Source organism: Ketobacter sp., from assembly GCF_003671495.1.
Taxonomy (GTDB): domain Bacteria; phylum Pseudomonadota; class Gammaproteobacteria; order Pseudomonadales; family Ketobacteraceae; genus Ketobacter.
The window spans coordinates 173015-229280 of sequence record NZ_RCHN01000023.1; the positions used below are offsets into that span (position 1 = coordinate 173015).

Annotated in this window: 57 protein-coding genes and 1 tRNA gene (2 of these 58 cut by a window edge); 19 read left to right on the forward strand and 39 right to left on the reverse strand. The window is 56.1% G+C overall.

Going from position 1 to position 56266, the window contains the following annotated elements:
- The 3 genes from D9N14_RS12665 to D9N14_RS12675 form a co-directional block, all read left to right on the forward strand.
- Positions 1-357 carry the 3' portion of a hydrogen peroxide-inducible genes activator gene (locus D9N14_RS12665; protein ID WP_290580193.1) on the forward strand. 555 nt of this gene lie to the left of the window's left edge, so the window shows 357 of its 912 coding nt (coding positions 556-912); the start codon falls outside the window, past its left edge; it ends in the stop codon at positions 355-357.
- Complete coding sequence (gene recG / locus D9N14_RS12670) at positions 357-2438, forward strand: ATP-dependent DNA helicase RecG (protein WP_290580195.1); 2082 nt, start codon at positions 357-359, stop codon at positions 2436-2438. The genes D9N14_RS12665 and recG overlap by 1 nt, the downstream gene beginning before the upstream one ends.
- Before the next feature lie 150 nt (positions 2439-2588).
- The gene (locus D9N14_RS12675; protein WP_290580197.1) at positions 2589-2954 is read left to right on the forward strand and encodes a response regulator; all 366 of its coding nucleotides are present in this window, start codon (positions 2589-2591) and stop codon (positions 2952-2954) included.
- A 54-nt stretch (positions 2955-3008) separates the two neighbouring features.
- On the opposite strand, the gene D9N14_RS12680 is transcribed toward D9N14_RS12675, so the two are convergent.
- From D9N14_RS12680 to D9N14_RS12690, 3 genes are all read right to left on the reverse strand, one after another.
- Positions 3009-4175, reverse strand: a complete 1167-nt coding sequence (locus tag D9N14_RS12680; protein ID WP_290580199.1) for a slipin family protein — start codon at positions 4173-4175, stop codon at positions 3009-3011.
- Positions 4176-4512: 337 nt separating this feature from the next.
- Positions 4513-4586 (reverse strand) — tRNA-Ile (locus D9N14_RS12685).
- Positions 4587-4692: 106 nt separating this feature from the next.
- A complete protein-coding gene (locus D9N14_RS12690; RefSeq protein WP_290580201.1) occupies positions 4693-5916 on the reverse strand; it encodes an RtcB family protein in 1224 nt (407 codons plus the stop codon).
- A gap of 270 nt (positions 5917-6186) precedes the next feature.
- Between D9N14_RS12690 and rtcR the strand changes: the two genes are divergently transcribed.
- The 3 genes from rtcR (at position 6187) to D9N14_RS12705 (ending at position 8938) form a co-directional block, all read left to right on the forward strand.
- On the forward strand, positions 6187-7806 hold the full coding sequence (gene rtcR, locus D9N14_RS12695) for an RNA repair transcriptional activator RtcR (RefSeq protein ID WP_290580203.1): 1620 nt from the start codon (positions 6187-6189) through the stop codon (positions 7804-7806).
- A gap of 209 nt (positions 7807-8015) precedes the next feature.
- Entirely contained in the window at positions 8016-8189 is a 174-nt protein-coding gene (locus D9N14_RS12700; protein WP_290580205.1) for a hypothetical protein, read from the forward strand.
- A gap of 191 nt (positions 8190-8380) precedes the next feature.
- Entirely contained in the window at positions 8381-8938 is a 558-nt protein-coding gene (locus D9N14_RS12705) for an HNH endonuclease (protein ID WP_290580207.1), read from the forward strand.
- A 244-nt stretch (positions 8939-9182) separates the two neighbouring features.
- Here the strand turns inward: D9N14_RS12705 and D9N14_RS12710 are convergent, their stop codons facing one another.
- From D9N14_RS12710 to D9N14_RS12730, 5 genes are all read right to left on the reverse strand, one after another.
- Positions 9183-9614, reverse strand: coding sequence for a hypothetical protein (locus D9N14_RS12710; protein ID WP_290580209.1), 432 nt, complete (start codon positions 9612-9614; stop codon positions 9183-9185).
- Positions 9615-10023: 409 nt separating this feature from the next.
- A complete protein-coding gene (locus D9N14_RS12715; RefSeq protein WP_290580211.1) occupies positions 10024-10764 on the reverse strand; it encodes a hypothetical protein in 741 nt (246 codons plus the stop codon).
- A 336-nt stretch (positions 10765-11100) separates the two neighbouring features.
- Positions 11101-11802 carry an FRG domain-containing protein gene (locus D9N14_RS12720; RefSeq protein WP_290580213.1) on the reverse strand — a complete coding sequence of 234 codons (702 nt, stop codon included), beginning with the start codon at positions 11800-11802 and terminating at the stop codon, positions 11101-11103.
- Positions 11803-11984: 182 nt separating this feature from the next.
- Positions 11985-12617 carry a hypothetical protein gene (locus tag D9N14_RS12725; RefSeq protein WP_290580215.1) on the reverse strand — a complete coding sequence of 211 codons (633 nt, stop codon included), beginning with the start codon at positions 12615-12617 and terminating at the stop codon, positions 11985-11987.
- Positions 12617-13516 (reverse strand): nucleotidyltransferase, encoded by a 900-nt coding sequence (locus D9N14_RS12730; protein ID WP_290580217.1) that lies wholly within the window; start codon positions 13514-13516, stop codon positions 12617-12619. Before D9N14_RS12730 ends, D9N14_RS12725 begins: the two co-directional genes overlap by 1 nt.
- A gap of 139 nt (positions 13517-13655) precedes the next feature.
- Here D9N14_RS12730 and D9N14_RS12735 point away from each other — a divergent pair, with 139 nt between their 5' ends.
- Both D9N14_RS12735 and D9N14_RS12740 read left to right on the forward strand, forming a co-directional pair.
- Positions 13656-13964, forward strand: coding sequence for a type II toxin-antitoxin system CcdA family antitoxin (locus tag D9N14_RS12735; RefSeq protein ID WP_290580219.1), 309 nt, complete (start codon positions 13656-13658; stop codon positions 13962-13964).
- Positions 13964-14281 carry a CcdB family protein gene (locus D9N14_RS12740; RefSeq protein ID WP_290580221.1) on the forward strand — a complete coding sequence of 106 codons (318 nt, stop codon included), beginning with the start codon at positions 13964-13966 and terminating at the stop codon, positions 14279-14281. Before D9N14_RS12735 ends, D9N14_RS12740 begins: the two co-directional genes overlap by 1 nt.
- A gap of 301 nt (positions 14282-14582) precedes the next feature.
- On the opposite strand, the gene D9N14_RS12745 is transcribed toward D9N14_RS12740, so the two are convergent.
- The 10 genes from D9N14_RS12745 to D9N14_RS12790 form a co-directional block, all read right to left on the reverse strand.
- A complete protein-coding gene (locus D9N14_RS12745; RefSeq protein WP_290580223.1) occupies positions 14583-15587 on the reverse strand; it encodes an NAD-dependent epimerase/dehydratase family protein in 1005 nt (334 codons plus the stop codon).
- The gene (locus D9N14_RS12750; protein ID WP_290580225.1) at positions 15584-16489 is read right to left on the reverse strand and encodes a hypothetical protein; all 906 of its coding nucleotides are present in this window, start codon (positions 16487-16489) and stop codon (positions 15584-15586) included. Before D9N14_RS12750 ends, D9N14_RS12745 begins: the two co-directional genes overlap by 4 nt.
- A gap of 1 nt (position 16490) precedes the next feature.
- A complete protein-coding gene (locus D9N14_RS12755) occupies positions 16491-17525 on the reverse strand; it encodes a 3-oxoacyl-ACP synthase III family protein (protein WP_290580227.1) in 1035 nt (344 codons plus the stop codon).
- Positions 17526-17546: 21 nt separating this feature from the next.
- Entirely contained in the window at positions 17547-19889 is a 2343-nt protein-coding gene (locus D9N14_RS12760) for an efflux RND transporter permease subunit (protein WP_290580229.1), read from the reverse strand.
- 4 nt (positions 19890-19893) lie between these two features.
- Positions 19894-21273 carry a hypothetical protein gene (locus tag D9N14_RS12765; RefSeq protein WP_290580231.1) on the reverse strand — a complete coding sequence of 460 codons (1380 nt, stop codon included), beginning with the start codon at positions 21271-21273 and terminating at the stop codon, positions 19894-19896.
- A gap of 141 nt (positions 21274-21414) precedes the next feature.
- Positions 21415-23229 carry a GGDEF domain-containing protein gene (locus D9N14_RS12770; protein WP_290580233.1) on the reverse strand — a complete coding sequence of 605 codons (1815 nt, stop codon included), beginning with the start codon at positions 23227-23229 and terminating at the stop codon, positions 21415-21417.
- Positions 23230-23324: 95 nt separating this feature from the next.
- On the reverse strand, positions 23325-24167 hold the full coding sequence (locus D9N14_RS12775) for an endonuclease/exonuclease/phosphatase family protein (protein ID WP_290580235.1): 843 nt from the start codon (positions 24165-24167) through the stop codon (positions 23325-23327).
- Positions 24168-24287: 120 nt separating this feature from the next.
- A complete protein-coding gene (locus D9N14_RS12780; RefSeq protein WP_290580237.1) occupies positions 24288-24953 on the reverse strand; it encodes a thiol:disulfide interchange protein DsbA/DsbL in 666 nt (221 codons plus the stop codon).
- Positions 24954-25141: 188 nt separating this feature from the next.
- Complete coding sequence (locus D9N14_RS12785; protein WP_290580239.1) at positions 25142-25777, reverse strand: c-type cytochrome; 636 nt, start codon at positions 25775-25777, stop codon at positions 25142-25144.
- 47 nt (positions 25778-25824) lie between these two features.
- Positions 25825-26121 (reverse strand): c-type cytochrome, encoded by a 297-nt coding sequence (locus D9N14_RS12790; RefSeq protein WP_290580241.1) that lies wholly within the window; start codon positions 26119-26121, stop codon positions 25825-25827.
- Between the two features lie 188 nt (positions 26122-26309).
- Between D9N14_RS12790 and yihA the strand changes: the two genes are divergently transcribed.
- Positions 26310-26930: a ribosome biogenesis GTP-binding protein YihA/YsxC gene (gene yihA / locus D9N14_RS12795; protein WP_290580527.1), complete on the forward strand. Its 621-nt coding sequence runs from the start codon at positions 26310-26312 to the stop codon at positions 26928-26930.
- Between the two features lie 281 nt (positions 26931-27211).
- Here yihA and polA read toward each other — a convergent pair whose 3' ends face one another.
- From polA to D9N14_RS12825, 6 genes are all read right to left on the reverse strand, one after another.
- The gene (gene polA, locus D9N14_RS12800; protein WP_290580243.1) at positions 27212-29926 is read right to left on the reverse strand and encodes a DNA polymerase I; all 2715 of its coding nucleotides are present in this window, start codon (positions 29924-29926) and stop codon (positions 27212-27214) included.
- 6 nt (positions 29927-29932) lie between these two features.
- Complete coding sequence (locus D9N14_RS12805; protein ID WP_290580245.1) at positions 29933-30316, reverse strand: RidA family protein; 384 nt, start codon at positions 30314-30316, stop codon at positions 29933-29935.
- A gap of 19 nt (positions 30317-30335) precedes the next feature.
- Positions 30336-32453: a bifunctional GTP diphosphokinase/guanosine-3',5'-bis pyrophosphate 3'-pyrophosphohydrolase gene (gene spoT, locus D9N14_RS12810; protein WP_290580247.1), complete on the reverse strand. Its 2118-nt coding sequence runs from the start codon at positions 32451-32453 to the stop codon at positions 30336-30338.
- A 73-nt stretch (positions 32454-32526) separates the two neighbouring features.
- Entirely contained in the window at positions 32527-32796 is a 270-nt protein-coding gene (rpoZ, locus tag D9N14_RS12815; RefSeq protein WP_290580249.1) for a DNA-directed RNA polymerase subunit omega, read from the reverse strand.
- A gap of 53 nt (positions 32797-32849) precedes the next feature.
- Complete coding sequence (gmk, locus tag D9N14_RS12820; protein WP_290580251.1) at positions 32850-33461, reverse strand: guanylate kinase; 612 nt, start codon at positions 33459-33461, stop codon at positions 32850-32852.
- Positions 33462-33637: 176 nt separating this feature from the next.
- Positions 33638-33940: an antibiotic biosynthesis monooxygenase family protein gene (locus tag D9N14_RS12825; protein ID WP_290580253.1), complete on the reverse strand. Its 303-nt coding sequence runs from the start codon at positions 33938-33940 to the stop codon at positions 33638-33640.
- Between the two features lie 236 nt (positions 33941-34176).
- On the opposite strand from D9N14_RS12825, the gene D9N14_RS12830 reads away from it, so the two are divergent.
- Together D9N14_RS12830 and D9N14_RS12835 are read left to right on the forward strand one after the other, a co-directional pair.
- Positions 34177-34734 carry a hypothetical protein gene (locus D9N14_RS12830; RefSeq protein ID WP_290580255.1) on the forward strand — a complete coding sequence of 186 codons (558 nt, stop codon included), beginning with the start codon at positions 34177-34179 and terminating at the stop codon, positions 34732-34734.
- 154 nt (positions 34735-34888) lie between these two features.
- Positions 34889-38056, forward strand: coding sequence for a methyl-accepting chemotaxis protein (locus tag D9N14_RS12835; RefSeq protein WP_290580257.1), 3168 nt, complete (start codon positions 34889-34891; stop codon positions 38054-38056).
- Positions 38057-38092: 36 nt separating this feature from the next.
- Here the strand turns inward: D9N14_RS12835 and D9N14_RS12840 are convergent, their stop codons facing one another.
- From D9N14_RS12840 to D9N14_RS12865, 6 genes are all read right to left on the reverse strand, one after another.
- Positions 38093-38320 carry a phosphatase gene (locus D9N14_RS12840; RefSeq protein ID WP_290580259.1) on the reverse strand — a complete coding sequence of 76 codons (228 nt, stop codon included), beginning with the start codon at positions 38318-38320 and terminating at the stop codon, positions 38093-38095.
- An 11-nt stretch (positions 38321-38331) separates the two neighbouring features.
- Entirely contained in the window at positions 38332-39162 is an 831-nt protein-coding gene (ppk2, locus tag D9N14_RS12845) for a polyphosphate kinase 2 (protein ID WP_317622622.1), read from the reverse strand.
- Positions 39163-39476: 314 nt separating this feature from the next.
- Complete coding sequence (locus tag D9N14_RS12850) at positions 39477-39911, reverse strand: hypothetical protein (protein WP_290580263.1); 435 nt, start codon at positions 39909-39911, stop codon at positions 39477-39479.
- Positions 39908-41020 (reverse strand): mechanosensitive ion channel family protein, encoded by a 1113-nt coding sequence (locus tag D9N14_RS12855; protein ID WP_290580265.1) that lies wholly within the window; start codon positions 41018-41020, stop codon positions 39908-39910. The genes D9N14_RS12850 and D9N14_RS12855 overlap by 4 nt, the downstream gene beginning before the upstream one ends.
- A gap of 157 nt (positions 41021-41177) precedes the next feature.
- On the reverse strand, positions 41178-41843 hold the full coding sequence (locus D9N14_RS12860) for a hypothetical protein (RefSeq protein ID WP_290580267.1): 666 nt from the start codon (positions 41841-41843) through the stop codon (positions 41178-41180).
- Between the two features lie 22 nt (positions 41844-41865).
- Positions 41866-42201, reverse strand: a complete 336-nt coding sequence (locus D9N14_RS12865; protein ID WP_290580269.1) for a hypothetical protein — start codon at positions 42199-42201, stop codon at positions 41866-41868.
- Between the two features lie 319 nt (positions 42202-42520).
- On the opposite strand from D9N14_RS12865, the gene D9N14_RS12870 reads away from it, so the two are divergent.
- Complete coding sequence (locus D9N14_RS12870; protein WP_290580271.1) at positions 42521-43156, forward strand: alpha-ketoglutarate-dependent dioxygenase AlkB family protein; 636 nt, start codon at positions 42521-42523, stop codon at positions 43154-43156.
- Positions 43157-43329: 173 nt separating this feature from the next.
- On the opposite strand, the gene D9N14_RS12875 is transcribed toward D9N14_RS12870, so the two are convergent.
- Positions 43330-43740 (reverse strand): hypothetical protein, encoded by a 411-nt coding sequence (locus D9N14_RS12875; RefSeq protein ID WP_290580273.1) that lies wholly within the window; start codon positions 43738-43740, stop codon positions 43330-43332.
- A gap of 95 nt (positions 43741-43835) precedes the next feature.
- Here D9N14_RS12875 and D9N14_RS12880 point away from each other — a divergent pair, with 95 nt between their 5' ends.
- The 3 genes from D9N14_RS12880 to D9N14_RS12890 are packed head-to-tail and all read left to right on the forward strand — an operon-like array spanning position 43836 to position 44904.
- On the forward strand, positions 43836-44168 hold the full coding sequence (locus D9N14_RS12880) for a hypothetical protein (protein ID WP_290580275.1): 333 nt from the start codon (positions 43836-43838) through the stop codon (positions 44166-44168).
- A complete protein-coding gene (locus D9N14_RS12885; protein ID WP_290580277.1) occupies positions 44155-44652 on the forward strand; it encodes a hypothetical protein in 498 nt (165 codons plus the stop codon). Before D9N14_RS12880 ends, D9N14_RS12885 begins: the two co-directional genes overlap by 14 nt.
- A gap of 39 nt (positions 44653-44691) precedes the next feature.
- Entirely contained in the window at positions 44692-44904 is a 213-nt protein-coding gene (locus tag D9N14_RS12890) for a hypothetical protein (RefSeq protein WP_290580279.1), read from the forward strand.
- Positions 44905-44964: 60 nt separating this feature from the next.
- On the opposite strand, the gene D9N14_RS12895 is transcribed toward D9N14_RS12890, so the two are convergent.
- From D9N14_RS12895 to D9N14_RS12905, 3 genes are all read right to left on the reverse strand, one after another.
- Positions 44965-45252: a YebG family protein gene (locus tag D9N14_RS12895; protein ID WP_290580281.1), complete on the reverse strand. Its 288-nt coding sequence runs from the start codon at positions 45250-45252 to the stop codon at positions 44965-44967.
- A gap of 69 nt (positions 45253-45321) precedes the next feature.
- Positions 45322-46023, reverse strand: coding sequence for a UPF0149 family protein (locus tag D9N14_RS12900; RefSeq protein ID WP_290580283.1), 702 nt, complete (start codon positions 46021-46023; stop codon positions 45322-45324).
- A 5-nt stretch (positions 46024-46028) separates the two neighbouring features.
- A complete protein-coding gene (locus D9N14_RS12905) occupies positions 46029-46895 on the reverse strand; it encodes a YicC/YloC family endoribonuclease (RefSeq protein ID WP_290580285.1) in 867 nt (288 codons plus the stop codon).
- 187 nt (positions 46896-47082) lie between these two features.
- On the opposite strand from D9N14_RS12905, the gene rph reads away from it, so the two are divergent.
- The 3 genes from rph (at position 47083) to D9N14_RS12920 (ending at position 49424) form a co-directional block, all read left to right on the forward strand.
- Positions 47083-47799 carry a ribonuclease PH gene (gene rph, locus D9N14_RS12910; protein WP_290580287.1) on the forward strand — a complete coding sequence of 239 codons (717 nt, stop codon included), beginning with the start codon at positions 47083-47085 and terminating at the stop codon, positions 47797-47799.
- Between the two features lie 6 nt (positions 47800-47805).
- Positions 47806-48456, forward strand: a complete 651-nt coding sequence (gene pyrE, locus D9N14_RS12915; protein WP_290580529.1) for an orotate phosphoribosyltransferase — start codon at positions 47806-47808, stop codon at positions 48454-48456.
- An 89-nt stretch (positions 48457-48545) separates the two neighbouring features.
- Positions 48546-49424 carry a CHAD domain-containing protein gene (locus tag D9N14_RS12920; RefSeq protein WP_290580289.1) on the forward strand — a complete coding sequence of 293 codons (879 nt, stop codon included), beginning with the start codon at positions 48546-48548 and terminating at the stop codon, positions 49422-49424.
- A 13-nt stretch (positions 49425-49437) separates the two neighbouring features.
- On the opposite strand, the gene D9N14_RS12925 is transcribed toward D9N14_RS12920, so the two are convergent.
- On the reverse strand, positions 49438-49815 hold the full coding sequence (locus D9N14_RS12925) for a PleD family two-component system response regulator (protein ID WP_290580291.1): 378 nt from the start codon (positions 49813-49815) through the stop codon (positions 49438-49440).
- A 407-nt stretch (positions 49816-50222) separates the two neighbouring features.
- Between D9N14_RS12925 and D9N14_RS12930 the strand changes: the two genes are divergently transcribed.
- The gene (locus tag D9N14_RS12930) at positions 50223-50837 is read left to right on the forward strand and encodes a hypothetical protein (RefSeq protein ID WP_290580294.1); all 615 of its coding nucleotides are present in this window, start codon (positions 50223-50225) and stop codon (positions 50835-50837) included.
- Positions 50838-50864: 27 nt separating this feature from the next.
- Here D9N14_RS12930 and slmA read toward each other — a convergent pair whose 3' ends face one another.
- From slmA to coaBC, 4 genes are all read right to left on the reverse strand, one after another.
- Complete coding sequence (slmA, locus tag D9N14_RS12935; RefSeq protein WP_290580296.1) at positions 50865-51467, reverse strand: nucleoid occlusion factor SlmA; 603 nt, start codon at positions 51465-51467, stop codon at positions 50865-50867.
- A gap of 2 nt (positions 51468-51469) precedes the next feature.
- Entirely contained in the window at positions 51470-52372 is a 903-nt protein-coding gene (gene argB / locus D9N14_RS12940) for an acetylglutamate kinase (RefSeq protein ID WP_290580298.1), read from the reverse strand.
- Positions 52373-52432: 60 nt separating this feature from the next.
- A complete protein-coding gene (locus D9N14_RS12945; RefSeq protein WP_290580300.1) occupies positions 52433-55075 on the reverse strand; it encodes a phosphomannomutase/phosphoglucomutase in 2643 nt (880 codons plus the stop codon).
- A 119-nt stretch (positions 55076-55194) separates the two neighbouring features.
- Positions 55195-56266 carry the 3' portion of a bifunctional phosphopantothenoylcysteine decarboxylase/phosphopantothenate--cysteine ligase CoaBC gene (gene coaBC / locus D9N14_RS12950; RefSeq protein ID WP_290580302.1) on the reverse strand. It continues 221 nt past the right edge of the window, so 1072 of the gene's 1293 nt are visible here — the last part of the coding sequence; the start codon falls outside the window, past its right edge; its stop codon occupies positions 55195-55197.

Sequence of the window (56266 nt, forward strand, 5' to 3'; positions counted from 1 at the left end):
CTGGAAAAAGAAAACATCCTCATGCTGGGGGAAGGGCATTGCTTCCGCGATCAGGTACTGAACGCCTGCCCGGGTATTCTCAAACACAGTGACGAAACCAGTCTGCCCCAGGGCACCTCTTTGGAAACCCTGAGACACATGGTGGCGTCCGGTCTCGGTATCACCATACTGCCCAGCTCCTCCTCCGACAAACACATCTACGACAGTGACACCATTGTGGAGCGGCCGTTTGCCGGCAAGACGCCCTATCGCCGGGTGTCTTTGGTGTCGCGCAAACGCTTCTCCCGACCCAAGGCCATCGAAGCCCTGGTGCAGGCCATCACCAGTTGTTCCCTGCAGGGCGCAGCGAATCTCTGATGGCGGATTTTTTCGCGACCACACCGGTAACGGAGCTGAAGGGCGTGGGCGCGGCCCAGGCGGAAAAGCTGGCCAAGCTGGGCATCTATTCCCTGCAGGATGTGCTGTTCCACTTGCCGTTTCGCTATCAGGATCGAACCAAGCTGGTGCCCATCGGCGCCACCCGGGATGGCAGTGAGGTGTTGATCCAGGGACGGGTCTTGATGGCGGATGTGGTGATCCGCAAACGCCGCAGCCTGATCTGCCGCATCGAAGACGGCACCGGGCAGATTCATCTGCGCTTTTTTCATTTTTCCACCAGTCAGAAGAATCATTTTCAAGCGGGCGCCATTGTGCGTTGTTATGGCGAGGTGCGCCTCACCGGGCTGGGCAAGGAAATGGCGCACCCGGAATACCGCATTATGGAATCCGCCGAGGAGCCGGTGGAAGCGGCGTTGACCGCTGTGTATCCCGCCACCGAAGGCATTCAGCAAACTACTCTGCGCAAACTCAGCGACCAGGTGTTGCGGCTGCTGGGCAAATCCCAGAAAGTGGCGGAGCTGTTGCCCGCAGAGGTGATGCACGCCGCGCAATGGCCCTCCCTGACCGAAGCCCTGCAGTATGTGCATCGCCCCCCCGGAGATGCGCCGGTGCAGGCCCTGCTGGACGGTTCCCACCGGGCGCAGCAGCGGCTGGCGTTGGAGGAACTGACCGCCCATCACCTCAGTCTGTTGAAGTTGCGGCAACGGGTGAAGGAGCAGAATGCGGTGTCACTCCCGTCAGAATCGATACTGGAACAACAGCTGGTGGCGGGGCTGCCGTTCCAGCCCACCGCGGCCCAACAGCGGGTGCATGGGGAGATCTGCCAGGATCTGCAGCAGCCCCATCCCATGTTGCGTTTGGTGCAGGGGGATGTGGGGGCGGGTAAAACCCTGGTGGCGGCGCGGGCGGCCCTGCTGGCCATTGATGCCGGTTATCAGGTGGCGATGATGGCACCCACCGAGATCCTGGCGGAACAGCACTACCACGCCTTTATCGAATGGTTTGAGCCACTGGGCCTGCGGGTGGCCTGGCTGTCGGGCAAATTAAAAGGCAAAAAGCGCAACGAACAACTGGGGCTGATTGAAAGCGGCACCGCCCACATGGTGGTGGGCACCCACGCCCTGTTCCAGGAGGAGGTGCGCTATCGCAACCTGGCGCTGGTGATCATTGATGAACAGCATCGCTTTGGCGTGCATCAACGCTTGGCCCTCAAACAGAAAGGGGAGTCCAGCGGCATCGCGCCCCATCAATTGATCATGACCGCCACCCCCATTCCCCGCACCCTGGCCATGAGCGCCTATGCGGACCTGGATACCTCCGTCATTGACGAACTGCCCCCGGGGCGCACGCCGGTGAAAACCGTGGTGGTGGACAGTACCCGTCGCCATGAGGTGGTGGATCGGGTGCGTCACGCCTGTGGTGAAGGCCGTCAGGTGTATTGGGTCTGTACCCTCATTGAAGAGTCGGAGGTGCTGCAGTGCCAGGCAGCGGAGGAAACCGCCGAGCAGCTGAAATTGTTCCTGCCGGATATCGCCATTGGTCTGGTGCATGGGCGCCTGAAACCGGCGGAAAAAGCCGACATCATGGACCAGTTCAAGAAAGGCCAGCTGCAGGTGTTGGTGGCCACCACCGTGATCGAGGTGGGGGTGAACGTGCCCAACGCCAGCGTCATGATCATCGAAAACCCGGAACGCCTGGGGCTGGCCCAACTGCACCAATTGCGGGGCCGGGTGGGGCGCGGTTCCACCGAAAGCTTCTGCTTGCTGATGTATCAAAAGCCCCTCTCCAAACTGGGGCGGGAACGGCTGGACATCATGCGCCAGACCAACGACGGCTTTGTCATTGCCGAGAAAGATCTGCACCTGCGCGGCCCTGGCGAGGTTCTGGGCACCCGCCAGACCGGGGACATGAGTTTTCGCATTGCCGACCTGCTGCGGGATGAAGCCCTGCTGGAGGACAGCAAACAACTGGCGGAAGTGCTGTTGCAGAAAGACCCGGTGCGGGCCGAACGCCTGATCCTGCGCTGGCTGGGCAACGCCGCCCAATATGGCGAGGTTTAGGCAGCAGGTTAGCCTACACCGTTTTGTCATAATCCAATGTTTAATTAATTCAACAGGTTATGGCTATTCTGCGGGAGCTTTTGCGCGCCCAAAAAGCAGCTACACTTAATCAATGGAGCAGGCAAAGAAGTAGGTACAGAAGGCTTGGCTATGGGCAACAAGATACTGGTGGTTGAAGACAACCCGGACAACATGAAACTGGTGACCTGGATACTGGAAGACGAGGAGTATCTGGTGACCGGCGTCAATTGCGCTGAAGACTGTCTTACCCGTATGGAGCAGGAAGAGTTCGATGTGGTGCTGATGGACATTTCCCTGCCCGGCATTGACGGCAAAGAGGCCACCCGACGCTTGCGGGCTCAGGAGCGGTTCCAGCACCTGCCCATCATCGCCCTGACGGCCCACGCCATCAAAGGGGAAGACGAAGAAATTCTGGCGTCCGGCGTGACCGACCTGATCACCAAGCCGTTGGATGAGGAAGTATTGCTGGATCGTCTGCGGAAATTATTGAACTGATCAATTGTTCGGAAAGAAATGAAAAACGGAAACCACCGCAGCGGGTGGTTTCCATCAGCCAGACACTTTGCCCTCCTGTTTTACATCCTTCAATCGCACCAGATCGGTCATGACCGCTTCCAGACCACCGTACACATTGATCTGGCCGATACGGCTCACCACCCGTTCCAGGGATTCCAGTTCCTTCAGGCGCAACAGCACCGGGTTGTTATCCATCATCCGGGCGGTGTTGTGCAGCGAACGCATGGCCTGAGTTTCCTCGCGGCGCTTGATCAGGTTGGCTTCTGCTTCCTTCTGGGCCTGCACCACCTGATTCAGGATTGCTTTCATATCACCGGGCAGGATGATGTCCTTGATGCCCACACTCAACAGGCGGATGCCGTACGCCGACAGTTTTTCCAACGCGCTGTTGAAGATGGTGTTGTTCAACGCATCCTTGTCCGCCAGCAAATCATCCAGTGACTTTTCACCCACCACTTCCCGCAAACCGAACTGCAGCTCGCGATAGACGAAGCCGGTGAAATCCTTCACTTTCAGGGCTGCCTGGCGGGCGTTCACCACCTGATAGTTGGCGCTCAGATTGATGCGCAAACTCACCCGATCCTTGGTCAGGATTTCCTGGCCACTGACCTCGGCGGATTGCACCCGCAGATCCACGTTCACTACCTGGATGTGACGGTTCAATTGCCAGAAGCCATAATGGCCGGGATTCAGTTCCCGCTCGAACTTGCCGTTCAGAAACATCAAACCCACCTGGGCTTCGGGCACCTCCACATACAGCATCAGGGATTGTGCTTTTTGGCGCAGCTCAACGTTAGCACCACGACCCAATACGCCCAGCAATGAATCGCTGACGGCAGCACCGGCCTTTAGATCCAGCACGTCGATGCGCACATCTTCGATGCCTTTCCAGTAGGCGTAAAACGCGCCAGGGGCAATCACATCCACCAGATGATTGTTGCGATACACCAGGCCCAATTGCTCGTCGCCCATGTCCGCACTGTTCAGGTGTTCGTTCAACAGCGGTCCATGCTGGTTCAGCAAAAAACGCGCGCGAACATGCTCGAACACCACAGAGCTGACATCGTACTTGTCCAGGCGAATCGGACCGCCCAACAGGCTCACACGATGACGGCCAGGCTGCAATACGCCCTGCAAACGATCATGGCGGTACAGCAGGCCACGTTCGTTATCGGCGATGTAAACGGTTTTCCAAAACATCTCTCTACCTCCTCATCTTTCATGGTTAAATTCAATAGTCACACCGGGTGGAGCCCACCTGACACCGCATGAAGCGTTGCTTGTGCTCACCGGGCTACAGCGTTCCCGTGGCGGACGTGGCCGGCGACATCCCTGTCGCCACATGCGGGTTGTCACTCGCATGTCGGCTCCTGCCGCGGCCCCACGTTCCAGATTCCGGCTGGCGCGCGATGAACAAACCCACAACACTGTCTGCCAGTGTCAGCCTGCTCAGGACGGCGAACCGTTCCCCAAACAGCATGGGCTCCGGTGTTGCTATGGCGGGGAGTCGAACCCCAAGGTTGAAGACCTTTTCCGGTAAACATGACGGGAATCGAACCCGCTACGAATCGATTATGAGTCGACCGCTCTAACCAAGTGAGCTACATGCTTGGTGTTTAAGCTGAATAAGAATGGGTACACGATCAGTGACGCACCTCGTGCCGGGCGGGCATACAGAACCCGCGCCGTTGCATTCAAACCAACACTCAAACTCGGTTTACCCTTTCACGCAGACAACCTGCTTCAGGGTGTAGACGATTTCCACCAGATCCTTCTGGGCTTCCATCACCTGATCTATGGGCTTATAGGCTGCCGGGGATTCGTCGATGACCTCGGCATCCTTGCGGCATTCCACACCGGCGGTGGCTTCAATGTGCTGCGCCAGACTGACCCGCTTTTTAGCCTCCGTGCGGGACATCACCCGACCGGCGCCATGGCTGCAGCTGCAAAAACTTTCTGCATTCCCCAGCCCCCGCACAATGAAGGAACGGGCACCCATGCTGCCAGGAATAATCCCCATTTCACCCGCCTGAGCACGCACGGCACCCTTGCGGGTTACGATCACGTTGCGGCCGTAATGGTGTTCCCGGGACACATAGTTGTGGTGACAGTTCACCGCTTCGGTCCGCGCTTCAAACGGCAGCTTCAGTGTTGTCTGCAGGGCGTGCAAAACCCGGCTCATCATCACTTCGCGGTTGATGCGGGCAAAGTTCTGCGCCCACTCCACCGCCTCCACATAATCGTTGAAGTGCGCGGTGCCTTCCGGCAGATACGCCAGATCCTTATCGGGCAGCTGAATGTGCCAACGTTCCATCTCTTTCTTGGCCAGCTCGATAAAGTGCGTACCGATGCGGTTACCCACACCACGGGACCCGCTGTGCAACATCACCCACACGGCACCCTGTTCGTCCAGGCAGATCTCGATAAAGTGATTACCGGTCCCTAAGGTTCCCAGATGATTAATGTTGTTGGTGTTCTTCAGCACCGGGTGTTTATCCTTCAACAAGGTGAAGGCCGTATCCAATTGCGCCCAGCCCGCATTCACATCGGCCGGTGGATCACTCCACGCCCCTTTATCACGGCGCCCGCGAAACTGCGGCGAACGCCCGTGGGGAACTGCCTGTTCGATAGCACAGCGCAGCGCGAACAAATTATCCGGCAATTGCTCCGCTTTCAGGCTGGTCTTCACCGCCATCATGCCGCAACCGATGTCCACTCCCACGGCGGCGGGAATCACCGCGCCCACCGTCGGAATCACGCTGCCCACGGTGGCGCCTTTACCCAGGTGCACGTCGGGCATCACCGCCACCCACTGATGGATGAATGGCATGGACGCGATATTTTTTAGCTGTTGCCGGGCTTTGTCCTCAAAGGGTACGCCCCGGGTCCAGGATTTGATGGGCACGCCATCTTCATGCATCACTTCGTAATTCGCGTTCATGGTGTTCACACTCTGGTTGGTGTTTGTCGTTTGCGTTGTGCTCGAGTGGGGCTGTTTATAGTACTGAACAATGGTCGCCCCGATGTGCCAGATCTATAGCCAGGACTGTGCCAATCCAGTCAGATCAAGAAACAAAAACTCATAACTTATTGTATTTGTGAGGATTAATCGGGTTATGGCCGTAATCCACCACGCTCAGGTATCGCCAAACCCATATTCCCGTTATATTTATCAAGATAATGAGCATATCAATATGAATAGGATGTGGCGGTGAAGAAAAAGAACGTGGTGTTCGGGATTCTGGGCAGTGTGATGGATCGGGCCAGTCGGCGGCGGGGCCGTTGGGATCAGCGCTGGGAAAAGTGGCGGCCCACGGTGGCGCTGTTTCAGCAGACTGAATTGCCCATTCACCACTTTTGCCTGTTGTATAACGAGGCGGAGGCCGGGTTGGTAAAGGATATCCAGGGGGATATCGAAATGCTGTCGCCCCAGACCCGGGTGGATTGCCTGCCGGTGAACTTTGATGCGCCCTGGGATCTGGCCCAGGTGTACCTGACCCTGTCTGCGTTTTTGAAAAAACAGAAATTTCATTCCCGGGATGACTACTACTTTCACATCACCACCGGTTCCCACATTCAGCAGATCTGCGTGTTCCTGGTCACCGAGGCGCGGCTGTTCCCGGGCAAGCTGCTGCAAAGTTCGCCCCGGCAAACCGAGGCGGAAGAGTATCCCATTCAGGTGATCGACCTGGATTTATCCCGCTATGACGAAATTGCCTCCCGTTTCAAGCAGGAGCACCTGGAGGGTACGGATTATCTGAAGGCGGGTATTCAAACCCGCAATAAAGCCTTCAACACCATGATCGCGCAGATCGAGCGGGTGGCGATTCAGTCGCGGGCACCCATGCTGATCACCGGTCCCACCGGCGCGGGCAAATCCCAACTGGCGCGGCGCATCTATGAGCTGAAAAAACTGCGGCGCCAGGTGGACGGGGCCTTTGTCGAAATCAACTGCGCCACCCTGCGGGGGGATAACGCCATGTCGGCCCTGTTCGGCCACAGCAAGGGCGCGTATACCGGGGCCGCCAGCGCCCGGGATGGCCTGTTGAAAAGTGCCGACGGCGGTGTGCTGTTTTTAGATGAAATCGGCGAGCTGGGGGCGGATGAGCAGGCCATGCTGCTGCGGGCCATCGAAGAAAAGCAGTTCCTGCCGCTGGGTTCCGACAAACCGGTGCAGTCGGCGTTTCAGCTGATTGCCGGCACCAATCGGGATCTGCGCTTGGATGTGCGCAAGGGCGCGTTTCGTGAGGATCTGCTGGCGCGGATCAACCTGTGGGTGTACCAGCTGCCGGGATTGAAGGAGCGCAAAGAGGATCTGGAGCCCAATCTGGATTACGAGCTGGCGCAATACGCCGGGCAGCAGGGCGCCCACGTGACGTTCAGCCGCGAGGCGCGCAAAGCCTATCTGGAGTTTGCCCTGAGCCCCGGTGCGGAGTGGACCGGCAATTTTCGGGATCTGAACGCCAGCGTTACCCGCATGGCCACCCTGTGCGACGGCGGGCGCATCACCACCGAAGTGGTGCGCAACGAGATCGACACCCTGCGCAATCGCTGGGGCCTGGAGCTGGACGTGGCAGAAGCCGATGCCATGCTGGAACGCTGCCTGGGTGTGGACCTGGTGCGTTCCCTGGATTACATCGAGCGGGTGCAGCTGGAGGCCGTGATCCGGGTGTGTGCGGGTTGCCAGTCGGCGGCGGAGGCGGGTCGAGCGCTTTACGATGTGTCGCGGTTGCAGAAATCCTCCACCAACGACAGCCATCGCCTGGGAGTTTATTTGAAAAAGTACGGCTTGAGCTTTGATGCGGTGCGGCGGTTGGGTATATCAAACTAGATATAAATTATCGTAATAGATAGAACATAAGGGGCAGCAAGCGAAGCGGGTCATTCGAATTACTTAAGCAAAGCCGCCACCGGGCGCAAAAATAACGCCTTTCATAAGGTTCTTGCCCCCACATCTGGCAATTGTTGGGCGAACCCCTCAATATGGCACGAATTTCGCCTTGCAGGCAGCACACAAACATTTACTGCGCGGAGTGCAGCATGAACACCCATCCATTCACCCTCAACAACCGTGATCACCACCTGGGCGATAAGCACCAGGGGCGACGCTGCGCGCGGCTGATCGGTTATGGCGTGGGTGGGCGCTGGCGCTGCAGCGGGTTCGTGGCACTGAGCCCATCGATAATCACAAAACAGGAACAACTCGACGTGTAAGCGCCTTTCAGGATGCACCTGGAAGGCAATCTGCCAACCCGGTGCGCACTGATCCCATTCAGAAGCCCCGGTTTGGATATCCTGCCGGGGTTTTTTGTTACTTCGATAAAAAGGTCGAAGGCGAAACCACTGCGCAGGCTGCCACGGCAAAAAAGATTGACGAACAAGCGTGAATAAAAGGGGAAAGCGGGATGACCATTAAAAACTGGATACTGAGATTGGGCGTGTGCGGCACCCCGATCCGCTGGGTCACCCCGGAAAAAGCCGCCACCCTGATGGTAAAAAATCAGGTGGTATGGTCCCTGGGGGAAAACAGCATCGTCTTAACCGGCGGCCGCGACGGCAACGGCCACACCAGCCAGCTGACCGTGCCGCCCATCGTGGCGACCCGCAAAGCGGCCAAAACAGCAGACTTTTCACCAGCCCTGGACAATCGCTTTCTGTTCAGGCGCGACCGCAACGTTTGCCTGTACTGCGGCCGCAAGTTTGCAGCCAGGGACCTGAGCCGTGACCATGTATTCCCCCGCGCCCGGGGTGGGCTGGACGTATGGGAAAACGTCGTCACGGCCTGCAAACCCTGCAACCAGGCCAAAGCCTGCCGCACACCGGAAGAAGCCGGTATGCCGCTGCTGGCCATACCCTACAAACCGAATGTGTTTGAATTCGCCCTGCTGGCGAACCATCGCATTCTGGTGGACCAGATGGCGTTTTTGAGTAAGGGGGTTTCCCCGAATTTTAGGATGCCGTGATGGTGCCGGTGTGCTTATCTCTGAGTGTGATTGGGGGTGGGCATGCCGGTTTTTCTTCTTACGTTGAGGTACCCGGATATTATCGCAACTAAAAACCAACTCACAAGAACTATATTGAAGTTCCGTTGCTGATCTTCGGTACTAATTTCACACTTATAGAATGGGAGTTATTAGGCACTCACTGCCCCTCTGTAACAGTGAGATAGTACGAGCCCTTCGGTCCGTATATTCACTTTTTATGTGCTTACTGCCCAATCGTAAAGTTAATTGGAGCATCTGTATCTGGAACACCATCAACGATCGGATACAGTATTGCTAGCGGTTTACATGCTGGCTCTTGCCCCTCAACGAGCATGCCTGCAGTTTTTAATGCCGCTATAGAAGTTAATGTTTCTGGAACTTTACTATCAGAAGTTTGCCCAACTTTTGTTATTATACCGTTTGAAAACTCAGCTGATAGCTCTGATGAACCATACCCAGATTTAAATTTGACTTTCTTCTTCACAGACGGAATGCTGACTACTGATACAGAACTTACACATTTATCTGTCACAGACATGAATAAATATGGTTTGGGTTCATAATAGGTTAGGCCCTTATCTTTACTATCAAAATCGATCGAAGCGCATCCAGATAGCATTGCAGCGAAAGCAAAAGACAATCCCACAGTTCTCATAAATTCCTCCTTTGGTCGTTTAATTGATTCTAAATTCCAATTCTAGTTACAACGTATAGAATCAGATAGCCTATTCCAATCAAGGAGCCAATATTGCACTGACACACCTACGTATAGGCTATGGTTGCTACCGATATTACCGATACTTTTCTCACCATCATGTTCGATCAATTGACCCCATGCCGGATTGATCTCAATTCTTAAAGATTTCACATCAACTAAAGCATCCTGCAACTCAGACAAAAATTCTTGAGCTTCTCATGCCGACCATTCATTTACACAAGCGGTACGATTACCTTTCTTATCTATGATGTACATGCCTTGTTTTATCTAGCGCCTTGCTTTGGGGTCGGAGAGAAGCGCAGCGGAACGGAGGTCCCAGCCGCATAGCGGCGACAACAGCAAGTTTTTAAGTGAAATACAGTGCATCATGCACGCTTTTTGTTAAATCCCATATTGCTTCATCAAATCCTTTTTTTACGACAGTCACACCAGTAATGCTTTTATCCTTGATCCAGTCAATTGTACTATTTGGATAAGGATCAACGATAAATAGGTTTGGGCGAGCGTTCTCAATTGGCTCCCAAATGTGTTTGTCATGTTGAATGTACTTAATTCCAACCAGAACAACTAACTTAGAAGAAGAGATAATCTCTGAATATTTTTTCTGTGTATTGGTAATCAGGTTTCGATTCACGACGACCCGTTTTCCCTCTGCATACATTGCCAAAACAGGGCTTAAGTCAGAATTTCTAGGATCTTTGCACCATGTCATCACTTCATCGACTGTTGACACTGCCTTTGTTTCAAGACCTTCAACATATGTACCGCAACCGATCATTGTATTTCCTGATATTGTCAATCCTTTTGGAAGTTGAGGTAAAAAATTGGATGAACCATGAGGCTTTAGTAAATTAATTCCGCCACCATTAGCATTGTAATCGATACCAAAGCCATGATTAGTTAGGGACTGCTCGATCAACAGATCGTAGTTTAGCGTTACAATATTAATCCGATCTAGGCAACTCCTAAGCTTGTTGAATAAACGAACATAAGCATTATCTGGTTTCACGGAAAAGCTTGAAAGATAGCAGGCTAATTCTTTCTGTAGTGGGTTGATAACTCTGCTGTCATCCGCAACAGTCGCCATACCCGCCTCAAACCCTTCAGTTTTAAAAACTCTTTTAGAGTCATTGTTGAGGTTATAGAAAGCGCCCTTTAACTCCTCAAGCTCGCTGAATAGGTCATTTCCCAGCGGTGGGTTTCTTGGCGAGCAGCCTCCTGAGCCGTAGCTTGCACCCGCACCAAAAATTATACTAATCAGAGGTACTCTCCTGCTTAATGGTGACTCGTCAATTAACGCCTACATCATGGGAACACGTGGAGTGGAGCCAACTGTGGTAAAGTGCGCGCAGCGCACCACAGTTGGCGCAACGTAGCGGGCTTCCCATGCATGTGATTGTTAGCCATGCCGAATTCAGAGCACCTAAACATTAGCGCTCACCTTTATGCCTTCACAAATATCGAGTATTCTATCACCATCAGGATATAGCGCAGAATCAGGTATTGGATGAAAGTCATTCTCCCAAAATCCTTCTTTACTGATTTTTATTTTAGCGATTAACCTGGTCGCAAAATCGAGATGCGGCTGCTTCCTCTCGACCTTATGTGGAAAGTTACCTAACAAAAAACCTTCTTGAAAATGCGGCCTTAATGCTTCTGACGGACATGTACTCAAGAGTCTGATATTTAACAGCTCTTGCTCAGCGTAATAGGAAATAGTGCCATTCGGATAAGGGAACCCAAATATGAGTATCAATGCATCATTCGAAGCGTTGTTTAGAGCAAACGACGACGCGACTCTTAACGAATGCGTCACGTCTAATAAAGGAGTTGCACAAACTTCATAATGCTGCAAAATCGACCATATTAATTCAGGAAATTTGTAGAGTTTTCTAGAATTTTCAATTTTAAGGGTTTGCAGCTTTTCCATAAGCTGGCTTGAACACGCTTCAAGAACGTCGTATCGGTTTCGTAGTTCTCGAATTGTCAGACTTCTACCGGGACTGCGATAAATAGTCGGATAAACAGAGGTGGCTCCTGTATTTATTGTGTAGTCCCTCGGTTGGCCTCTGTAAAACAAAGAATGATCAGGATTATGGTTTGATATTTTGGCAACGACTTTCACAAGCTCTCTATAAGTCCTGACCTTTAGGGGAGAACTCTTCCTAATATCCTTATTTGAATATTCTACGTCATCGGAAAATGAAAGATGACACCAAAATTTTTGATTCCCAAATCCTCTCATTAGCTATTTCTATCCTCAAATAGTTCGGGGGCAGAATAATTGGCTTCCTGTGCATGCGATTGTTAGTTGCCAATTTCGCGCTCTGCTTGCTCATATGTGTTGTATAATTTATCAACTCGACTAACCAGCTTCATACCACCTTTCGTTGCCCTGTCCGTCCAGTAATGCCCCTCAAGTTCTTCAACTGGAGAACCGTGTATTTCTAGTGCAAAAGAACCATGATGAATCTCGCTTCTAACACCTTGAAGCTCGATTTTCGGTTCATTTCGATAGACTCCAACAAGCTTAAAGAGATCATCATTTTCTTGCTGTTCGATACTGTGGGCCACCAACACTGATCTAGATTCCTTAGTCATCAATCTTAAGCTTAGGAATGTAAGGGATTGCCTAATAACTGCATATCCATATATTGGTGGAATTCCTTCCCCCGTTTCGGGGTTTATCCAACTACTTTTTAACTCAACTTTCCAAGTGCCTCTTAAGTCCGGCCGCTTGACATACCAGCCTTTAAATATTTTCCAAGACCACATGTATTTATTAAAGAGCGTAACAAACAATGTTATGACACCAACAACCGTACTAAATGGCTTTACGAAGTCTGCACTTAGCACAGGCATGCCTTGAAACCAGAGAGCAAGCAACCAAACTGCAATCGTAAGACCGATGAATGATGAAATATGAAGTCTAGTTAACATTATTCATAACCTATGTAGTCCCAGGCATCACTTAAGAACTGATGAGCACTCTCCCTCGTCCATGGCTGAGATCCTCTGAATAAATATTTCAATTCATTTACTTCGCCCCATTCAGAACAATTGTCGTACGACAACGTATTGTTGAACAGCTCTGCGAGAACTGCCCTAACCATCGGCTTAAGTGACTGATATTGAAAACATGAATTTGAGGCATTAAATACTAAGCATTCTATCAAAAAACTTGGAGCATCCTTTGCAGACTGAATGCCATTTGATGCCATCTCGTTAGATAGTTTCTTTAGTATTCGTACAACTCTTTTGTACCTCCTTGACGTTGCATCATTTTTCTCAACGCCATTTTGGTAATGTTGCTCTGGCCAATTCTTGACGCTTTGTGGTTTAAAATCATCTGGTATCATCTCTACACCAGAATGATAATATGATGCAGTTACATATCGTCGATGCTCAAAAAATGCAGCCACATCTGGCTCTACTCGATAAGTGTTTGCCTTTATATCAAAAGCCTTGCTCCCACGAGTAACAGCAGCTCGTCCAAATCGGGCAACAAGGGCTTCCTCTAATTCATTCTTGAAAGTGGCATATTCATATGTCGCAGGAACAAAGCTTTCAGAAAGCTCCATTTTCACATTATCATCAGGATAATCTGGGAAATAAGTGTCAAAGCATAGGACACCAATATCTACATCACTATCCTGTCTTACATTAACCCGATTTCTGTAAGAGCCTTGCGTAAATACTTTTATATCTCTATTTTTCAACTTATCACTGGCTTGAATTGCCTGTCTTATTTGTCTTTCAGCATTTTCTGCACGCTCTTGCTCCGTCTTTCCTGGTCCTTGCGACCATGTAGCAAATACAGATTCCCAATCCCTACTCATTCATTACTCCTAACTAGTAAAAGCAACTAACGCCCGCATCAGTGGGCAACCGTAGTGGAGCCCGTTTTGTGCAAAAATGACCGCAGGGAATGCACAAAACGGTTGGAGCGTAGGTTGCTCCACTGCATGCGATTGTTATATGATTGATGCCCATACGCCATGCGCACGCCTTGCCAACAATTATGTAGATAGGGGCAAAACCATGCAACAACCTTATAATTCCCAGGCCCCTAAAAAGCCCACTAATGTCAGTATAAACAGTGACTTACTATCAAAAGCCAAGGCGCTGAAGATCAATTTATCCGCAACTCTCGAAACCGCCCTAATTGAGCTAGTTAATGAGAAGCAGCGCGAGTTATGGCGCGAAGAGAACCGAGATACCATTGCTTCATACAATCAGATGGTAGAAGAACATGGCACCCTCAGTGATGATCTGAGGTCCTTTTAATGGCTCAATTCATCGCCTACAAAAATCCAAACAGCAGAACAAAAAAGCTGTACCCATTATTGCTCGATATTCAATCTAACCTTCTAGATGAGCTGAGAACCACTATAGTGGTTCCGCTAAGCCCTTCTTCTATCTCTGCTTCATCAGCCATTACCAAGCTTTGCCCACAAATTGATATTGAGGGGAAGCCTTACATTGCTATGACTCAGCAAATTGCTGGAATCGACAGGTCTGTGCTTGGTAAAGAAGCATACGACCTTTCAGCTTATCGTTCCGAAATTATCGCAGCTTTGGACTTCGTGATTTCGGGCATATAACATTCATATCTACGTCCTCAGCACACCTATCCAAGCAAATGCATCAAGGAAGCACCCACTTCCATCCACTTGCACAGATCCACGAAGAACTCAGGTTAGCCCGTTAAACATCAATCACTAAAAATCCACCATATCCAGCAGGCCTCAAAAATCGCCTGTCCAAATACAGTCACCCCACAGTCATTTGACCGCAGTATCACAAAGTCGTCAACCCGCTATATTAATAACGAATACAGAAAACTAACCCGCACGACTTAACCATCAAAAAACAACCAGAACAAAAAATGCCCAGCAGTAAAGCCTACTCCCCACCCAACCCCATCTCCCCCCGCACATACTCCAACGTCTTCGCCTCCGCCTGCGTAAAGCTGTACAGCGGCTCATAGCCAAAATCACGGCGCGCTTTTTCGATAGAAAAGTAATGATTGCGGTACAGCTCCGAGGCAATAAAACGGGTCACCAGTGGTTCCTGTTTTACACGCAAGGCGCGGTACAGGTTTTCCAAAACCCAACCGGCGGCAAAGGCCAGGGCGAATGGAACGCGGTACCTGGGGGGCGGAGCATCCAACTTCTCTAGGATCTGCTTTAGCCAGGGCCAGAGCAGGATGGGGTCCGGTTCGTTGATGAAGTAGGCGTTGCCTCCGGTGTTGGGGGATTCGGCGGCCAGGATGTGGGCGTGGGCGGCGTTTTCCACGTAGGTGACGCTCACTTTGTTGCGGCCGGGTCCGATCTGTTTGAGGCGGCCGCTGTGGGCTTTTTGCAGTATGCGGGGCAGCAGGTGGTTGTCCCGGGGGCCCAGGATCAGGTGGGGGCGAATGGCGACGGTGTGCAGGCCGCGGGGGTTGTGGGCGGCCAGTACTTTGCGTTCGGCGATGGCTTTGGTGGCGGAGTAGTGGGAGTGGTAGTGCTTGGGGTAGGGAAGTTGTTCGTCGCCGCCGTGAATGTCGATGTTGTTCATGGTGACGCTGGGGGAGCTGGTGTAGATGAGTTTTTTTACGCCCTGTTGGCGACAGGCGCGGATGACGTGATCGGTGCCTTGCACGTTCACCGCATAGTAATCCTGGTAGTCCCCCCAATAGCCCACTTTGGCGGCCACGTGAAACACCAGGTCCTGCCCGGCGATGGCATTCTCCAGTTGGATGGGGTTGGTCACATCGCCTCGCTGCACGCGTATTCCGGCTTGTTCCAGGTCCGGGTAGTGGCCACGGCAAAACACCGTGACCTGATAACCCCGTTGTTGCAGTTGTTCGGCAATGTAGCGGCCGAGAAAGCCGCCGCCGCCGGTGACCAGGGCTTTGCCGGTCATGAGCGATACAGCGCGCAGGCACTGGCGTCGCCGGAGCCCACCGCGTGGAATAACAGCGACAGTCCGCTGGGGTTGGCCACTTCCCGCTGCAGTTGGTGAAAGGCGGCGATGGGGGCAGCGGTGTGTGTGTCGCCGTTGAAATGTTCGAACAGTTCCATGGCTCTGGTGGGCTGGCGTTTTAAATCGCTGCTGGCGCACACGCTGTGGCAATACCCCGCTTCCAGATCCGATCCCAACAAAAAGTCCACCCGGGGCTGCTCATGCTGCGCCAAAAACTCGTTGATGAGGGCCACGTTCAAGCGGCGGAATTCCTCCACATATTGATTGCTGAATTGGAACTGGCCCTGGGCGCGGCCCTGGTGGCCGAATTGGGCCAGGTCGCCATAGGTGCTGATGTGGGAAAGGCAGTCGGATTCGTTGCTGCGGTAGGCGAACGGGCCAAAGCCCTTGTTGGCGTCGGCGGCAGCGGTGGAAAGGTGAAGCAGGGCGGCCGCTCCCACCGCCACATAGGGAAACTCTGGGTGATCGGTTTTGGAAGGGTGGGCGTCGCCGCACACGATGAGCGCGTATTCCACGCTGCCATTGCGCAGGAAGGCATCGGCGATGGTCACCGCGTTCAAAAAGCCGCAGGCGCCGTTCACCACGTCGAACGAGAAGGTGACCTGGTTGGGGCTGTCCGCCGCAAAATCCAATCCCATGTTCATATTCCGTTGAATCAAACTGGCGATGCTGGGTTCCATGATGTTGTCGTCCCGGTACACCCCGGCGTTGATCAGCAGGCCCACCTGTTGCGGTTGAATGCCGGCCTGTTGCAGGCAGTCCAGTCCGGCGCGGGTGGCGTTGTCGATGGCGCTGAAGCCGTTGTCGGTGACCAGTGCGGTGGCTTTGATCATGCTGCCCATATCAGTGTGCTCCTGTCAGGTTGCCGATGCGAACGGAGGCCACGCCCAACACAATGCCCGAGGCCAGCACCAGCATCAGGATGCGTTGCCCGGGCTGAATGTGGCCCTGTTGAATGTGGTCGTTGAGCACCACAAAGTGCGAGGTGGAAGAGGTGTTGCCGTAACGATCCAGCGACACGCAAATATTGGGAATGTCGCCCAGGGATTCGCTGCACAGGGCCAGGGCGGAGCGGATGGCGCGCTCGGAAGTCTGGTGTGGAATCACGTGCGCAAAGTCCGCGCCGCTGACCTGGTATTTCTCGGCAAAATGCCCCAGTGTTTGCGGCAGGCGTTGAATCACCGTGGCGTGAATTTCCATGGCCTTGGTGTACATGGCCACGCCGGGGTTTTTATCGCTGGGCATGCCGTAACAAAAGTCCGAGAACTGCGACAAGGTCAGCAACTCCAGAAACTCCACCCCTTCGTCGTCGCTGGGGGACTGATCCATCAACACAGCGGCGCCGGAATCCCCCACGGTGAGGGAGGCGAACTGTTCATCCACCGGGTTGTTGATTTCTTTCAACGCGGTTTCGGAAATGGGGGTAATGCATTCACCACTGACGATGAGGCCGTTGCGCACCACGCCGCTTTTGATCATCTGGTCCAGCACGTGTACGCCGGTGAACATGCCGGCGCAGGCGTTGGTGATGTCAAAGTTCAGGGCATCCTCCCTCATGCCCAAGCGTTTTTTCAGGTAACTGCTCAGGCAGGGTTCCAACACAAACTTGAGCCCGTCTTTAAAGCGGGTGATGGAGGTACAGATGATCACGTCGATTTCGTCGGCTTCATAGCGGGAGTTCACCAGGCAGCGTTCGATGGCCTCCAGCGCCAGGCTGTGACAGTCTTCATGGGGTGCCCGCCAGCGACGGCTTTTCACGCCGGTGAGCTTTTCCAGATCGAACATGGGTTCGGTGTCCATGCTGTCAATCAGTTCGCGGGTGGTGACTTCCTGTTCCGGAAGATACACCCCTATACTTTCGAATCGTGTCATGGTCATTGTGTTTACTCCAGGTAACAGTCAGGTGTTGACGTGGGATTCGGTTTTGAAACTGGTATCAGGTTCAGTGCGGGTATCGGGTTCCACCGCAAACCGGTCTGCAAACAGCAACAGACTGGGCAGCAACAACAGGTCGAACAGCAGGGCGGTAGCGATGATGCCCGCCAGCATCAGGCTCATGGTGTCGTTCACCGTAAAATTCGATAGAGAAAGCAACAACACACCGCAGATCAGAATCACCGAGGTGATGACGATGGCGGTACCGGACTGTATGAAGCTGTCGTGAATGGCTTGCTGGGGTGAGCGGCCCTGGCGGCGGGCGGACAGGTATTTGCTGATGAAATGAATGGTGTCGTCCACCACCAGCCCCAGGCAGATGCTGAAGGTCATGGCCGCCGCGTGATTGACGTGCCCCACCGTGAGGGACCAGATGCCGTACACCACGATGGCCGGGAACAGATTGGGAATAATACTCAGCAGGCCGAACTTGAGTGAACGCAGGCCGACGATCATAAACAGGGTGATGAAGGCCAGGGTGAAGAGGGAGCCATCCACCATACTGCGGATGATGTTCGAACCCATGTGAGCAAACATCAGCAACTGGCTGCTGCCCTGGTTGCGTAGTGCCGGTTGATGCTGGGCCAGCCGATCGTCAATCTGTTGTTCCAGGTTCATCAGGGTCTGGTTGTCGCTGTCGCGCACGTTGACGGTGAGTTTCAGGGCGGAATGATCCTCTGAAATGTCGTGGGTCAGGTCCATGCCCTGGGGCAGGGACATCTCATACAACAGCTGGTATTGGGCAATCAGGGCGGCATCATCGGGAATGGCATAAAACTCCGGCTGATCCTGGTTCATGGTGCGGTGAATGCGCTTCAATACATCCACATAGCTGGTCACGGCACTCACGTCGGGCTGTTGCCGCAACCAATCGGTGAAGGCCTCCACCGAGTTCAAAAAGGCCGGTTGATAGATGCCGTTGGCCTGACCGGATTCCATGGAATAAACAATAAACTGCACGCCGTTGGTGTGCTGGCGGGCAAACTGGATGGAATCATGGATCGGCAGGGATTCGTCGAAATACTCCGAGATGTCGTCGTTCAATTTCATATTGGGAATGCACATCAACAACGCCAGGGAACCCAACAACGCGACCACCATCACTGACGCGGCGCGCCCGGAGGCTATGACCCATTGGGCGAGTTGTTCCATCCAGCGGGTGAGGCTGAACGGTTGACCCTGGAACCGGTTGCCGAACTGCAGGGCCACCGCCGGCAGCACGGTGAAGGTGCAGACAAACGCAAACACCACACCGATGGCGGCCATGTTGCCCATGGTGCGAAATGGTGGCGAATCACCAAAGTTCATGCCGAGGAATCCCACTGCCGTGGTCACGCTGGTCCAGAACACCGGGCTCAGGTTTTTACGCAGGCTTTGGGTCATGGCCTGCAGGGGTTCAGTACCGTTGCCGCACAGAATGCGAAACAGAGTGAGCACGTGGATGCTGTCTGCCACGGCGAGGATCATGATGATGGCCGGCGCCATCATGGTGATGGGATTCATTTCAAATCCCAGCAACACATGAATGCTGCTGGCAATGCCGGTGGCTGCGATCACCACGGCACCGGTGGCGGCGATGGCCATCACCGAACGCAGAAATATTCCCAGCAGAATAAAAATGGTGGCGAACACCAACGGGTTCACCCGCAGTATGTCGTCCATGGTCACCTGGAGCATGGCGTTTTCGATGGCGATGTCGCCGTTCAGGTGCAGCTCCAGCCCCGGGTAACGCTGCTCAAAATCCCGTTGCAGTGCCAATGCCTGGCGGCTCAGTTCCAAAACCGAAGTCAGGTGATCCTCCGGCAACACCACGCTGGCAAACAGAGCACCGGCCTGGTCATCCGGGGACACCAGGCGCCCGTGTAATTGTTGATCCTCTTGCGCGTAGCGTTGAATGGATTCCAGTTGGCCCTGGCTTAAGGGTGCAGAGGGGGATGAATCAGGGACAAGGTTGGCCACTATAAGGGAATCCCCCTCCACCTGCAGGCGGGGAAAGTTGGTGAAGGAATCCACCCGTACTACGTGAGGCAGTTGCCACAGGGCCTCGGTCAACTCACGGATGATGTGCAGGTTGTCATTGTCAAACACGCTGCCCCGTGCAGGTTTGAACAGCAGCACCAGATAATTGGAGTCGATGTATTGTTGATTCAGTTGCTGCAGACGCTGGTAATGGGGATCGTCTTCATCAAACATGACGTTCACGTTGCCGTTGAACACCATATGCAGCAGCTGACTGGAAAGCAGTACCATCACCAGAAAGGTGCCCACACAATACCACCAGCGCCGTCGAACCAGATGCTCAATCATGTGTTCACGCCGCCTCGGTTACCGTTTGGGTGCAGGTGGCCTGAATCAGTTGTTCCATGCGCGTGAACAGGCGCCGCATGTTGTCGGTGGCAAAATGGCGGTCGCTGTAGCCCACGCTCAGGCTGATGACCTCGCCGGCGGTGGCCAGTGTCACCGTTAATTTGGGCGGGTATTCCAATGGTGCAAAGGGTCGCACGTTGCGGATCGGCATGCCGTTGAAGCGCATGCGCTCCACCGGGATCACGCCCACGTTGGTGAACACAGGGATTTTTTCGCCCCGGTGTTTAAGCAGGAATTTCACGATGCGACTGCCCAGGCCGAACGGCAGAAAGGTTAACAAGGGCCAGATGAAGGGGCCTTCGGTAATGCCGGGGTAATGCTGTTTGCGCTGGTGGATGGCATCCTGTACGGCGCGAGCGACCTGCAACAAGGTGCTGCCCGCGGAGAGCGTGACATTGGTATTGATAAAGCTGGAATAATTGGCCACTCGGTGGGGAGCTTTGTCCGTTTCGTACCGGCGCAGGTCGTAGGTGTTCAGCACACAGAACGGCCCCTGATGCTCAGGCTGAATCTGTTCGTGCAGTGCCAGGTAATAGGCACCCAGCAACACATCATTGAAACTCAAACCATGCTGTCGTCGAAAGCGGGTCAGTGCCTGCAGGGTGCGCGGTGAACATTGATGGCATAGATAACGTTTGTGGATGGCGTTGCCAGGTGCGCAGGGCACCTCCCAGTTGTGGGCGGTGCGACTGTCCTGCAGTTGATGCTTGAGTCCATGGAACAACAGGGGCAACAGATCCCGGGGGCGAAAATATGGCACCAGTGCTTTGGTACTGCGCAGATTCAGTGTGCCAGGCTGCGGGCGGAAAGACGGATTCAGCCCCAGTTTTTCATACAGGGCGAGCACATCCTCCACATAAATCAAAAATCCCCTCCCATCGATGGGGACACAACTGACCTTAATACAGATAGTATGCGTTGCATCGTGAGTTTGGCTGCTTTGAGTCACGTGCTGAATGACCCGCACCTTCACCATGGGTACACGCTGATAATCAAACTGCTGCAGCATGAATTCATCAATGGCGTGCTGCAGTGAATGATTGCCGGAGCCACCGTTAAGCAGGTGGTGCTCGCAAAATTCGTAGTGGGCCAGGGTGGCTGGCGTGTGAGGAATCCATTTCGGCTGCAGACCACTGCAGTCCAGGCGCATGGCCATGATGGGATGTTGTTCCAGACTGAGCCGCAGGGCCTGTTGCAGGCGCTCCAGGTGCAGGGGGCCTTGCACATCAAAAATCAGATGCATGACATGATCCCCGAAGTCCTGCAGACAGACGTTGACCTTGTCCAATAACGTTAACGAAGCGGAGCTGCGTAGAGTCGTCATGTACTAAATCCAGGTACGTTGTTTTTGTTATTGTCGATGTCCAGGATTGGATAGGTGTGACTGAACAGAAAAAATTAGATCATGTCAGCGGGAGGGGGGGATAGGTGTTGCCGGCCAAAAGGAGGGGATGGGTGGCCGTATCTAGCCCAGTTCTATCCGGTTTCGACCGTTTCCCTTGGCTTTGTAGAGTGCCTGGTCGGCCCGTTCGAAGCAGGTGACGATTTCATCCCCTTCCACAAAGGCCGAGATGCCAAACGAGGCGGTGATGGGAATGCGCTTCTGATTGAAGTTGAAGGGACAGGCTTCGATGGCGGCGCGCACTTTTTCCATGGCGGCGTGGGCCGCGTGCAGATCGGTTTCCGGCATGATCACAATGAACTCTTCGCCACCGTAACGGGCGACAAAATCCTCATTGCGGACCCGGCGGGAAATTTCCCGGGCCACCAGTTTCAATACTTTGTCACCCCGCAGATGCCCCAGGTTGTCGTTCACCGCTTTGAAATGATCCACGTCGATGATGGCCAGGGAGAGCGGGCGACCGTGGCGGCGCCAGCGCGAGAACTCCGCTTCGATGCAATCATCGTAGGCAGCCCGGTTGGGCAGTTCGGTGAGCGCGTCTCTGAGCGCTTCCATTCGTTGCGCTTCCAGGGTGCTCTTCAGTTGGGTGGCTTCGTCTTCCATGGTGGCCATGCGTTGACCCAGGGTTTCGATGTGTTGATACACGTCTTCCCGGCGCTTGCGTTCTTCCGACTGGAACAGGTCCACGGCGGACACAATGCGGTTCACCATGCTTTCGATGTCCAGTTTCAGTTGGCCCAGGTCATTGGTGGCGGCCACGTTCTGTCGCATGTCCGCCAGCTCCTGGCGCACATCCTGATCCAGTTTCTCCTGGTTCTGCTGGCTGCGTTCCTCCCCTTCCCGGGCGGTCACCAGAAAATCCTGGATGTCGTTCAGGCGCTGGTGCAAGGCCACCAGAAAACCTTCGAACTCCTTCTGGGCCACCAGGCGGGTGGAGGCCACCAGCTGAGTGGTTTCGTCCAGAAAATCCGGCAGGCTGTTGAGGCTGAACGCGGATTTGATGCGATCCACCAGCCGTTCCTTGCGGGTGGTGAAGTCGGTGGGTACTTCCAGTTGTTCCAGCAGGTTGCACAGGATTCGGCTCAGCCGGTCCGGTAGCTGGGGATCGTTTTGATCCGCGCTGTCCGGGCTGGGTGCGGGGGTAATTTCGGGGGCAATTTCCAGTGCCGACTCCGCTACTGTAGCGGGCGCGGCTGCGGGTTCGATATCCGGATGGGGCGGCGCGAGTTCCTGCTCCTCCGGGTGTCGTGCATCGTCATCCTCGATGGCCTGATCCGGCGATTCAGTCGCATCGACAGCGTCTTCAGCGTCGGCCTCCAGGTGAGCGGATTTCTCCGGGTTGGCGGCGCCGAACAGACGGGACAGCAGCCCGCCTTTCTGGCCCTGGCCCAATTCCTCAATGCGCTCCAACAGATGACTGGTGACGCGGTTGTGGGCCAGGTTGAGGCTTTTGATCATATCCGACTGCATGCCGTTGCCCGCCAGCAGTTCAGGCAGGGATTTGCGCAATTTCTTGATGGTGGTTTTGTCGGCCCGGGGCAGACTCAGGGCCAGGTACTTTTCCAGCTGAGTGTCGATCAGCTCCTGCAGCTGGCTCTGGTCATCCTTGCGGCGGTCGTCCAGGGCCATGATGGTGCGTTCCAGCTGGGTGATCACCGGCTCCAGGGATTGTATGTCGCGGCCCCCGCGCAAGGCGGTGCGGATCTCATCCAGTTGTTCGTCCAGAATGGGGTCCAGGCCGTCTGCTGCCAGACTCACCCGCACCAGGCCGCGGCGCAATAGGTCCAGGCGCGACTGGTCCCGCTGCTGGCTGAGTTCAAACTCCTCAAGCGCAGTCAGGTATTTGTCTTTCCAATTGAGTGCATTGCTGTCAGCCATGGGCGCGGATGATTCTGCGTTCTCGTTGTTTAAAGAGTATAGAAAAGTTGTGGGATTCTCCCAGTGGCGACTTAAAAAAATTAGGAAAAGTTCCGTTAATTGGGGGAGGTGGAGCGCAGCAGGGATTGTTCCGCCAAAGCATCGGCCAGGGTGTCCGGCAGTGCCACTTCCATGGCGATGGGGCGGTGGTCGGAGTAATCGTAGTCCAGCACCTTGACGTGATTGATCTTGAGGCTGGGGGAAACCAGGATGTGGTCGATGTTGCGGGTGGGGTTCCAGCTGGGGTAGGTATGGTGGTCGCCGCTCACCTGTTTGAGGTGGGTATCCCGCAGCGGGGTGTCGATGATCTGCTCGCTGCGGCAGTTCATATCCCCCATCACCACCACGTGTTCATAATGCTCGATCAGCTCCCGCACATAATCCAGTTGCCGGAACCGGGCCCGCTCACTGAGGGCCAGATGCAATCCCACCAGCACCAGGGTGTGCTTGTCGTTGCCGTATTTGGCGACGATGGCGCCCCGGCCTTTCAGCCCCGGCAGTTTGTGATCTTCGATCTCATAGGGCACAAAGCGCGACAGCACGCCGTTGCTGAACTGGCCCAGGCGGCCGAAGTTGCGGTTCAGCTGCTGGTACCAGTATTCGAAACGGCCCAGCTCCGCCAGATAGGCAACCTGGTTCACAAAGCCGCTGCGCAGGCTGCCACCGTCCACTTCCTGCAGGCACACCAGGTCATAGTGGGCCAACACATGACCGATGCGATCCAGCCGCTGCAGTCCGCGCCAGTCCGGCAACACATGACGCCAGCTGCGGGTCACATAATGGTGGAATTGGCTGGTACCGATGGCGGCCTGGATGTTGTAGCTCAGCAGACGCAACACACTGGGTTGTTCTGTGGATTGGAAGCCGGTCTGGTTATGGGTGCTGATGTCGAAGTTCACGCGGTCTCACTCAACGTGCCTGGAATATTTATTGTAGGCGCTAAAGCGTGGCTGTTCTATGAATGGGGTTCGCAAATGCGGAATGATGAGGCGGGAGCAAAATGACTCCCGCCTGAATGCTTATTGGGCAACGGCTACTTTGGATGCAGCCCGCTCCTTGTCCACCAGGAAGTTCACCACCTGCAGCAGGTCAGCGAAAGTCTTACCGGTCTGGGATTTGACCACGTATTTGCCATTCACCACCAGGGCGGGGACGCCCCGCAGGCGATAGGTCTTGGCCAGGGCGGTGGCCTGGCGCACTTTCACCCGCACGCTGAAAGAGTTGTAGAGCTTGTTGAAGTCATCCTCTGTGACGCCGTAGCCTTTGAAAAAGCCGGCCAGTTCAGCCTGGGTGTACAGGTTTTGCTTTTTCACGTGAATGGCACTGAACAGGTCCGGCTTGATCTGTTCCAGCTTGCCCAGGGCCTCCGCCACATAATAGGCATGAGCCAGGGGTTCCCAATCCTTGCGCATGGCCGCGGGGGTCATCACAAAATTCACATCGTCCGCCAGGGTGGGTTTCCATTCGGCGGTATAGCTTTCCAGGCTGAAGCAGTGGGGGCAACTGAAGGAGAAGAACTCACGCACCTCGATTTTGCCGGGGACCTCTACCTTGCCGGGTTGCTGGATCAATTCGTAATCCACGCCTTCGCGGTAGGTTTCCGCCTGGAGCAGGGTGCTAAAAAGGGAGGCGAACAGGGCCAGGGTGGCCACCAGTGTGGTTCTGAGGGAAAGTGCGTTGTTCATAAGCGTCCTGAATTCCTGAATCGTTGTTCCTAGCCGTCTTGGTATGACTGTATTGTCTGACTGTTTTCAGGCTAGCGGGTTCCACCTGAATGGAAACTGAACCCAATCATAGCGATAAGTGCCCGGTCATGCATAAAAAACCCCGGAACAGGCCGGGGTTTTTGGGGTGCCATCGCCGTGCAGCGGGCTCAGTACATACCGTTGATGTAGCTGGCCAGTGCCTTGATGTCGTCGTCGCTGAGGCGGGCCGCAGTGGCACGCATCATTTTGCCTTCACCGTCATTGTCGCGGCGCTTGCCATCGTGATCTTCACGGCCGGCGGCACGGAAGGCTTTCAACTGGGCTTCCAGATAGGCGCTGTGTTGACCGGCCAGGGCAGGGAAACCGGCTTCCGGCATACCTTTCCCGGTGGCGCCATGGCAACCGGCACAGGCGGTTACCCCGTTGTCGGCATCGCCGCCACGGAACAGTTGCTGGCCGCGCTCAACCAGTGCCGGATCGGCGGCACCCTTGGACGGTGTTTGGGCAGCAAAGTAGGCGGCCAGGTCGGCCATATCCTGATCAGACAGGCCCGGCACAATACCGGCCATCTCCGGCACGGAACGGGCGCCGCTCTTCATGTCCTGCAGCTGTTTCACGGTGTACGCTGTGCCCTGGCCCGCCAGCTTGGGGAAGTTGGGGATGGCACTGTTGCCGTCAGCGCCATGACAGGCGGCACAGACTGCGGATTTGTTTTTGCCGGCTTCGGCGTCGCCAGCGGCGGTGGTGATGCCTGCGCTCGCCATCAGCGCAGCAGCGACCAGCACGTTTGCTACCAATTTCATATTTTCGTCCTAATTTAATGCTTGAAAATCAGAGTGTTGTGCCGACGTTACTTCGACATGAATTCAATGATGGATTTCAGTTCGTCATCGCTGCAGTCGCTGCACAGACCCATGGGGGGCATGGCGTTCTTGCCTTTCTTGGCGCTGGTTACCAGGCCGTCAATGCCACCAGCGGCTTCGATGCGGGCGGCCCAGGCAGCTTTATCACCGGATTTGGGGGCACCAGCGGCTCCCGTGCCGTGGCAGGCCATGCAGAAGGTGTTGTACTTGGCGGGTGCTTCCGCCTGCGCATTAAAAGACAGGCCCAGCGCGATCATTGCAGAAGCGAGCATCAGTTTTTTCATGAACGAACCCCTTATATACCCTTGATTTGGCAAGGTTTCCGCGCAAACGGAACCCCTCTCTCTTCGCCGTGTGTGCAAAAAATTGGGTGGATTATATAACAAAGTCCGGCTAAGGGGTAATGTCCTTTACAGCCCTGGGGAATATTGGAGAAAATGCCGCCATCATCTTCAAGCCCCCGGAAATCGCCATGAGTAACCCCCAGGACCCATTCACCATCCTCCTGCGTCAGACCCAGTTTGAGATCAGCGCCGCCACCCTGCCACAGTGCCCGCCGGAAGCTGGCGTCGAAATCGCCTTTGCCGGCCGCTCCAACTCAGGCAAATCCAGTGCCCTGAATACCCTGGTGGACCACTCCGGGCTGGCGCGGACCAGTAAAACCCCGGGCCGCACGCAGCTGATCAACTTTTTTAGCCTGAACGAGCAGTGGAAGCTGGTGGACCTGCCGGGCTATGGCTATGCCAAGGTGCCCGAAAAGCTGAAGCAGGAATGGCAGGCCAACATGGGGGAATACCTGGAGAAGCGCGAGTGCCTGGCCGGTTTGTTTTTGGTTATGGATGTGCGTCACCCGCTCAAGGAGTTTGACCTGATGATGTTGGACTGGGCCCGGCACTACGAGATGCCGGTGCACATTCTGCTCAGCAAGAGCGACAAGCTGAAACGGGGCCCCGCCAATAACGCGTTGTTTGCTGTGAAAAAAGCGGTCAAGGAATACGGTGACCGGGTGAGCGTGCAGTTGTTTTCATCGCTGAACAAAAGTGGCGTGGAACAGGCGCGGGCGGTATTGGCGAACTGGTTCGGGTTTGAATAGGAGTAGAAAAAAAAGAGCCGGTAGCCTTGGGGCAAGCTACCGGCCTAGGGTCCGGCTCTTGGGGGAAAGCCGGTTTGCTGTAGCCGATTTTACTCGGCTGGGGATTGCTGCCTTAGCTTCATGTATTAAGACGATGATGGTCGGGAAAAGTTTCACTGAATTCGAAAAATTTTTTTCGGTTTCAGTGTCCGACCGGGCCAGGGCACCAATCCGCGTTTATTATGGTTATTATTTGGGCCCATCAGGGAATCTCAAGTGGGCATTGGGGTGACCCACCTAAGCTAATGAGCTTGATCCCAATTATCGCCCACCCCGACCTCCACTAGCAAGGGAACTTTCAAATCCGCCGCGCCCTCCATCAGGAGCGTTACTTCTTTTGTGATGCAATCCAATTCCTGGTCCGGGACTTCGAACACTAATTCATCATGCACCTGCATAATCATGCGGGTTTCCAGCTGATTTTTAACCAGCCACCCATCCACGGCGATCATGGCGCGTTTGATGATGTCTGCGGCGGTTCCCTGCATGGGGGCGTTGATGGCGGTGCGTTCCGCCGCTTGGCGACGGGGCACATTGCGGGAATTAATTTCCGGCAGATGCAGGCGGCGTCCAAACAAGGTTTCCACATAGCCCTGGTGCGCGGCCTGTTCACGAATGCGTTCCATGTAATCGTGCACACCGGGATAACGTTGAAAGTAGGTGTCGATGTAGTCCTGGGCTTCCTTGCGGCCGATGCCCAATTGCTTGGCCAGGCCGAAGGCGGACATGCCGTAAATCAATCCAAAGTTGACCGCTTTGGCGTTGCGTCGCATGTCGCTGGTGACGTCTTCCAATGTTACGCCCATGACTTCTGCGGCAGTGGCTTTGTGAATATCCAATCCCTGATTAAACGCGTCCAGCAAACTTTGATCGCCAGACAAATGGGCCATGATGCGCAGTTCGATTTGCGAGTAGTCCGCCGCCAGTAACTTGCAACCGGGTCGGGCGATAAACGCCTGCCGAATTTTACGGCCTTCGTCGTTGCGGATGGGGATGTTCTGCAAATTGGGATCAGAAGAGGACAGGCGACCGGTGGCGGCCACGGCCTGATGGTAAGAGGTGTGAATGCGGCCGGTGTTGGAATCGATCAACTCTGGCAGTTTGTCGGTGTAGGTGGATTTCAGTTTGCTGAGGCCGCGATATTCCATCAGCACTTTGGGCAGTTCGTAATCCAGCGCCAGTTCCTGCAGTACCGGCTCGGCGGTGGACGGCGCGCCTTTGGGGGTTTTCTGCAGAACCGGCAGCCCCAGCTTTTCAAACAGGATTTCCCCCAACTGTTTTGGGGAGCCCAGGTTGAAGGGCTCGCCGGCAATGTCGTGGGCTTCTTTTTCCAGTTCCAACATGCGCTTGGCCAGTTGCTGACTGTGCAGGCGCAGCATGTCTGCATTCACCAGGGCGCCGGTACGCTCGATTTTGGACAGCACCGGCAGCAGGGGCATTTCAATGTCTTCGAACACCTGACGTAAGCTGGTTTCCGGTTCCAGTTGCGGCCACAATGCCTGATGCAGCCGCAGGGTGATGTCAGCGTCTTCGGCTGCGTAATCGCTGGCCTGCGCCAGATCAATCTGATTGAAGGTGAGTTGTTTGGCACCCTTGCCGGCAATGTCTTCGAAGGCAATGTTTTTATGGCCCAGATATTTCAGGGCCAGGCTGTCCATGTCATGCCGCGAGGCGGTGGAATTCAGCACATAGGATTCCAGCATGGTATCGAAGCCAATCCCGTTGAGCTCGATGTCGTAGCGCGCCAGTACGCTTTTGTCGTACTTGAGGTTCTGGCCGATTTTTTTGGGCGTCTCGGCTGCCAGCAGCGGTTGCAATTGCTGCAGCACCCAGGCGCGCTCCAGCTGATCCGGCGCCCCGGGGTAATCGTGGGCTACCGGCACATAGGCGGCCTTGCCCGGCTCAATACTGAAAGACAATCCCACCAGTTCTGCCTGCATGTAATTGAGGCTGGTGGTTTCGGTGTCGAAGGCAAAGACGTCGCATTGTTGCAGTTGCTCCAGCCACGCAGCGAAGGCTTCCTGTGTGGTGATGCATTGGTACTGGGTTTCGGTAATGGGTGTGTTGCTGTCGTGGGCGTCTGTTGCGCCCTCGGCGTCGGTCAGCTCGGCAATCCAGCCTTTGAACTCCAGATCCTTGTACAGTTCCAGCAGCTGGGCGTTGTCCGGTTCCTGAATTTTCAGGTCGGTGGGTTGTTGCTCCAGTGCCACATCCAGTTTGATGGTGGCCAGTTGTTTGGAAAGCGGAATCTGGTCCAGGGCTGCGCGCAGGTTTTCGCCGATCTTGCCTTTGATCTGGTCGGCGTTTGCCATCAGGTTATCCAGTGAACCGAATTCCGTGAGCCATTTGACGGCGGTTTTCGGGCCGCACTTGGGCACGCCGGGAATGTTGTCGACGCTGTCGCCCACCAGGGTCAGGTAATCAATGATGCGCTCCGGCGGAATACCGAATTTTTCAATGACACCGTCACGGTCCATCTTCGAGTCGTTCATGGTGTTGATCAGGGTAACGTGATCGCTGACCAGTTGAGCCATGTCCTTGTCGCCGGTGGAGACGATGGTGTCGATCCCGTTTTGGGTGGCGATGTCGCACAGGGTGCCGATCACGTCATCGGCTTCCACCCCGTCGATGATCAGCAGGGGCAGCCCCATGGCGCGAATGGCGCTGTGCAGGGGTTCGATCTGGGAACGCAGGTCATCGGGCATGGGCGGACGATGGGCTTTGTATTCCGGATACAGGTCGTCGCGGAAGGTCTTGCCCTTGGCATCAAAAATCACCGCCATGTATTCCGGCTCGTAATCCTTGCGCAGGCGGATCAGCATGTTGAGTACGCCCTTGATGGCGCCGGTGGGTTGGCCTTTGGAGGTCACCAGTGGTGGCAGGGCATGAAAGGCGCGATACAGGTAGGAGGATCCGTCGACAAGGACCAGGGGCTTGTTGGAAGATATGGCGTTCACGTTGAATTACAGCTCCATTACCCCATCCATTTCCACTGGCGCGCCCTTGGGTAAGGATGCCACCGCCAGTGCCGCGCGGGCCGGATAGGGCTGCTCAAAGTAACGGGCCATCACTTCGTTGACCAAGGCAAAATGGCTCAGGTCAATCAGGAAGATATTCAATTTGGCGATGTCCTGCATGGTGCCGCCGGCGGCTTCACACACCGCTTTCAGATTCTCGAACACGCGCACGATGCTGGCTTCCATATCACCGTCCACCAGGGTCATGGTGGCGGGGTCCAATGGGATCTGGCCCGACAGGTAAACGGTGCTGCCGCACTTCACTGCCTGGGAGTATGTGCCGATGGCCTGGGGGGCTTTGTCGGTGGAAATGATTTCGCGCTTGCTCATGGTTGGTCTCCAGAATAAATCAGTTGCGCACCCGCACGATGCGATGCACGGCTTTCAGCGTACGCATGCGGCGAATGGTTTTGGCCAGATGCTGCCGGTCGCGAATGGAAATGCGCAGACTCACCACTGACAGGTGGGCATCTTTTTCTTTTATGTTGATGGTTTCGATGTTGGCGTCAGCTTGGGAGATGAGGGAGGCCAGGCTGGCCAGGGCGCCGCGTTCGTTTTCCATCTGCACCCGCAGGTCCACGGCGTATTCCCCTTCAAAATCCTTGGCCCATTCCACCGACAGGCATTTCTCCGGATTCTCTTTCAGTTCCGAGGCGATGTTCTTGCAGTTATCCCGGTGAATTACCATGCCGCGACCGGAGCTTAAGTGACCCATAACCGAATCGCCGGGAATGGGGCGACAGCATTTGGCCAGTGCGATCACCATGCCTTCGGTGCCGCGGATCACCAGCGGTTTGGGCTTGCTGACGCCCCCGGCGTCGTTGGTTTCGCCTTCGTGGGGCAGCATGCGGCGGGCGGCGATCTGCGCCATCTGGTTGCCCAGGCCGATGTCCTCCAGCAGGTCGTCCAGGGTTTTGAAGCCGGCTTCCGCCAGCGCGGTGGTGATGCGTTCCTCGGAAATGGCCTCCAGGGCCAGGTCGAAGCTGGACAACGCTTTGTCCAACAGGCGGCGACCCAGGGCCACGGATTCGGAGCGGCGCTGATTCTTCAGGAAATGGCGGATGTTGGCGCGGGCCTTGGCGGTGGTGACGAAGCTGAGCCAGGCCGGATTGGGGCAGGCCCCCGGCGCGGTGATGATCTTGATGGTCTGGCCGCTCTGGATCGGTGTGGACAGGGGCACCAGGCGGTGGTCGAGGCGCGCCGCCACGCAGCTGTTGCCCACATCGGTATGCACGGCATAGGCGAAGTCCACTGGAGTGGCGCCGGTGGGCAGTTCCAGAATGTCCCCTTTGGGGGTGAACACATAGACTTCGTCGGGGAACAGGTCGATCTTCACAGTTTCCAGGAAGTCTTGGGAATTACCGGCCCGTTGCTGCATTTCCAGCAGGCCTTTCAACCATTCCTTGGCCCGGTTCTGGGCGCCGCCGGCGGGGTCCGGATCGGACTTGTACAGCCAGTGGGCGGCAATCCCGTTGTTGGCCATGGCGTCCATTTCCTCGGTACGGATCTGGATTTCGATGGGCACCCCGTTCATGCCGATGAGGGTGGTGTGCAGGGATTGGTAGCCGTTGGCTTTGGGAATGGCGATGTAATCTTTAAAGCGGCCGGGAATGGGTTTGTACAGGTTGTGGATGGCGCCCAGTACCCGATAGCACATGTCGACGGAGTCCACGATGATGCGGAAGCCGTACACGTCCATGATTTCATTGAACGGTTTGCGCTGGGTTTTCATCTTGCTGTAGATGCTGTACAGGTGCTTTTCCCGGCCGATTACGCGGCCGCTCAGGCCGTCCCGTGCCAGGCGATTGTCGATGGATTCCTGGATGCGGGACACCATGTCCTTGCGATGACCGCGGGAGGTCTTGGTGGCTTTTTTGATGCGGGCCGCCCGCATGGGGTACATGTGGGTGAAACTGAGATCTTCCAGTTCCACCCGGATGTTGTTCATACCCAGCCGGTTGGCGATGGGGGCGTAGATTTCCAGGGTTTCCAGCGCAATGCGACGGCGCTTGGTGGGGTGCAGAACCCCCAGGGTGCGCATGTTGTGGAGACGGTCTGCCAGTTTCACCAGGATGACCCGGATGTCCTTGGTCATGGCCAAGACCATTTTACGGAAGTTTTCCGCCTGGGCCTCCGCCTTGGATTCAAACTTGATGGCGCCGATCTTGGAGACACCGTCCACCAGGTCCGCCACCACTTCGCCGAAGGCGTTGGTGACATCGTCTTTGGAAACGTGGGTATCTTCGATGACGTCGTGGAGCAGGGCGGCTTCCACGCTCTGGGCATCCATGTGCATGTCTGCCAGGATCTTGCCGACGGCGAGGGGGTGGACAATGTAGGGGTCGCCGCTGCGCCGGTACTGGCCTTCGTGAGCCTGTTCGGCAAAATAATAGGCGCGCTCGATATCTGCCCGCTGCTCAACGGGCAGGTAGTCCAGCTTTTCTATAAGTGTTTCAACGGTTTGCAACTGCTCAATCCCTCCTCAGAGGATTTAGTGTAATGGGATTGAGCGGTAATGAGAACAGCAGATTGAAAGTGAATTAATCTTCCAGGCCGGGGTTGTTGAAGGCACTGTGGAAAGTGCTCTCACGGAACTGTTTGGGCTCCGGTTTGCGGGTCAGGATGGATTGATCCACGTAGCCTTCGGCGATTTCACGCAGGGCCACTACGGTGGGTTTGTCGTTTTCCCACTCTACATAGGGATCTTTGCCGCCGGTGGCGATCTGGCGGGCGCGCTTGCTCGCAACCAGTACCAGAGAGAATCGGTTGTCTACTTTCGTCAGGCAGTCTTCAACGGTCACGCGTGCCATGTTTTACCTCAGTGTTTTTTCGGCCAAGCCGGGTATTGTACCGTTTTGTGGGATCAAGACAAGAGACTGGTGATCAGATCTGCGTGCCTTTCCGCCTGTTTGCTGTGGCGCAGCCGCTGGCTGGTGATCACCGAGCGCAGCTCCTGCAGGGCCACTTCAAACTCGTCATTGATGATCAGGTAGTCGAACTCCACATGGTGGGAGATCTGCTCAGTGGCCTGGGCCATGCGCCCCTGAATCACGGAATTGGAATCCTGGCCGCGGCCCACCAGTCGTTGCTGGAGCACCGTACGGGAGGGGGGCAGAATGAAGATGCTCACTGCCTGGGGGGCCTGGCGTCGGATCTGCTCGGCCCCCTGCCAGTCGATTTCCAGAATCACATCCAGCCCCGCCTGCAGTTGGTCCGCCACCGCCTGCTTGCTGGTGCCATACCAGTTGCCGAACACCTCAGCGTGCTCCAGGAAGGCGTTGTCGTTCAGCATGTCGGTGAAGGTGGGCTTGCTCACGAAATGATAATTGACCCCATTCACCTCGCCCGGCCGCTGCTGGCGCGTGGTGTGGGATACGGAGACGTGCAGGTCCGGGGTGGATTCCACCAGGGCATGGACCAGGCTGGTTTTTCCAGCTCCGGAGGGGGCCGATACAACAAACAGGGTGCCTTGCATGGGGTACCTTTCTTTTCGCTACAGGTTATTGATCTACAGGCTGTGTGATTCAGTTTAGTGGCAAGTGGCGGATATTTCGATGTGGGGGGCCACGGCGCGGGTCGCCGCGGCATTATAACCGGTTTAGGCAGGGGCGTCAGGGCCGCGGGCGACCCGTATAAGCGCGCAGGGGTGCTTCAGAGCACCGCCTTGAAACCCTCAAATTTCGGCGGGCCCAGATAAATGCCCTTGGAGTCCCCGGCTTGGGCGTGGGCTTTGCGGAAGGCTTCGGATTGCGTCCAGTTGACGAAGGCCTCCTCGGATTCCCAGACGGAGTGGGAGCCGAACAGCGTGCATTGGTCGTCGGAGGGGCCCTGCAGCAGGTTGAATTGCTTGAAGCCCGGCACTTCGTCCAGGTGGGTTTCGCGGTTTTTCCAGATGTTGATGAAATCCTGTTCCCGGCCCAGGGCGATGCGGAACCGGTTCATGGCGATGTACATGGAAACTTCTCCTTGGTCGTTTGGCTTGCTTGTGATTAGGACAGGCCACGGCAACATACCGGGTTTGGGACCGGTGGGTCAATGGCTGAAGTGGTTTGTCGCAAGTGCGACAAGTGGGGTAAACGCGCCAAGGGGTCAGATTGTTAACATGTTGTTTTTATGACAATTCTGGCCGCCGCAACCTGGGCACGGGAATTGCCCTGTCGCTAATATCACAAAACAGTTAGGAGCTGATCATGCTATTACAGCAATACAAAGATAAAGGGCTGTTTTTCAACCAGAACTTTCTGGAGGAAACCAGTGATGCAGGGGTTTGGGGTTACCGTGGTGACCTGATTCTGGTGGAAGGGGAGAAGGACGACAAGGGCCATGCCATGCCGCCGGAGTTGGTGATGCGGGGGGCGGTGCTGGTGGCCGGTGAGACCATCACCCTGCTGGTGGGCGGCCTGGATTCCGTGGCGGACATCCCCACTCTGGTGGACAAGTACGGCAGTGATTTTGCGCCGGGCCTGAAGGGAATCCTGTTCATTGTCGATTTGAAAGACCCCATGAAGATCGAGCTTGGTGGGGCCGATCTGACCCTCATTCCCCTGGTACAGGGGGTGCCCTGGAATGAGGCCATGGAAGAGCTGGCGCTGGAAAAGGGCGACTTCAAGGGTCAGTCACCGGCGGACAAGCTGGTGACGCTGGCCGCGGAACTGGCCTCCTACAAACCCAAATACCCGGCCGCGTCCCTGGATGACGCCCTGGCGTGCACCACCGATGCCAAACGCGAGGTATGGGGCGCGGTGTAGTGGCTGCTGTTTAGGGGGCTGTGCTCCCCGTTCCGTCGGCGGGGGGCACCATAGCGAAGTTGGCCAGCGATGCTATAACTAATATTCAGGTGAGGTTTTTTGCCCGCAACAAAGGTCTTCAGAAGACGCAGGGAGCACGACGGATATGAATTGGATGACGCATTTAAGTATGAAGGCCAAGATGGCGCTGGTGGTGGGCCTGTTTACTGTGGTAATCGGCATCATTGCAAACATCGTCTTCACCCAGTGGAATGCTCGCGAATATTTCTCCACCAAAGAGCTGTATGGCACTGAGTTCTATCAACCTTCCTTTGACCTGATCAAATCCGCCCAGTTGCACCGCGGTAACGGGATTCAGGTGGCCAAAGGTGTCGAGGCTGCCAGAGGCCCCATGCTGCAGGCCGCCACGGCCTTTGAGTCAGCTTTGAACCAGTTGAAGGCGCTGGAACTGAAATACCGAAACGATGTGCCGATGGGCGACCGGTTGGAGAATATCGAGCGCACCTGGCAGAGCGTGAAAGCTTCCCCCACTACCATGGCGCCGGCAGAGGGTTTTGCGGCCCACACCCGCATGATCGAAGATATCCTGGTGTACATTGAGTTCTACTCCGATCAGTCCAACCTGACACTGGACCCGGAGGTGAACAGCTTTTATCTGATGCAGCTTATGTCATTCACCCTGCCCCGGGCCATTGAGTATTCGGCTCGCATGCGCGGTGCGGCGGCGGCCTCGGTGGCGAACGGCCCGGCCCCGGATGCCGCGGTGCGCAGTCTGATTGCACTGAAACCCATCGCGGTGGACAAAGTGGAAGATGCCCTGCGTTCTGCCCGGAAAGCCAGTGATTCCATCGACGGTGCCTTGAGTGGTGACATCGTCGCCATGCAGGCGGCCAATGATCGGTTTGCCAGCGATGTGCAGCAGATCATCGACAGTGGTCGTTCTGATCTGGACAGTCGTGCCCTGTTTGCGCGGGGTACGGATCTGGTGAGCGCCGGTTATACGCTGCAGCAAAACACCGTGCCCCACCTGCAGCGCCTGTTGCAGAGCCGCATTGAATCCATGCAACGTGAGCAGACACAGATGATGATGCAGATGATCGTCGCGTTTCTGGTCGCGTTGGGTTTGACGGTGTTGGTGATTCGCAATCTGTTGCGGGGCATGAATACCGCCAATCAGCACCTGTCCAACATTCAGCGTGGCCAGCTGGACGGGCAGATTGACGTACAGGGTACTGATGAGATCGCCAGTCTGCTGACCGGTGTGCGTTCCTTGCAGACGGCATTGCGGGAAACCCGGGAGCGGGAGCAGGTGGCGGCCCGGGAAAACGAAAAAGCCGCGACCGAAACGGCGCGGCTGGCCGCCGAAAGCAAACGCCTGGCGGATGCATTGATGGTGTGCGATACCTCGGTGATGATTGCGGATGCGGATTACAACATTGTGTTCATGAATCATGCGGTAACGCGCATGCTGGAGCGGCGCAACGATGAGCTGGGGCAGCATGTGCCCAATTTCAATCTGTCGAGTTTGATGGGGGCGAATATGGATATCTTCCATAAGGACCCTTCCCATCAGCGCGGGATGGTGAGCAAATTGAAAGCAGTGTACCGCACCCGCATCAAGGTAGGCTCCCTCACCTTCAGCCTGATTGCCACGCCCTTGTTCGATGAAGCCGGTGCCCGCATCGGTACCATTGTGGAATGGGACGATATGACCGATCAACTGGCACAAGAGCAGGAAGAACTGCAGATTGCCAGTGAGAATCAACGGGTGCGCATTGCACTGGATAATGGTTCCACCAACACCATGATCGCCGATGCCAATAACCAGATTGTTTATATGAACAAGGCGTTGCAAGACATGATGTCTGCCGCAGAATCAGATCTGCGTAAGGACCTGCCGAGTTTTCAGGTCAGCAAACTCATGGGCGCCAACATGGATGTGTTCCATAAGAACCCGGCACACCAGCAACGCCTGATCCGCGAACTCAAGGACACGTATGAAGCGCAGATCAAAGTGGGCGGCCGAACCTTCCGCCTGGTGGCGAATCCGGTATTATCCGACAGCGGTGAGCGATTGGGTACGGTGGTGGAATGGCTGGATCGAACCCAGGAAGTGATTGTGGAGAACGAGGTCAACAACATTGTGCAGGCAGCGGCCCAGGGTGATTTCAGCCAGAGCCTGCCGTTGGCCGGCAAACAGGGATTCTTTGCCAACCTGGCCAATGGGCTGAACGAATTGATGAAGGTGACCAACGACGGCATGCACGACATTGCCCGGGTGCTGTCGGCCCTGGCGGCCGGTGACCTGACCCAGAAAATCAGTGCTGACTATGACGGCCTGTTCAAACGCCTGAAGGATGATGCCAACGCCACGGTGGACAAGCTGGAAGAGGTGATTGCCAACATCATTGAGGCGTCGTCTTCGGTGACCACCGGTGCCAATGAGATTGCCCAGGGTAATGCTGACCTCAGCCAGCGTACCGAAGAGCAGGCATCTTCGCTGGAAGAAACCGCATCCAGTATGGAAGAGATGACCGGGGCCGTGCAGCAAACCAGTGACAATGCCCAGCATGCCAATCAGTTGTCGCAGAACGCGGTGGGCAAAGCGGAAGCCGGCGGCCAGGTGGTCAAGAATGCTGTGGTGGCCATGGAAGAGATCAACAGCTCCAGTAAACGCATCGCAGATATCATCGGGGTGATCGATGAGATCGCCTTCCAGACCAATCTGCTGGCGCTCAATGCCGCGGTGGAAGCGGCCCGGGCCGGAGAGCAGGGGCGCGGTTTTGCCGTGGTGGCGGGCGAGGTGCGTAACCTGGCACAGCGCTCGGCCGGTGCGGCGAAGGAGATCAAGGACCTGATCCGGGATTCCGTGAAGAAAGTGGAAGCCGGTACGGACCTGGTGAACCGGTCCGGTACCACCTTGTCGGAAATTGTGGAGGCGGTGCGGGAAGTGACGGCCATGATTGGTGACATCAACGCGGCGGCCAGTGAGCAGAGCTCCAGCATCATTCAGATCAACCAGGCCGTGGGTGAGATGGACGAAATGACCCAGCAGAATGCTGCCCTGGTGGAGCAGGCCAGCGCGGCCGGGGAAGCCATGGCTGAACAGGCCCGTTCGCTGATGAATCTGGTGGGCTTCTTTAAATTGGATCACAGTGCAACGATGATGCACGGTGGGCAGGCTGCGGCGCCAAGAGCGGCGGCACGGCCGGCCCCCAGTGCGGGCAAAGCTGCGCCGCCGAAGGCGCCGGCATTTGGGGGCGGGGTCAGAACCCCTGCTGCCCCCAGCGTGCATGACGATGATGAGTGGGAAGAGTTTTAGAACCGGATCAAGTTGATCTGAATAGGAATGATTGCATCAGCGGTCGAAGTGCTCGGCACTGTTGCGGATGGAATGGGCCAGGCTGCTGACCTGGTCCGCCACCCGTTCCATTTCCAAAAACACGGCAGCGTCTATGGCGGATTCGATGAGCAACTGCAGCTCCTCGAAATGTTTTTGGCCAACATGCTCAATGCCGCTTTTGCTGAGCTTGTCCTTGAAAGCATCCACCACCTGTTGTGCGTGCTGGGTTTGTTTCTGTGTCATCTGAACACTCCTTAACGGGTCAAATCATCACGGGTGAGCACTTTTTCGTCCTGCTCATGGATGTCGCGGGCACTGCCGACGATCAGCGGGTCCGGGTCCACCGCCACCTCCGGATTTTTATCGGGATAGTCCGCTTTGCTCAACAGGTAGCGCATGGCGTTGATACGGGCCCGTTTTTTGTCGTCGGATTTGATAACCGTCCAGGGCGCGTCGGCAGTGTCGGTATAGAAAAACATGGCTTCCTTGGCTTTGGTGTAATCACTCCATTTGTCCAGTGAGGCCAGGTCGATGGGGCTCAGTTTCCATTGTTTGAGTGGGTCTTTGCGGCGTTCCTGAAAACGGCGGAACTGCTCCTCACGACTGACTGAGAACCAGAACTTGAACAGCAGAATACCACTGCGAGTCAGCATACGCTCCAGCTCCGGGGTTTGGCGCATGAACTCCAGGTATTCCTGTTCATTGCAGAAATTCATCACCCGCTCCACACCGGCCCGGTTGTACCAGGAGCGGTCAAACAGCACGATTTCACCGGCCGTGGGGAAGTGCTCGATGTAACGCTGGAAGTACCACTGGCCGGCTTCGGTTTCAGTGGGTTTTTCCAATGCCACCACGCGGGCCCCACGGGGGTTCATGTGCTCCATAACCCGTTTGATGGTGCCACCCTTGCCGGCGGCGTCGCGGCCTTCAAACAGAATCACCACCTTCTGCTTGGTGGTCTTGACCCAATTCTGAAATTTCAGCAACTCCACCTGCAGTTCCTGCTTTTTGGTTTCGTATTCACGGCGGGTCATTTTCTTGCTGTAGGGGTAGTACCCGTGTTTGAAAATGTCCTGCTTGGTCAGTTCGCGCTTGTCGGCTTTGCTCGCGCTTTCCTGCTGAATCTGCTTGGCTACTGAGTCAATGTTGCTGATCTGCTGCACTGCACCTACCACCCTGTCCGTCTGGATATTAATGAAACATGAACGTTAAGTATGGCAGTGTCTGCCCAGGATGACCCATGATATGTATCAGGTTTGGAAAGTCTATTGAGAACGATTGGTTTCGTAACACCGGATGCATAGAAGCGAAGTGCATGATGACCCGCTGCGCCAAAGGGCATTGGAGACAAAGGGCACCTGAGCGTGCCCGTTGTGAAAACCAGGCCTGTGGCGGGTGCTCAGAGCCCGCTGTTGGCAGGATAAGTGTCGGCCGGCAGGGTGTCGGTGAGGGCGTACACCAGGTGGTGCCAGGCTTTGACATCAAATGAAATATGATTTTCGCTGAAGAAGTTGTCGGCGTTGTCGATCACATCCTGCAGCACCATGGCCACGTAGTCGTCGGCGCGCTCAGAATAGATCATGCCTTCCGGTACCGCTTTTTCGAAAAACAGAATGTTGTTGTCGTGGGTATAGCCGCCCATCCGCATGCCGGTGAATTCCGGTTTATCCAGTTTGCCCGGTAACAGAAAGCTCAAATCCAGCGTGGGGCCGGCGGGTAATCGTTGTTGGCTGCGGGCACGGGCCAGGTCTGCGGCCAGTTTGGTGATGGCGAGGTTGATGGGGGTGTCCCCCAGTTCGCTGCTGGCGGTGGCAATGCTGATGTGAAGCGTCATATGTCGGTACCCCGAATTGTCTGGTTTGCAGGGTCGCTGCAAAGATCGCGCCCGTTTTCCTGGGAGGTGTTGATGGCGCGGATAGGGTAGGGAATGACGATGCCTTCCTCCCGGTAGCGTTTGTGCAATGCCTTGATGAACTCGGATTTTATGAAAAAGCGGTTAAAGTATTCCTGGGCCCGTAACATCACCGTGAAGTTGATGCTGGAACTGTCAAAGGTGTGAAACACGACAAAGGTTTCGTAATCATCCACACCCCATTTGTGTGAGATGAGAATCTCGCGGGCCACCTCCAGGGTAATCTGCTCTACATGATCCAGATCCGAGTTGTAGTGCACACCCACTTCCACCGGTACCGACAGCTCTTTTTCCGGATAAAAATAATTGATGATCTTGGAGTTGGAAAGCGCGCTGTTGGGCATGATGACGGTGTTGTTGGGCAGCATCCTGATCCAGGTGGAACGCCAGCCGATCTTTTCCACAAAGCCCTGTTCACCGGAATCCAGTTCTATGAAATCCCCCACGCGAACCGGTTTGTCGACAATCAGTTGTACGCCGGAAAAAAAGTTTTCCAGGGTGGGTTGCAGCGCCAGCGCCACCGCCAGGGATGTAATGCCGAGGGAGGCAATCAAGGGCGTGATGGAAATTCCCAGTGTCCCCAGCATGATGAGTCCACCAATGCCGAACACAATACCGCGGGTAATCCCCATGAGGATGCCCTTGCTGGTTTTCAGTGCCTCGGAGCGGGTGGTCTGTTGTTGCAGCAGCCCCGAGAGGAAACGGTCGGCGAACAGGATGATGGCGACGATGATGAGAATTTTGGCCGCGCCGGACAGGATGGGCTGCAGGCTGAAGGTTTCCGCTTCGAAGGTGATTAGCAGGTATTCCAGAAAAAACAGGTGCAGCAGCAGAATCAAAAGTGTCAGCGGCAGATGGAGGGCGCTGATGAGCAGGCTGTCATAATAAAATCGGGAGCGGTCGGCGATGCGTTGCAGTCGATTCAGGGTCAGGCGTTTGATCAACCAGACCAGCACCAGGGAGACAAGGCACAGGGTCACAGCCGGTGGCCACCCGGATTGCAGGAAGGCGAATAGTTCGGCTTTGTTCATAAACAGTCAGGGTTCCCGGCAACGGATAACCAAGAGACTGCAAATACTATTCCGCGCTAACTGCCTTCCCTAAATCCTTGTTTTTCGGTGTTTGTCCATGGGTTTGAAGGTTTGCTGCGTGCATTAAGGTGCAGACGCAACCGCCGTGCACCATGCTCTACCCGGCGGCAAGTGCCGGGGTCTCGGTGTAGGGTGGTGCCCCTGTTGACCCTGCAGCCAACGCCTGCCCCCGGCGGTTGATGATCTGCATAAAGGGCAGCACCGCCTCCATGGCCTGATCGTAGATGAACCAGGCTTCTTCCGGATCACGCTGGTTGAGTTCATTGATCTCACCCAGCAACAGGTTCAGCATCTTGTAAACGTTGTCGATGTTCATCAGCAACCAGCTGTCGTTATCCACGTAGCGATCGATGTAATTGACGAGGCGATCAAAGGTGCGCCGCAGGATCGGAAATCCGGTTTTCGCCTCTTTGCGCTGGGAAAACACCAGATAGGCCTCGTACGCGGATTCCACACAGCGGCGGGGAATGCCGTTTTTCTCCTTGAAGCGCTGCTGATACTGATCCCACGCACCGGGGAACGCAGAGTGAAAATCCGATTCACTTTTGATGCTGAATAATGGGTCCAGGGTGTAGACCAATGCCTGATAGGTGTCCGTCAGAGGGGCCACGACACTGGCCAGCGCCACCTGAAACTCCGCTTGCGGAATCTGGCTGATCAGGGTCTGCTGGATGGCCGCCAGCTCGGTGGCCGTGGTGGCGATGCTGGCGGCTTCTTTACAGAGTGTGAATTCCAGTTTGCTGGTGAGGGGGGTGACTGGCATGCTGCGTTCTCCCGCTTGTGATTCAGGTGAGGTCGACGGTTTCCGCGATGCAGGCGCTGTCTTTTACCCGGTGCAGGGCGTTGTTGAAGACCATATCGGATTCAAACAGGACGCTTTTCACCAGCACTTGTCCGGAATTGTTTTTGATGACGAAAAAGCTGTCACCGTCCGGCGTCTTGCCGGCCCCGATTTGCGGGCTCATCAGTGAGCCCACCTGAACGTCCTTGATGGATTGCGCGGCGTCTTCCTTGGATTCATACTCGCCGCTCATCAGCAAGCGGGTGCCTTCCTTGTCGAAAAATTCAAAAAAGAACAGTTGATCCGCGTTTTTGCAGAGCTTGAAATGGGCGCCGGCCATAGTGATCTCCTCGCATTGAACGGTGGTTTCCAACGTTGTCGTGCAACGACGGTTTTAATAACGGCTATAAAGTGGATAGCAATTCGGGTGCCATGGGGAATGGCCCGAATCCAAGGGAATTTGGTGGTGTGTATGGCGATATTGTCGGCTTTGCGACAGGGACGGTGAGCCCATTGTCTGATTGCCGACGGTTACCTTGGGCTGATGGCGGTGCCGGTGGTAGCGCTGGTGGCTGTACCGTTGATAGTGCGTGCAGTAATAGACGGTTGGCGCAGGATTTGCTGAAACCGGAGTGTGTTCCCGCAGGTGTGAAACCCCAATGAACAAGCTCATTCCCTCCTTCACTGCTTCCTCCACTGCTTCCTCTGCCATAGACAGGCTGTCGGTCATGTCGGACTTCTACCCGCGGGCGGAAAGTGAAGAACTGTATCAACGCCTGCGCCAGCAACAGACGTGGCCGGACAACCATTATGAGATCGCCGGCCGGCGCTTCCGTTTACCGCGTTTGCAGACCTGGCATGCGGATACGGGCATTGTCTACAGCTATAGCAATAACCTGCTGCAAACACGTCCCTGGACGGCACTGCTGCTCAGCATCCGGCGGCGGGTGGAGCAGCGCGTTGGCCACCGGTTCAACGCGGTACTGGTGAATTACTACCGTAATGGCGAGGACTATGTGGGCTGGCACAGCGACGATGAGCGGGAGATGGGTGCGGCGCCGGTGATCGCCTCGCTCAGCCTGGGGCAGGCCCGGGTGTTTGAAGTGCGCCCCCTGGGCAATGGCGCATGCCGTTCCGCCGCGGCGGGCAACGTACAATCCCTAACGCTGCATTCCGGTGATCTGCTGTTGATGGAGGCGGGGTTTCAACAGCATTGGGAACATCGGGTGCCGGCGCAGGACGCAGTGACGGGTGGGCGCATCAATCTGACGTTTCGTTACGTATTGCCGCCTTAGGGGGTGAGTGGTCTTGAAAGTCCAGGAGGGTAAGCAGGCGCAATAAGAGTGGGCTATTTTGCGTTCTTTTTTTTAGAGGTCAGGTAGCCCTTACTAAACACCACTACCCCAACGACGATCAAAGATAGAACAAAATAGTCCCAAAACTGTAGATCACTGAACATTACCCATCCTCACGAAAGCGCCATGATGCGAGGGTTACGCATGATTTCAGCTTCGACCAGCAGCGTTCCGTAAATCCCGTTACTGTGTAGAAAAGCGGAAACGCTTTGCGGCGTCGCTCTCTTACTGGCGGTTACACATATAGAATTGTCAATAGCAGCCATCATCATACTACCGGCAGCCACGCCTGCATACCCGGCAGCGCCTATGGCAGAAAGGGTAACGATGACTCCTCCAGCGCCCACCTCTGCGATTGACAAGGCCGCCGCTGCACTAATGCCAGGGTTCAGATTTGCCGCGGCCACCAAAGCTCCCACTGTGGTTAATGCTTTGTCATAAGTGTCGAAAAAACCACCAGGGACAGGCGCCCCAAGGGCATTCATTCTCTGTTCAAAGGCGCTGTACCAACTGCATTCACTCATCGTCTTGCTTCCTCCATGAAATATCTATATAGACGAGTACAGCTAAAAAATTCCATGGTTTGATAAGTGAATCTGATAGACCAAGGAGGGTCTACATGAAGTATGGGATGTTATGTCGTGCTGCCGTCATTAATTACTTTTGGGGGCAGGGTACTGCCACTCCTCAGTCCGTGAATGAGCAGGCCGCGCTGGTTGCTTATGAGGCTCTAGAGCAAGCCAATGTGTGCTCCGATTCCATGGACTTAGTCCCTCGTCCTACCTATGGCGCCGCTAACGTCAAATGGGTTGTGAAGCAGGTTGCCAAGATCGGCAAGCGTGTTATGTCCGGCGATACGGCAATCTATAACGCTTGCCGCGGAGCTGTTGGAGTCCGCTATAAGTCAAAATTAAATGAAGCATTGATGGGGATTAAACATGAACGGATGTAAGCAAGCTTTAGTGGCTTTGCTGTGCTCGTTGGTCGCCGCGGGGTGTATGGCAGACGATTGGGTTTTACTTTCTTATGCCGGGTTGAATTTTTCGGTGCCCCCTAGCCCACAGGCTATGGGTGTAAAAGGTGATGACAGCGATTTTTTTGTTGTGCGTTATGGTGCAGAAAAGAGTAAGCAATATGTGGCGTTCACCCGCTTTCTGGCTGAGCCACAATATCAGTGCGATAGCATCGAGTTCGTGCGAGCAGCTTTAGGCGAGTTGAAAAAGACCGAATGTGATCAGCAGGAAGTGACTATGTTCGCGAAGGTATTTGCAAATGATAAAAAGCACGGGCTGTTGAAAAAGGAAAATATGGATGTGTTCTACAGCGAGCTTGATGATTCCTATTTCTTATTTGTGGTCACCCCGGATAAAAGCGTTATTAAGATCGATAGTGATTTCCTGTCAGAAGCCGATATGAAGAGAGTAATAGGACTATAAACAATCTCGCTAGACTGTTCGTATCCAGAAGCCGCCAACGTGATTGTCAGTTTGCGCGTTCTGCATGAGCTGCAGCCGGATAGGCCGGAGGAAGATGGTAGTAAATTGATCACGTCCAACCTGGTCGATGTGTTGCAGGCGCAAGCACAATACGAGCAATTACCGGAAGGTGTTCGGCAGCAGCTTGACTCGATAAAGGCGCTGCAGGCTCCATTCAAAATGATTGAATCGGCTCAGGCTTTGGGTTTGTAGTCCGCTGGAAATGACTTTAGGAGGCAGGCACTACCTGCCTCATCCACAACGGATTATCCCTTAAGACTTCGCCGCCAGGGGCGTCACATTGGAGGTGGATTCCTCCGCGCTCACCTGTGAAAGTGCTTCCGGCTTGCCTTTGCAGGCAGCCATGATGAGTTCCTTGTTTCTGGATAACAGCAGTCCCAATTGCTCGGCGTCCTGCTCTTTGATGCTGCTGGAATGCTGGGTCAGTAGCTCTGCAAAGGCCTCGGCCAGTTCCAGCATTTTATCGTGGGCGTCTGCATCTTTTTTATCACTGAACATACTGCCATCTCTATCGCACTTCCACATTGCCACAACAGCCATGTATCACCTCGTGGAGTTTTGGTTGAATGTACGCTAACTGTATATGCATACAGTCTGGTTGGCAAGTGGTCAATGCAAACAACACTTCTTGAATTTCTTGCCGCTGCCACAGGGGCAGGGGTCATTGCGGCCCACTTTGGGTTGGTCATACTGCACGGTCTGCGGCGGTGGTATAAATTCTCCGGGTTCGTGCATGCGTTGTTCCAGCCAGTAGCCGTGGAGGATCTGCGCCGCCGGTTCAATGGCGCCGATCATGGTTTGGCGGGTTTCCTCGTCCAGCTTTTCCAGTTCCTCTTCCATGTCCGGGTCGGTGTGAATGCCGATGGCCATCAGGTATTTTTCATATTCCTGCGGCAGTTGCTCCCAGCCGCCACCCACCGCCATGCCGCGCAGGTAACCCAGGCACCAGTCGTCCGGCAGGCGCTGGATGTCACCATTTTCTTCGATCTCCATGAAGATGGCTTCAAATTCCTCGTTAGCGTCCATCAGCATCTCGATGTTGCTGTTCATGTGCTGCATCACCAGCGACGCAAAGCGGCTGAATTCGTCGTCGCCTTCCCAGTCAGTGGATTCGTCTTTCTCATCCGACGACCAGATGGCCGGCATCCACTGGCTCGGTAACACCATGTTGGGGCCGGACACCAGGGCGGTCAGAAAGCCGTCCAGTTCGGATACGTTGAGGATGGAGGAGTCGGTGGCATACTTGTGCAGCATGGCATCGACAAATTCCAGTTCGGTTTGATTCAGGGGTTCACTGCTGGCGCTAAACATAGGCTTCACTCAATATTCTGGATCTGTTCGCGCATCTGCTCGATCAGTACTTTTAATTCCACCGCGGCCTGGGTGGTGAGGGTGTTGATGGATTTTGAGCCCAGGGTGTTGGCTTCCCGATTCAGTTCCTGCATCAGGAAATCCAGGCGGCGTCCCACCGCACCACCCTGCTTCAGGGTGCGGCGCACTTCTTTGACATGGGTTTCCAGCCGGTCCAGCTCTTCGTCCACATCGGTTTTTTGCGCCAGGTAGACGATCTCCTGTTCCAGGCGATCCTGATCCACGTTGGCGCTGATTTCCTCCAGCCGGGCTTTCAGTTTTTCCTTTTGCGCCTGCAGGATCTCCGGCAGGTGCTGGCGCACGATGGCCACCTGTTGGTCGATGCCATCCAGGCGTTCACCGATGATGGTGTTCAGCACCTGGCCTTCCCGCTCCCGGTTGGCGATGAATTCCTTGAGGGCCTCTTTCAGCAAAGACAGCGCTGCCTGCTGGATTTCGCTTTGATCGGTTTCCGGTGTCGCCACCACGCCAGGCCAGTTCAGCAGGCTGGTGACCGACAGGGTGCCGCTCTCGCCAGTGAGGTTACCCAGTTTGTGGGCCGCTTCCAGCAGTTGTTTCACGAAGGTTTCATTGATTTCCAGGCTGACGGGGGTGACGTGTTCGGATTTGAGCTTGAGGGTGCATTCCACCTTGCCGCGGCTGAGGCTGTGACGCAGGGCCTCCCGCACCGGGTTTTCCAGGTCCCGCAGGGTATCCGGCAGGCGCGGGTGGACTTCCAGGTAGCGATGATTCACCGAGCGCAATTCCCAGGACAGGGTTCCCCAGGGGGCGGTGTGTTCCTTGCGGCTGAAGGCGGTCATGCTGCGAATCATCAAGTGGGCTCCTGGTTGGCACTGGGCGTGGGGCGGAGGCCCATTCTAACCGAGTTTGCCGGTGGCAACCTAATATCGGTGATAATGTGCTAAATCCACGGCGTTTTTCAGTATACTGTGCGCCCTTATAGAGACATGAAAACTAGAAACACGAAACTGACCATTCAAACAGTCAAGGAGCCACACCATGCGACCCAGCGGACGTCAACCGGACCAGATGCGCGACGTAAAGATCACCCGTGAGTACACCTGCCACGCGGAGGGTTCGGTGCTGGTGGAATTCGGCAACACCAAGGTGATTTGTACCGCCAGCGTGGAAGAAGGGGTGCCGCGCTTTTTGAAAGGCCAGGGCCAGGGTTGGGTGACCGCCGAATACGGCATGCTGCCCCGGGCCACCGGCACCCGCAACCGGCGTGAAGCCGCCGGCGGCAAGCAGGGTGGCCGCACTCTGGAGATCCAGCGCCTGATCGCCCGCTCCCTGCGGGCCGCCCTGGACCTGAAAAAAGTGGGCGAGAACACCATCTATGTGGATTGTGATGTGATCCAGGCCGACGGCGGCACCCGCACCGCTTCCATCACCGGCGGCTGCGTGGCTCTGGTGGACGCCCTCACCCACATGCTCAACAAGAACATGATCAAGGAAGACCCCCTGCAGCGCCTGATCGCGTCGGTGTCGGTGGGTGTGTACAAGGGCACCCCGGTGCTGGACCTGGATTATCCGGAAGACTCCGGCGCCGAAACCGACATGAACGTGGTGATGACTCAGCACGGTGGCATGGTGGAAGTGCAGGGCACCGCCGAAGGTGCACCCTTCCAGCGGGCGGAGATGGATGCCATGATGGATCTGGCAGAAAAGGGCATCAAGGAATTGTTCGCGCTGCAACAAAAAGCCCTGGGGTGGTAAGCCATGATCAAACCCTACCAGCGAGAATTCATCGAGTTTGCCCTCAGCCTGGATGTGCTGAGATTCGGCGAGTTTACCCTCAAGTCCGGCCGCAAGAGCCCGTATTTTTTCAATGCCGGTCTGTTCAATACCGGCCTGGCCCTGGCCAAACTGGGGCGATTCTACGCTGCGGCCATTGAGGATGCCGGGGTGGCGTTCGATGTGTTGTTCGGCCCTGCCTATAAAGGCATTCCCATTGCTTCCGCCACGGCGGTGGCACTGGCGGACCACCACAACAAAGATCTGCCCTGGTGTTTCAACCGCAAGGAAGCCAAAGACCACGGGGAGGGCGGCAGTTTGGTGGGATCGCCCTTGACGGGCAAGGTGCTGATCATTGACGATGTGATTACCGCCGGCACAGCCATTCGTGAAGTCATGGACATCATCGGCCAGACCGAGGCCAGCCCCGCCGGTGTGGTGGTGGCGCTGGACCGGCAGGAAAAAGGCAAGGCGGAACGGTCGGCGATTCAGGAGGTGGAGCGGGATTTTGGCATTCCCGTCATCAGCATCATCAACCTGAATCAACTGATCGATTATATGGAAGAGCACGCCTCCGGTGCGCTGGCGGAGCACCTGCCCAAGGTGAAAGCCTATCGGGAGCAGTTCGGGGTTCAGTGATCAACGCTCAGTGACTGGCGGCAACCACCTGTCACCGAAACGTCACGGTAACCCCCTAATTTTACGCCTGTCTGGGGTACTATGGCGCTATGACTCAATCCCGTACCGGAACCGACCCGGTGTTCAAACTGGCCCAGCAGCGGGTCAATAAACTGCTCAAAAAAATCCGGGCGGAGGCCCAGGCTTCCGCCACAGATCCCCATACCCTCTCTCCGCCGCTGGTGCACAGCCTGCGGGTGTGTACCAAACGGCTGCGGGCACTGTTGCAGCTGTATCGACCGGTGGCGGGCAAGACGGCCATCAAAGCGGTGGACCAGTCCATTCGAGCCCTGGCCAATGCCTATTCCGGGCAGCGGGATGCGGTGGTGCAGTATGAAACCCTGTGTCATCTGGCAGATCAGTACCAGCAAAGCCACGGCAGCGACATGCAACCCCTGTTGGATCATTTTCAGGCGCGCCTGGACGACAAGGCGGAGTCCGCCAGCCCGCTGCAGCCAGAGGCCGCGTTCATCGCCATTCTTGAACGTTGGCAGCAAAAACTGAAAGGCAAAAAGCAGCCCGACTTTGAAAGTGGCCTGGAGTACGCCTATCGCAAGGCCCGCAAACTGGCCTATGAGGCGGAAGCCTCTGACGATGACGAGGCGTATCACCAGTGCCGCAAGTGGACCAAGTATTACCTTTACCAGTTGCAGATGCTGGTGGACAAGCCCCGCCCCCGGGATAAGGCATTGATCAAGCAGCTGAAGGCGCTGGGGGAGCGGTTGGGGCTGTTTCACGATCGCTGTGTGCTGGAACAGGCGCTGAACCGCATGCTTAACCAAGGGTTGGACCATGAAGCCCTGGAACAGGCCGTGTTATTGATGCTGACCTGGCTGATGGAGCAGAAACGGCAGGATAAGAAACAGTGTCAGGAGTGGTTTGAGGGCGTCTTCTCGCGCCCTCACAATGGCGTCAAGCTGAAGGGCTGAGCCCCTAACCTTTTCAGGCCGCTTCGTTAATCACGTCCTGCAGCAGCAGCTTGATGTCCTGGGGGCTGGCCACCTTACTCAGGAATCGGTCACAACCACACTTGGCAAAGCGGGTGCGCTCCTTCTCGGAATCCTTGTAGGACACGATCACGATGGGCACGGTGCTGACTTCCGGAATGGCTTTCAGTTTTTCCACCAGCTGTTCCGACACCATGTCCGGCAGGGTGGCATCCACCAGGATCAGGTCATAATTCCATTCCTGGCACTTGGCCAAACACTCAAAGCCCAGGGCATAGAATTTGATGTGGTAATTGTCATCCAGTGACTTGGTCAGATAGCGACGGAATCCCAGATCATCGTCTACGCAGAGAATGTTGAACTGACGCGGCATAGGTGCACCTCTGTAATTGCGAGCGGCCGTGTAATTGTTATTCAGCCAATCTCCAATATAGACCTTAAGGCGGGAATCTGCAGACAAGAGTTACGTAAGATTGCAATAATAAATTAATTAGCTTTAGTTATGCCGGGTGCGGCGTTAACGTATTGAATTATATGCTGACTTATCATCAATGGCGGCACAGGTTCAGCCCCGGTTCAGGGGGGATCGGTTACATCTGGGTTAGCGACCTGATCGTCACTTTTGAACCCGGGTCGGCGCCCGGGTACGACACCGCGCAATCTGCAGGCTAGAATGAAGGGAGTGACCCACCGTTCGAGCCCGGGTTGCAAGGCTTCCGGGCGCAGTCAACATCATCTGAACGTGAACGGAAAACAGTGGAGAAGAGGGGAATTTTGAGTTTGAACGTGACCAACCTGGTGATCGGCCTGCTGGGCATCCTGATGGTCCAGTCGGTGTCGGCGGTGAACTTTTACCGTTATGAGAACGATGAGGGGCGCAAGGTGATGACCCAGACCCTGCCCCCGGAAGTGGTACCCCGCGGGTATGAGGTGCTCAATGAACGGGGCTCCGTCATCAAGGTGGTGCCGCGGGCCATGACCCCTGAAGAACTGGCGGCGCAAGCGGAAGTGGACCGGCAGAAGCGCCTGGATGCGGAACAGATGGAGCGGGACAAGCAGTTGCTGGCCATCTTCTCCAGCCCCAAGGACGCTGAGCGGGCCCGGGATCGCAAACTGGAGGCCATCGATGTCTACATCAATGTGACCCGGGGCAATATTGCCAAGCTGCAGAGCGAATACAACACGGCCCAGGCCCAGGCGGCGGCCCGTGAGCGCTCCGGCGAAGAGGTGCCGGAATACCTGGTGTCCAAAATGGAGAGTTTCGCCCGTCAGATCCGGCGTGCGGAGGAGTCCATTGCGGAGAAAGAGCAGGAAAAGGTGTCGATCAGTGACGAGTACCAGCAGGATATTGATCGCCTGAAGTACCTGATGGAGAAACGCAACGCCGGCCGTTAGGCCCGTCGCCGTGGGTTCGGGGCAGCCTCAGGCGTTGGCGCGGAACAGGGCCTGTGCCAGCAGGTGCCATTGCTCGTCCCAGCCCTCCATGGGGGAGCGCTTGAAGCCCGAACGAACATACTGACAGATGCGGCCTTCTGCCGCCGACAGCATCAGGTTAGCACTCTGGGTGGCGCTCAACTGGGTGCGCTTGCCTTCCTTCAGTTCCGCTTCCCGCAGGATCTGCTTCAGCTGGGTTTCAATGCGATCAAACAACTGGATCACCCGTTGCCGCAGGCGATCGGTTTCCCCGGTGATGGCATCGCCGGTGAGAATGCGGGTGATGCCCGGGTTTTTTTCGGAGAAACCCAGCAGCAGGTGCAGGATCTGGCCGCATTGGGTGGTGCTGTCCGGCTCCTCCTTGACGATCAGGCTGATGCGAGAGAACAGGCTGGTTTCAATGAACTCAATCAGGCCTTCGAACATCTTGGCCTTGCTGGGAAAGTGACGGTAGAGGGCTGCTTCCGAGACGCCAACCTCTTTGGCCAGGGCCGCCGTGGTGATGCGGCCCCCTGGGGAGGCCTCCAGCATGTGGGCCAGAGCCTGGAGTATTTGTTCTTTGCGTGAGGCTTTGCGCTCGCTGATGGCCATTGTCAGACATTCTCGCTGGTGATCAGGGTGCCAACTCCAGCGTCGGTGAAGATCTCCAGCAATACGGCGTGGGGAACACGTCCGTCGATGATGTGGGAGCTGGTAACGCCGGCCTTCACTGCATCCAGGGCACATTGGATTTTCGGCAGCATACCTCCGTATATGGTGCCATCGTCGATCAGGGCGTCCACTTCCTTCGGGGACAGGCCGGTCAGCACCTGCCCCTGTTTATCCAGTAATCCTGCGATGTTGGTGAGCAACATCAGTTTTTCCGCCTTGAGGGCTTCCGCCACTTTGCCGGCCACCAGGTCGGCATTGATGTTGTAGGAAGCGCCATCTGCGCCCACGCCGATGGGGGCAATGACGGGAATGAAATCGCTGTTCACCAGCATGTTGATCACCGCGGTGTCCACCGATTCCACCTCGCCCACGTGACCGATGTCGATGATCTCGGGGGCATCCATACCCGGCGCATTGCGGCTGAGCTTAAGCTTTTTGGCGCGGATCATCTGGCCGTCTTTGCCGGTCAGGCCCACAGCCTTGCCGCCATTGTTGTTGATCAGGCTGACGATGTCCTTGTTCACCAGGCCGCCCAGTACCATTTCCACCACGTCCATGGTTTCGGCGTCGGTGACCCGCATGCCTTCAACGAATTCGCTTTGCTTGCCGATCTTTTTCAACAGGTCGCCGATCTGGGGGCCACCGCCATGGACCACCACCGGATTCATGCCCACCAGCTTCATCATCACCACGTCACGGGCGAAGCTGTTGGTGAGTTCCTCGGTTTCCATGGCGTTGCCGCCAAACTTGATGACGATGGTGCGCCCGGTGAAGCGCTGGATATAAGGCAGGGCTTCTGACAGTACCTGGGCGATGTTCAGTGCTTGGTCTTTGCTAAGGGTCATGATCGCTGTCGCCAGGTGTTGTGGCACCTGGCGTCCGGTTCTTATGTTGAATTCTGGTATTTAAAAAGAGATGTTCAAGCTGGGCTCAACGGCCAACAGTTGCTCGCGGAACACGGATTTTACTGTTTCCAGAGCCGCTTCGGTATCCCCTTCGAAGCGGGCCACCAGCACCGGTGTGGTGTTGGACGCACGGATCAACCCCCAGCTATCGGGGAAGTCTACCCTGACTCCATCGACTTTGACCAGATTTCCGCCCTCAAAATTGCCCTGGGATTCCAGTTTTTCCATTATTTTGAACTTGTTCGCATCGGAAACCTGGATGTGCAGTTCCGGGGTGCTGACCTTCTCCGGGAACTCCGCGAACACCTGGTCGGATTCAAAGGGCTCCATGGAGAGGATCTCCAGCAGCCGGGCGGCGCTGTAGATGGCGTCGTCGAAGCCGTACCAGCGATCGTTGAAGAAGATGTGGCCAGACAGTTCGCCCCCCACCACGGCGCCGGTTTCTTTCATCTTGGCCTTCATGAGGGAGTGGCCCGTGGCGCACATGATGGCGCGCCCCCCCAGGTTGCTCACCAGCTCGGCCACATCGCGGCTGCATTTCACATCGTAGAGGATGTCGGCGCCGGGGTTGCGGGCCAGCAGATCCCGGGCATACAGCATCAGCATGCGGTCGGGCCAGATGATTTTGCCGCTCTGGGTAACCAGCCCCAGGCGGTCGCCATCGCCGTCCAGCGCCAGGCCCAGCTCGGCCCCTTCGGCTTGCACCGTGCGGATCAGATCCTGCAGGTTGGTCGGGTCGCTGGGGTCCGGGTGGTGATTGGGAAAATCGCCGTCCACGTCGGCGAACAGCGGGGTGATCATGCAGCCCAGGGCTTCCAGCAATTGATTGGTGAGCGGCCCGGCCACACCGTTGCCGGTATCCACCACCACTTTCATGGGCTTGGCCAGTACCACGTCACTGCAGATGCGTTCCATGTATTCAGGCACCACATCGATGGCTTCGTAGCGGCCCTGCCCTTTCACCAGTTTGCCTTTGTCCAGGCGCTTGCGCAGGGCCTGGATGCGATCCTGGGCCAGGGTCTCGTCGTTGATGACGATTTTAAAGCCGTTGTATTCGGGCGGATTGTGGCTGCCGGTCACCATGACACCGCTTTGGGTGCGTTGGGTCTTGGTGGCGTAATAGAGTACCGGGGTGGGGACCATCCCCAGGTCGATGACGTCGCAGCCGGTGGACTGGATGCCGTCCGCCAGGGATTCGGCCAGCTCCTGACTGGAATGCCGGCCGTCGCGGGCCACCAGAATGGCTTCCTGGCCCGCCTCTTTGGCTTCACTGGCGATGGCGGCCCCCAGGGCGTAGGCCACGTCCTGGTCCAGGGTGTCGCCCACCACGCCGCGAATGTCATAGGCGCGGAAGATTTCCGGTGCCACGGTGACGTCGATGCTGGCCATTTGCGGCTCGGCCACCTGTACGTCTTCCAGTTGCAGGGGGCTGTCGTCGATGTCGGCGGCGGCGCTCAGCAGGTCATGGTCGTCCCCATCCAGGTCCATGTCCATATCCAGCACGTCATCGTTGCGGTAGTTGGGTTCAAAGTCCGGCATGGCGCCTTTGCCACTGGCAGGGTTGGCCGCGGCGGCGGCTTTGGCTTTGTCCAGTTGGCGCGCCACTTTGGTTTCGTAGTCAGAAAGCAGGCGCCCCAGGGTTTGGGCCAGGGAGGCAAATATGCCGAGGGTGAACGGCTTGTCGCTCTTGCCTTTCTGCAGCTGGGCCTGGAGAAAGGCTGCCAGGGCCATGGCGTTGCCTTGCAGGCTGCGATTCAACAGGAAATAGCTGGTGCCGGACAGTGCCAGTACCAGGATCACGGACACCGCCACCAGGATCCAGGCGGTGGTGCTGCCGCTGGCAATGATGTTGGTGCTGGCTGCCGGATAGAAGCGGGCGCTCCAGTGGGGCACCTGGCCTTTGGCTTCGTAGCCCGGGCCGGTTTTGTGCTGGGGGTTGCCGCTGGTGTACATCACCTGGGGCTTGTTGGAAAAGGTCTGGATCACTTCCACATAACCCTGCTCGGCTTTCAGTTCCGGTAAGCTGGCTTTCAGGGCGTCCAGCTCGAAACTCACCAACAGGCTGCCGATGATCTTCTCCCCGCTGCGCACGGCCTTGACGATGGTCAGGTAGGAGCGGTTGTCGTGCTGGTGGATTTCCGGCACGGCGTTGTTCTTCTTGTCGGCCTTGGCCACCATGTCCAGTTGGGCGAAGCTGATGGGTGGGATGCTGGAGGCGTCTTTCTGGGCTTTGCCCTTTTTGAAAATGTGGACGCTGCTGGCGGCGGGAAACAAGGCCTGCAGTTCCTGCTCTCGTTGCTCTACATTGACCCCGTTGCCTTTCAGGGCATCCCGCACCAGGGCACTGTCCGCCATCTGCTGCACGCTGGCCTGGTAGCTCTGGCCCAGCTGGGTCAGGTCATTGACGAAGTGTTCAGCCTGCGCGGTACCGAGGATGGCCATCTGTTTCTCGGCGCTGGGCATGAGCACCAGCAGCAACAGAAGGGCGCCACAGACGGCGGTGACCAGGGCAGAGCCCACCATGGCGGGCAGCATGATGCCCATCAGGCCGGCTTTGACGGTGTGCTGTTCGTTGCTGGTGTCTTTTTCTTTTTTGCTTTTTTTCTCGGCATCAGCCTTGGCGGGCTTTGCTTTCTTAACCATGAGGTGTCCTGCTTAGCGTTGGGTCACGGCCAATCTGGATCGGAAGTGCCGAAACCTTTACTTATGTTCAGACCTTTACCTATTGTTCAGCGTAGCAGTTCTGGCCGACACTGCTTAGGCTATCGGGCGTTTTTGTGCTGTTGTTGGTAGTGGGTGGCGATCAGGGTCACCAGGTCCCGGGCGATCTGTGCCTTGCTGGCCAGATCAATGGCTTGCTGCCCATCCGGCCAGATGACGGTGACTGCATTCTGGTCGCTGTTAAAGCCGATGTCGCTGCGGCTGACGTCGTTGGCCACGATCATATCCAGTCCCTTGCGGGCGATTTTCTGGCGGGCATAGTTTTCCACGTCCTGGGTTTCAGCGGCGAAGCCCACGGTGAAGGGTTTGGGGGAGTGGCTGGCTACGGCGGCCACGATGTCCGGGTTCTCCACCAGGGTCAGGGTCATTCTGCCGTCTTGGATCGTGCCGCTATTATCCTGTTTTTTGATCTTTTGATTGCGTGAATTTTCCACACGGAAATCCGCCACCGCGGCGGTTGCAATGAAAATATCGGTCTGCTTAAGGGCGCCCAGGCTGGCGTCATACATATCCTGGGCGCTGACCACATCGATGCGCTGCACCCGGTCCGGGGTGGGCAGGTGTACCGGGCCACTGATCAAGGTCACCTGCGCACCGGCGTCCCGGGCGGCCTCGGCCAGGGCAAACCCCATTTTGCCGGAACTGTGGTTGCTGATGTAGCGCACCGGGTCAATGGCCTCGCGGGTGGGGCCGGCGGTAATGGTGATGCGGGTGCCGGTGAGCAGCTGGCGCGGAAACAGGCCGGCGGTAAGGTGGGCCAGTTCGGTGGGCTCCAGCATACGCCCGGGGCCCACATCGCCGCAGGCCTGTTCACCGGCGGCGGGGCCAAACAAGGGAATGCCGCGGGCCTGCAACAAGGCGATGTTGTCCTGGTTGGAGCGGCTGGCCCACATGGCCTGGTTCATGGCCGGGGCCACCGCCAGCGGACAGCGGGCCGCCAGGCACAGGGTGGTGAGCAGGTCGTTGCCGTGGCCGTGGGCCATGCGGGCCAGAAAATCCGCACTGGCGGGTGCCACCAGGATCAGGTCCCCCCAGCGGGCCAGTTCGATGTGGCCCATGGCCGCTTCCGCCTCGGTGTCCAGCAGGGTGGTGTGCACCGGGTTGCCGGACAGG

Coding starts and splice junctions, on each gene's coding strand:
- recG (WP_290580195.1), top strand. CDS start 357: ATGGCGGATTTTTTCGCGACCACACCGGTAACGGAGCTGAAGGGCGTG.
- D9N14_RS12675 (WP_290580197.1), top strand. CDS start 2,589: ATGGGCAACAAGATACTGGTGGTTGAAGACAACCCGGACAACATGAAA.
- D9N14_RS12680 (WP_290580199.1), bottom strand. CDS start 4,175: ATGTTTTGGAAAACCGTTTACATCGCCGATAACGAACGTGGCCTGCTG.
- D9N14_RS12690 (WP_290580201.1), bottom strand. CDS start 5,916: ATGAACGCGAATTACGAAGTGATGCATGAAGATGGCGTGCCCATCAAA.
- D9N14_RS12700 (WP_290580205.1), top strand. CDS start 8,016: ATGAACACCCATCCATTCACCCTCAACAACCGTGATCACCACCTGGGC.
- D9N14_RS12705 (WP_290580207.1), top strand. CDS start 8,381: ATGACCATTAAAAACTGGATACTGAGATTGGGCGTGTGCGGCACCCCG.
- D9N14_RS12710 (WP_290580209.1), bottom strand. CDS start 9,614: ATGAGAACTGTGGGATTGTCTTTTGCTTTCGCTGCAATGCTATCTGGA.
- D9N14_RS12715 (WP_290580211.1), bottom strand. CDS start 10,764: ATGGCGACTGTTGCGGATGACAGCAGAGTTATCAACCCACTACAGAAA.
- D9N14_RS12725 (WP_290580215.1), bottom strand. CDS start 12,617: ATGTTAACTAGACTTCATATTTCATCATTCATCGGTCTTACGATTGCA.
- D9N14_RS12730 (WP_290580217.1), bottom strand. CDS start 13,516: ATGAGTAGGGATTGGGAATCTGTATTTGCTACATGGTCGCAAGGACCA.
- D9N14_RS12735 (WP_290580219.1), top strand. CDS start 13,656: ATGATTGATGCCCATACGCCATGCGCACGCCTTGCCAACAATTATGTA.
- D9N14_RS12740 (WP_290580221.1), top strand. CDS start 13,964: ATGGCTCAATTCATCGCCTACAAAAATCCAAACAGCAGAACAAAAAAG.
- D9N14_RS12745 (WP_290580223.1), bottom strand. CDS start 15,587: ATGACCGGCAAAGCCCTGGTCACCGGCGGCGGCGGCTTTCTCGGCCGC.
- D9N14_RS12750 (WP_290580225.1), bottom strand. CDS start 16,489: ATGGGCAGCATGATCAAAGCCACCGCACTGGTCACCGACAACGGCTTC.
- D9N14_RS12755 (WP_290580227.1), bottom strand. CDS start 17,525: ATGACCATGACACGATTCGAAAGTATAGGGGTGTATCTTCCGGAACAG.
- D9N14_RS12760 (WP_290580229.1), bottom strand. CDS start 19,889: ATGATTGAGCATCTGGTTCGACGGCGCTGGTGGTATTGTGTGGGCACC.
- D9N14_RS12765 (WP_290580231.1), bottom strand. CDS start 21,273: ATGACGACTCTACGCAGCTCCGCTTCGTTAACGTTATTGGACAAGGTC.
- D9N14_RS12770 (WP_290580233.1), bottom strand. CDS start 23,229: ATGGCTGACAGCAATGCACTCAATTGGAAAGACAAATACCTGACTGCG.
- D9N14_RS12780 (WP_290580237.1), bottom strand. CDS start 24,953: ATGAACAACGCACTTTCCCTCAGAACCACACTGGTGGCCACCCTGGCC.
- D9N14_RS12785 (WP_290580239.1), bottom strand. CDS start 25,777: ATGAAATTGGTAGCAAACGTGCTGGTCGCTGCTGCGCTGATGGCGAGC.
- D9N14_RS12790 (WP_290580241.1), bottom strand. CDS start 26,121: ATGAAAAAACTGATGCTCGCTTCTGCAATGATCGCGCTGGGCCTGTCT.
- yihA (WP_290580527.1), top strand. CDS start 26,310: ATGAGTAACCCCCAGGACCCATTCACCATCCTCCTGCGTCAGACCCAG.
- D9N14_RS12805 (WP_290580245.1), bottom strand. CDS start 30,316: ATGAGCAAGCGCGAAATCATTTCCACCGACAAAGCCCCCCAGGCCATC.
- rpoZ (WP_290580249.1), bottom strand. CDS start 32,796: ATGGCACGCGTGACCGTTGAAGACTGCCTGACGAAAGTAGACAACCGA.
- gmk (WP_290580251.1), bottom strand. CDS start 33,461: ATGCAAGGCACCCTGTTTGTTGTATCGGCCCCCTCCGGAGCTGGAAAA.
- D9N14_RS12825 (WP_290580253.1), bottom strand. CDS start 33,940: ATGTACATCGCCATGAACCGGTTCCGCATCGCCCTGGGCCGGGAACAG.
- D9N14_RS12830 (WP_290580255.1), top strand. CDS start 34,177: ATGCTATTACAGCAATACAAAGATAAAGGGCTGTTTTTCAACCAGAAC.
- D9N14_RS12835 (WP_290580257.1), top strand. CDS start 34,889: ATGACGCATTTAAGTATGAAGGCCAAGATGGCGCTGGTGGTGGGCCTG.
- D9N14_RS12840 (WP_290580259.1), bottom strand. CDS start 38,320: ATGACACAGAAACAAACCCAGCACGCACAACAGGTGGTGGATGCTTTC.
- D9N14_RS12850 (WP_290580263.1), bottom strand. CDS start 39,911: ATGACGCTTCACATCAGCATTGCCACCGCCAGCAGCGAACTGGGGGAC.
- D9N14_RS12855 (WP_290580265.1), bottom strand. CDS start 41,020: ATGAACAAAGCCGAACTATTCGCCTTCCTGCAATCCGGGTGGCCACCG.
- D9N14_RS12860 (WP_290580267.1), bottom strand. CDS start 41,843: ATGCCAGTCACCCCCCTCACCAGCAAACTGGAATTCACACTCTGTAAA.
- D9N14_RS12865 (WP_290580269.1), bottom strand. CDS start 42,201: ATGGCCGGCGCCCATTTCAAGCTCTGCAAAAACGCGGATCAACTGTTC.
- D9N14_RS12870 (WP_290580271.1), top strand. CDS start 42,521: ATGAACAAGCTCATTCCCTCCTTCACTGCTTCCTCCACTGCTTCCTCT.
- D9N14_RS12875 (WP_290580273.1), bottom strand. CDS start 43,740: ATGAGTGAATGCAGTTGGTACAGCGCCTTTGAACAGAGAATGAATGCC.
- D9N14_RS12880 (WP_290580275.1), top strand. CDS start 43,836: ATGAAGTATGGGATGTTATGTCGTGCTGCCGTCATTAATTACTTTTGG.
- D9N14_RS12885 (WP_290580277.1), top strand. CDS start 44,155: ATGAACGGATGTAAGCAAGCTTTAGTGGCTTTGCTGTGCTCGTTGGTC.
- D9N14_RS12895 (WP_290580281.1), bottom strand. CDS start 45,252: ATGGCTGTTGTGGCAATGTGGAAGTGCGATAGAGATGGCAGTATGTTC.
- D9N14_RS12900 (WP_290580283.1), bottom strand. CDS start 46,023: ATGTTTAGCGCCAGCAGTGAACCCCTGAATCAAACCGAACTGGAATTT.
- D9N14_RS12905 (WP_290580285.1), bottom strand. CDS start 46,895: ATGATTCGCAGCATGACCGCCTTCAGCCGCAAGGAACACACCGCCCCC.
- rph (WP_290580287.1), top strand. CDS start 47,083: ATGCGACCCAGCGGACGTCAACCGGACCAGATGCGCGACGTAAAGATC.
- D9N14_RS12920 (WP_290580289.1), top strand. CDS start 48,546: ATGACTCAATCCCGTACCGGAACCGACCCGGTGTTCAAACTGGCCCAG.
- D9N14_RS12925 (WP_290580291.1), bottom strand. CDS start 49,815: ATGCCGCGTCAGTTCAACATTCTCTGCGTAGACGATGATCTGGGATTC.
- slmA (WP_290580296.1), bottom strand. CDS start 51,467: ATGGCCATCAGCGAGCGCAAAGCCTCACGCAAAGAACAAATACTCCAG.
- argB (WP_290580298.1), bottom strand. CDS start 52,372: ATGACCCTTAGCAAAGACCAAGCACTGAACATCGCCCAGGTACTGTCA.
- D9N14_RS12945 (WP_290580300.1), bottom strand. CDS start 55,075: ATGGTTAAGAAAGCAAAGCCCGCCAAGGCTGATGCCGAGAAAAAAAGC.